This window comes from Pseudomonas sp. GM48 (genome assembly GCF_000282335.1).
GTDB lineage: Bacteria > Pseudomonadota > Gammaproteobacteria > Pseudomonadales > Pseudomonadaceae > Aquipseudomonas.
In genome coordinates this window covers 1-45847 of the sequence record NZ_AKJM01000057.1, presented here as the reverse complement: position 1 = coordinate 45847, position 45847 = coordinate 1, and the positions used below count along the sequence as shown (strand labels likewise).

The window sequence follows — 45847 nt, the reverse complement described above, 5'->3', positions numbered from 1 at the left end:
AGCTGGACTCACGACTGCTTCGCAGTCGAACGCAGCCTCGCGGGCTCGGCAGCTGCTACAGATCGCATTACCGCTTAACTGATCGGCATTAGTTCGATCGGTTTTGGGCAACAAAAAACCCAGCATCAGGCCGGGTCGTGGGAGAGGGTTAAAGTCAATCAGACAGCCAGACACCCGGTGACATCAACGTCACCGATCATGCGGCCAATCAGGCCTGTCCTCGCAGCGAAAATCCGTGACGGATCATCTGAACCGAGGCAGAGGCCGGTCGACAGGTTGAAGTGACGACAGTGTGTGCCGAATCAGCGGCGTGTCCTTCTCGATGTCGTTCAGGCGATCACGAATTCTGAGGGCGGTGGGGTGCCCGCCTTGATGATCGACCCAGTCGGCGATTTCCTTGCAGGCCGCGGCCAAGCGGGCCTGACGCGAGTCCAGCAAGGTGAGCAGGGTGGTGATGGACTCTTTTTCGGACATGGGAGACACCTCCGTTCAAGAAACCTGATCGTGGCAGCAAAAAGCCCGCCTGGGGCGAGCTTTCTGCTGGAAGGGTTACTGATCCTTCAGCCATTTCAGTATAGACCCGTTGAAAAATGCTGACGCTCGTCAACTTTGTCGGGCTGTCACTTGTGATTTAGCGTTCAACTGGTGGCAAACACGCACGGCGTCTTCTTCAACATCGTAGCCATCTCCGATAAAGCCTCGGGTGCGGGTATCGGCGATGCGACACCAGACCGCGGCTTCCGGTGGCCGGTGGTTATGTTCACCCGCACGGCGGCCATGGATGATGATCTTGTTGCAACGCTTCACTGCGAAAATGTCTTCCATGGCGTCTCGCAGCGGATTCGTGTTCAGTTCAACTATAGAAGCCATTGGTGATCGTGCAATAAACAGGCAAGTTAATTCGTCGGTGCAATCGTGCCGACGGATTTACGCTAGCACCGCTACCGCTTTTATTTGCGCCCAGAGTTGCTGGCCACGGTGGACGTTCAGTTGATCGCGTGAGTACCGCGTGATCCGCGCAAGCAGCGGCGTGCCTGCGGCGTCCAGGCGAATCAGCACGTGAGCGGCGTTATCGGCGTTCATTTCACTGACCACCGTGACCGGCAGGCGATTGAGAATGCTGCTTTGCTCGGTACTGTGCAGGCTCAGGCTCACATCCCGCGCCTGGACTTTGCAGCGCAGTGCCTGGCCCGCATCCATGGGTGTATGCGGCACACGAATGTTGAGGGTGGTGTCGGGCAATTGCAGGCTCAGCAATTGATAGTCGGCATCATAGGCGCTGACGCGACCTTCGATGACCACGCCGGCGTCATCCCCCATGGCCAGAGGCAAGTCGAGGCGCGCCAGGGTCTGGCCGATCGGGCCGCTGGCCAGTGCCTTGCCGTTGCTGAGTAAAACGATATGGTCGGCCAACCGCGCGACCTCATCCTGGGAGTGGCTGACGTACAGCACCGGGATGTCGAGTTCGTCGTGCAGTCGTTGCAAGTAGGGCAGGATTTCACTTTTGCGCTGGGCATCCAGCGCGGCCAGTGGCTCGTCCATCAACAACAGTTTCGGGCTGGTGAGCAAAGCGCGGGCAATGCCGACGCGCTGCCGCTCGCCACCCGAAAGGTGTTGCGGGTGGCGGTCGAGCAAATGGCGGATGCCCAGCAATTCAGTGGCGTGGGCCATGTCGACCCGACGCTGCGGCTTCGGAATGCGCTTGAGGCCGAACTCCAGGTTGGCCAGTACCGACAGATGGGGGAACAGGCTGGCTTCCTGGAACACGTAGCCCAGCGCACGTTTGTGCGGCGCGACGAAAATCTTGTTTTCGCTGTCTTGCCAGACTTCATCGTTGACCTGGATAAAGCCTTGACCGGCCCGTTCCAGGCCGGCGATGCAGCGCAGACAAGTGGTCTTGCCCGAGCCGGAGTGGCCGTAAAGCGCAGTGACGCCGCGGCCCGGCAGCTGCAGGTCGACGTCCAGGGCGAAGCCCGAGTAACCCAGTTTCAGACGCATTTGAATCATCGGTCAGCTCCAGCCCGCTTTGGTTTTACGGCTGGAATACAGCGCCAGCAAGACGGCAAACGAGAACACCAGCATCGCCCCGGCCAGCCAATGGGCCTGGGCGTACTCCATGGCTTCGACGTGATCGTAGATCTGCACTGAGACCACGCGGGTCTTCTCGGGAATGTTGCCACCGATCATCAGCACCACGCCGAACTCGCCGACGGTGTGGGCGAAGCCGAGTATGGCCGCGGTAATGAAACCGGGGCGGGCCAGGGGCAGCGTCACGCTGAAAAAGCTGTCCCAGGGATTGGCGCGCAGCGTCGCGGCCACTTCGAGAGGGCGCGTGCCAATCGCGGAAAAAGCGTTTTGCAGCGGTTGCACGACAAACGGCATCGAATACAACACCGAACCGATGACCAGCCCGGCAAAACTGAAAGTGAGGGTGCCAAGGCCGAGTGATTGGGTGAGCTGGCCGATGTACCCGTGAGGGCCGAGCGCCAGCAATAGATAAAAACCAATCACCGTCGGTGGCAGCACCAGGGGCAGGGCGACAATCGCCCCGACCGGGCCGCGCAACCAGGAGCGGGTGCGCGACAGCCATAACGCAATCGGAGTGCCGACAATCAGCAGGATGACGGTCGTCAGGGACGCCAGTTTCAGGGTCAGCCAGATGGCGGAAAAATCGGCACTCGATAGCGACATTTAGATTTCGTAACCGTAGGACTTGATGACAGCTGCCGCTTTCGGTCCCTTGAGGTAGTCAACCAGTGCCTTGGCGGCCGGGTTGTCCTTGCCCTTGTTGAGAATCACGGCGTCCTGTTTGATCGGGTCGTGCAGGCTGGCCGGAACGATCCAGGCTGAGCCGCTGGTGATCTTGCCGTCCTTGTAGATCTGCGACAGGGCGACAAAACCCAGCTCGGCGTTGCCGGTGGAGACGAATTGGTAGGCCTGGGTAATGTTCTGGCCTTCAACGATCTTGTCTTTGACCTTGTCGGTCAGACCTTCCTTGGCCAATACCTGGGTAGCTGCCAGGCCATAAGGCGCGGCCTTCGGATTGGCGATGGACAGGTGCTGGTATTCGTTCTTTTTCAGTACATCACCCTTGGCATCGACATAACCTTCTTTGGCCGACCACAGCGCCAGCGTACCGACTGCGTAGGTAAAGCGTGAACCCTTGATGGTGTCGCCTTCGGCTTCAAGTTTTTTCGGAGTGCTGTCGTCTGCCGAGAGGAACACTTCGAACGGCGCGCCGTTTTTGATCTGGGTGTAGAACTGGCCGGTGGCGCCAAAAGAGGTGACCAGTTTATGCCCGGTATCTTTTTCGAAATCAGCGGCGATAGCCTGGATGGGCGCGGTGAAGTTGGCAGCGACAGCCACCTGGACTTCGTCCGCCTGGGCTGGGCCGAAGGCGAATACGGCGATAAGGCTCGCGAGGCAGGCAGGGGCAAAACGTGAGGCACGAATGGTCATGAAACGGCTCCGTTAAAGGCAATTGCGGCAGGGGTAAATCGTTATGTACATAAATATATAGCGAATTGCCTTTCAACGGAATGTATTGCCGAAAAATTGTATACAATTTTGATAAGGGTGATGCTCAGCGGCGACCCAGCAGCCTCGCTAATCCTTCTTCAGCCAGTTTTCGAGTCAGTGCCTCGGTGGTCAATTCGACCCCGAGGGTAAAGGCCTGACCGGCCCAGAGATTGCTGAAGTCTGCTTCACCTTTGGCCCGCAACGGCATCAGTGCGCCACCGGCGAGGGGGAAGGCCGGGGCCTTGACGCTCATGGGCCCCAGTTCACGCATCACCCGATTAAGGATGCCCCGGGCCGGGCGGCCGGTGAACACGTTGGTGACGGCCGTTTCGCTTTCCCTGGCGGTGCGCAAGGCTTTGTGATGGGACGGGCTGACCTTGGCCTCTGGCGTGAACAGGTACGCCGTTCCCACCTGTACCGCCGAAGCGCCCAGCATGAAGGCGGCGGCGACGCCACGTGCGTCAGCGATGCCGCCGGCGGCAATCACGGGCACTTTCACCGCATCAACGACTTGCGGCACCAAGGCGAAAGTGCCCACCTGACTGCTCAGGTCATTGCTGAGAAACATCCCGCGATGGCCTCCGGCTTCGTAGCCCATGGCGATGATTGCATCGCAACCATGCTGCTCCAGCCACACGGCTTCTTCGACGGTAGTGGCCGAGGACAGCACTTTCGCACCGGTGGCTTTGACCCGGTCGAGCAGGGATTTTTCCGGCAGGCCAAAGTGAAAACTCACCACTTCAGGGCGAAACGCTTCGACCACTTCACAGGCCGCGTTATCGAACGGTGCCCGATTGGACACCGGTGTTGGCGCATCGAAATCGACGCCGAGTTCCTGGTAGTAAGGTTGCAGCAGGTTTTTCCAGTCCTGCGCGCGTTGCTCATCAGGGGTTGGAGTTTGATGACAGAAGAAATTGACGTTGATCGGGCGCTGGGTGTGTTGGCGGATCGTTTTCAGCTCTTCGCGCAGTTGATCCGTGCTGAGCATCGCCGCTGGCATCGAGCCCAGGCCACCCGCATTGCAGGCTGCAATCACCATGGCCGAGTTGTTGGCTCCGGCCATCGGCGCCTGAATGATCGGCAGCTCGATCCCGAGCAGGTCAAGAATGCGGGTATCTGGCCATTGGTTCATGTGCTGTGTTCTCCGACGTTGAATCCGGGCAGGGACGCTAGAACAGGATTTGTAACGCAACGACTGGCGCAAGACCAGTCGTCATTTCAGTTCGCCGGGATTTCTTCAGCGCCCCATGCGTTGGCTGATTGGCTTAAAGTCGAGTACGACAATCGGTTGCCATGTGTTATTTCAAATGCACCACCACCAGACTGATTCCATTGAGAGGCCGTAATGTTCAAAGGTATTTTGATCGACAAAGACGACAGCGGTTACCGGGCCACACTGCAAGAGATCCAGGACGATCAGTTACCCGAGGGCGATGTCACGGTGCGTGTTGCCTATAGCACGCTGAACTTCAAGGATGGCCTGGCAATCACCGGCAGCAGTCCGGTGGTGCGCAAATTCCCGATGGTGCCGGGCATTGACCTGGCCGGAGTCGTCGAAGTCAGCGGGCATCCGGACTACAAGGTCGGTGATGCAGTCCTGCTCAATGGCTGGGGCGTGGGTGAAGGGCATTGGGGTGGATTAGCACAGAAGGCTCGCCTGAATGGTGACTGGCTGATTCCGTTGCCCAAGGCATTCACCGCCGCCCAGGCGATGGCCATCGGTACGGCGGGCTACACGGCCATGCTGTGCATCCTGGCTCTGGAACATAACGGTGTGACGCCCGGGCAGGGCGAAATCCTGGTCACCGGCGCCAACGGTGGCGTCGGCAGTTTCGCCATCGCATTGCTGAGCAAGCTCGGCTACCGGGTGGTCGCGTCCACCGGACGTACCTCGGAGCACGACTACCTGAAGCAACTGGGCGCTGGCGAAATCATCGACCGTGCCACATTGTCCGAGCCAGGCAAGCCATTGGCCAAGGAGCGTTGGGCGGCAGTCATCGATTCGGTCGGTAGCCACACCCTGGCCAATGCTTGCGCCAGCACCAAGGCCAATGGCACCGTCGCGGCATGCGGTTTGGCGCAAGGCATGGACTTTCCGGCGTCCGTTGCACCGTTCATCTTGCGCGGTGTGACCCTGGCCGGCATCAACAGCGTGACCCAGCCCAAAGCCAAACGCGTGGAGGCCTGGAGTCGACTGGCCAAGGATCTAGACTTCAACCTGTTGCCGCTGATCAGTCACGAAATCGGTTTGAGCGAAGCCATCGACGCCGCGCCGCGCTTGCTTGCCGGGCAGTTGCGCGGGCGGGTGGTGGTGGATGTGAATCGCTGATTACTGCGACTCGCGCTCCAGCAACTGGCGTTTGCGCTCGACACCCCAGCGATAGCCCGACAGATTGCCGTCGCTGCGCACCACGCGATGGCACGGGATCGCGACTGCCAGGCTGTTCGCGCCGCAAGCTTGAGCCACGGCGCGAACGGCTTTCGGCGAACCGATGCGTAGCGCGACATCGGCGTAGCTCGCCGTGCTGCCGACAGGAATCTCCCGCAACGCTTGCCAGACCCGTTCCTGAAACGCGGTGCCGCGCACGTCCAATGGCAGGTCCAGGCCAATCGCCGGGGCTTCAATAAAACCGACGACCCTGGCTATCAACGCTTCGAACTCCTGATCGGCGCCAATCAAATTGGCGCGCCGGAACTTGTCTTGCAGATCACAGACCAGTTGGTGCGGATCATCGCCCAGCAGGATCGCGCAAACTCCGCGCTCACTCTGCGCCACCAGAATCGCCCCCAGAGAACACTGACCGACGGCAAAACGAATGTCGTTATTTTGACCGGCCGCCCGGTAGTCCCCGGGCTTCATCCCGAGCAGTTGGTCTGCTGCTTCATAAAAGCGGCTGTTGGAGTTGAAGCCGGCGTCATACAAGGCATCGGTCACCGAGCCGCCGTCCGCCAGCCGTTCGCGAACCTTGCGTGAGCGGTGAGCGTCGGCGTAACCCTTGGGCGTCAGACCGGTGACGGCTTTGAACACGCGATGGAAGTGGAAACTGCTCAACCCTGCCGCCTCGGCCAATTCGCCGAGGGCCGGCAGTGATTCCGCGGTTTCGATCTGGCGGCAAGCGGCGGCCACCGTCGCGGCATGTTGCGCGGCGAGTTCGCTCTGATCTTTTGTCGCGCGCTTGCTGGGACGATATCCCGCGGCCTGGGCCTGTTCGGCGCTATCGAAGAATTCGACATTGTGTGGTTTGGGCAAGCGCGCAAGGCTGCTGGGGTTGCAGTAAATGCCTGTCGTCTTCACGGCATAAACAAACTGCCCGTCAGCCTTGGGATCACGCGCGACAACGGCGGCCCAGCGCGGATCGTTTTCAATGGTGATCTTGGTCGATTGGGTTGTCATGGCGTCATGTCCTTTGAGTGGTTGACTACACCTTAACCACGGGGCAATACCCTCGCACTCCGGCGCTTGCGGTCAAATTCGAAGCCTTTATCCGGCGGTACGGAACGTGAAGTTGATGCGTTGCTCGCCGAGTCTCGGGTGATGGCCCTCCTTGATCGGCAACACGCCGTGATAACGCAGGCGATCCACACCACCCCAGACCACGATATCGCCATGCAACAGGGGAACGCGTTGACTTTTGTCGCTGCGTTTAAAGCCGCCGAACAGGAACATCGCCGGCAAACCCAGCGATACCGAAACGATAGGGGCTGCGTAGGAATGTTCGTCTTTATCTTGATGCAATGACATTTTTGCCCCGGGGATGTAGCGGTTGATCAGGCAGGAGTCCGGCACAAAATCGGTGAAACCCGCTGCCAGTGCCGCCGCTTGTGCCAGTTGGAGAAACACCTCGGGCATCATTGGCCAGGGTTGACCGGTTTGTGGATCATCGAGGGTGTATCGATAACCGCTGCGGTCCGTGGTCCAGCCGAATGTGCCACAACTGCTCAGGGCTACCGACATGGTGAAGCCACCGGGGGTGATCATCTGCCGAAACGGTGCGGCCGCCAGCACCGCCTCCAGGGCGGGCAGCAAGCGCTCCAGCCAGGGCAGGGCGAAGCCTCGCAGCACGTATGACTGTTCGCCGATCTGCTCGCGCCTGGGCTGTTGCTCGGGCTCTGCATCGGCAAACAGATCGAAAGTCAGCGGATTCATGGGCTCATAACGCATCGTGAAAGATGATTCCAAGGGTATGCCGTTTGCCGCTGTGCAGGCGACTCACGCCGTGACGCAGGGTCACGCGGTAGTAACCGCGAGTCCCTTTGACCGGACGCTGGTTGACCGCAAAAATCAACCCGTCACCTTTCTTCAGGCCGATGACCATCGGGCGTGACTGCATTCGCGGGCGCTGTTCTGTCAGGACAAATTCGCCGCCCGTGAAGTCTTTATCCGGGTCTGACAGCAGAATCGCCACTTGCAGCGGGAAAACGTGCTCACCGTACAGATCCTGATGCAAGCAGTTGTAGTCCTGCGGACCATACTGCAGCAATAATGGTGTCGGACGGTTCTGACCAGCGGCATGGCAACGTTCGAGGAAGGCTTGATGAGACTCAGGAAAACGGCTGGGCAACCCCATCTGTTCATGCCAGCGATTGGCGATGGGCACCAGTCGTGGGTAGAGCGCGTTGCGCAAGCGGGCCACCAGTTCCGGCAATGGGTAGCTGAAATACTTGTACTCGCCTCGGCCGAACCCGTGGCGAGCCATCACCACGTGGGAGCGAAAAAGCTCGGTTCTAGGGTACAAGGCACTGACTTGCTCACAAGCCTTGTGGCTCAACAGTGACGGGATGACGGCGTAACCGTCCTGATCAAGTTGCTGTTCCAGCCGGGGCCAGTCCAGCCTGTCCAGATATTGCTCGCTCATTGCCGGTCCTCTGGTTATTGAGGTGGCCAGTCTGGAAGGCAACGATAAAACAGGCACTCCGGCGCTTGCGCTCGAATTGCGAGTGGGAGCCGACGTCCATTGTCGCTCCGGATCGCGTTACAGCGCTTTGCTGACGCTGATTTCGCTGATGACGTCGTCCTGTCCATGAATGGCATCCAGCGCCGCTTTGGCTTCTTCTGCGGTACCGTTTTCAAGCTGGGCAAACTCGAAGCGGCGCTCGCCGTTGAGTTTGTATTTGATGACATACTTGGTCGTTTGGGCCACGGTCGTATCTGCCTGTCTTGTGTTTCGGGTGTGCTGATCAGCTCAGTTTCGTGCTGGAACGGCGAATGATTTTGATCGAGTGCGTCAGGGTGGGCTTGCGCGTCACGCTGATAGCACGGCGGTTGACGGTATCGATCGTGATGTTCCAGAAACCGGTGCTAGGGGCGGTGATGCGGGCCGGAAACGTGTCGAATGCACCGCCGTGATAGGTGTGACGGCCGCCATTTTTAAAGCTGCGGAAGTTGGCGTCGTTCATCAAACGGATGTTGCACATTTGGGAGCATTGAATGACGACAATGTCGTCTTCATTGAGGTGCTCGCGCTGATGGATAAATTTCATGAGGCGCCTCCAGAAGGGCTTTTTCTACAAAATCAAAACGATAGCATGGGCGATTGGCGCAGTTTATCAGCCCGAACGCCTTATTATCCGGCCGCTTTGACAATTAAGAACGCTAATTTCACGTTTGATGAGCGATAAAGCAGTTTGTCTCGGAGAAAAAGCGCATCTGCGCTGTCCGAGCCTCTTTATCGGAGGATTTGTATGAAATGGGGTTTGTGGTTGTTGCCGATGGCATTGACGATGAGTGGTTGTGCGAACGTCTCGGAAATCAACGAGTCCCTGCCGACGATGAACGTGATTTCTGGCAAGAAGCCCCATGAGTACGCGCAATGTCTGAGCGAAAAGCTCGCCAAAAGCCGTGGCGCCTTGCAGATCGAGCCGCACAAGGATGGATTGCGTGTGATCGTGCCACTCAAGTATTCCTCGGGCCCGTCTGCCGTATTCGACATTGATGAACGCTCGGGCGGCAGCAGCATCAAGCTGCATGAGAGCATGTCCAATGTCCCGGTGCGTCCAATGGACGTACAGAATGCTGCCAACGAGTGCATTTCCGGCTGATAGACTATCGACAATCAGCACCGATGCCGCCAAAGCCTTGCTTTGGCGGCATCGTTATTTCTGGAGTCGAATATGAAGCGAGAGCAGGTCCGGGAGCGCCATGCAGAGGGGTTCATCTCTGCCACCCATGTGATTCAGAATCCGGCGGAGCGGGGGGAATGGATCGTGTTTTTCAAGAAAAGCGCCGGGCGCAGCTATTTTCTGGTGGATGACAATGATGAAGTCGAGTCCTTCAGTCGCCTTGATGATCTGATCGATACCGTGCGCGGGCTTGGAATCAAATTCGCCGAAATCCATATGTAGGGCGCGGCGCCTTACTTGCAAATCACCACGACGCTGCGGCTCTTGTAGTTGCCAATGTCGGCGCCGAGGGTCTTGTCGCTCTCCTTGAGCGAGGGCGTGCCATCGGTTCCGACAATTCTGTAACCGGTGCCTGCGCAGGACGCATCGGCCTTTTCGTAGCATGCAGCCCAGGAATTGGCTTCCCCGGAGCAGTTAATGGATAGAGCTTGCTCTCCGTTACCCAGGTAGGTTTCTTCCGACGTTGCGCAGCCACTCAGGGCCAGTATTGCGATCAGAGGCAAAAGTTTTTTCATGGCGTGGTCGTCGACAGGGGGTGGGCTCATGCTGAGACAGAGTCGCTGGCAAAAGGTTATAGCCAAAGGCCACGTATTTGCATTTATTCATAAAAAACCCTGCGCAATGGCAGGGCTTTTAGAGGCGGACGTCGATCAGCTCTTGTCCTTGCCGCGTCGCTTGGGTTCCGGGTGCTCAAGTTCCAGCACCGATGCCACTTCGATTGCCAGGGCTTCGGAAGGGAAAGGCCCGGCGATATTTTCACCGGCGACACTGGCTACCCACCATTGACCGTCTTTTTCCTGATTGATCAGGAATCCATTGACGCTTTTTACTGCCGACATCTATTTGCCTCGTTGTCTGGTTCAATCGCGCCATGATACCGCCAAATGCACTCAACGGGTGCTGATGGGCGTATGGTGGGTCGTTCCGGGCCATTGAACACCGTGCAACCGCGCAAGTCTCTGCTATGCATAAGAGGTTGCGCAGTGAACTGCGCACTCGCGCAGGGAACTATCGCCAAGAATATTTCTCTATGTTGGCATCGGTTAGCCAGCGCGGGGCATTGTAAGGTGCACGCCGCCTGATTAGACTGCGCCGAAACTCGTACACACAGCCCTTTCAAGGACTTATATGATCAAGAAATGCTTGTTCCCAGCAGCCGGTTACGGTACTCGCTTCCTGCCAGCGACTAAAGCCATGCCCAAAGAAATGCTGCCGGTGGTGAACAAGCCACTGATCCAGTACGGCGTCGAAGAAGCACTGGATGCCGGCTTGACCGAAATCTCCATCGTCACCGGTCGCGGCAAGCGCGCCCTGGAAGACCACTTCGACATCAGCTACGAGCTGGAAAACCAGATCAAGGGCACCGACAAGGAAAAATACCTGGTCGGCATCCGCAAGCTGCTCGACGAGTGCTCGTTCTCCTACACCCGTCAGACCGAAATGAAAGGCCTGGGCCACGCGATCCTCACCGGCCGTCCACTGATCGGTGACGAACCGTTCGCCGTGGTACTGGCGGACGACCTGTGCGTCAACCTCGAAGGCGACGGCGTACTGACCCAGATGGTCAAACTGTACAAGCAGTTCCGCTGCTCGATCGTGGCCATCCAGGAAGTCGATCCGGCAGAGACCAACAAGTACGGCGTAATCGCCGGCGAGATGATCCGCGACGACATCTACCGCGTACACAGCATGGTTGAAAAACCAAAGCCGGAAGACGCACCGTCGAACCTGGCCATCATCGGCCGCTACATCCTGACCCCGGACATCTTTGACCTGATCGAACAAACCGAGCCAGGCAAGGGCGGTGAAATCCAGATCACCGACGCCCTGATGAAGCAGGCCCAGAACGGCTGCGTCATGGCGTACAAGTTCAAGGGCAAGCGTTTCGACTGCGGTGGCGCCGAAGGCTACATCGAAGCGACCAACTTCTGCTTCGAAAACTTCTACAAGACGGGCAAGGCTTACTGATAGGCAGCGACCGGTTTGTATCGAAAAGCCACCTTCGGGTGGCTTTTTCATTTTCCGACCCCATATCGTTTGCAGCGCTTGCCCCACAAATGTCTGCAGGTATGCTGGTGGCCTGCCGAGGAGATAGACAATGGCCTACGATTTTGACCTTTATGTGATTGGCGCCGGTTCCGGTGGTGTGCGGGCTGCGCGATTTGCCGCCGGGTTCGGCGCGAAAGTGGCCGTGGCCGAGAGCCGCTACCTGGGCGGGACCTGTGTGAACGTCGGCTGCGTGCCGAAAAAGTTGCTGGTCTACGGTGCGCACTTCGCCGATGACTTCGAGCAGGCTTCCGGTTTTGGCTGGAGCCTGGATGAAGCGCAGTTCGACTGGGCGACATTGATCGCCAACAAGGACCGTGAGATCAATCGCCTCAATGGCATTTATCGCAACTTACTGGTCAACAGCGGCGTGACCTTGCATGAAGGTCACGCCAGGATCGTCGATCCGCATCAGGTCGAGATCAATGGCGAGCGTTTTACTGCCAAAAATATCCTGATCGCTACCGGCGGCTGGCCGCAGATTCCGGATATTCCTGGGCATGAACACGCCATTAGTTCCAACCAGGCGTTCTTCCTCAAAGAGTTGCCCAAGCGTGTGCTGGTTGTCGGCGGCGGCTACATCGCGGTCGAGTTCGCCGGGATCTTCCATGGCCTGGGCGCCGAGACCACACTGTTGTACCGCGGCGAACTGTTCCTGCGCGGCTTTGACGTTTCGGTGCGCAAACATTTGCAGGAAGAGTTGACCAGGCGCGGTATGGGCCTGCAGTTCAACGCAGACATCGAGCGTATCGACAAGCAGGCCGATGGCAGCCTGAAAGTCACGCTCAAGGATGGTCGTCAGTTGGAAGCCGATTGCGTGTTCTACGCCACCGGCCGCCGCCCGATGCTGGATAACCTCGGGCTGGAAAACACCGGGGTCAAACTCGACAAGAAAGGCTTCGTTGAGGTGGATGAGCAGTACCAGACCGCCGAGCCGTCGATCCTGGCTCTAGGGGATGTGATCGGTCGTGTGCAACTGACACCGGTGGCTCTGGCTGAAGGCATGGCAGTGGCGCGACGTCTGTTCAAGCCAGAGCAGTATCGTCCGGTGGATTACAAGATGATCCCGACGGCGGTGTTCAGCCTGCCCAACATTGGTACCGTCGGTTTGACCGAAGATGAAGCGCGCCATGCCGGGCACGAGGTGGTGATCTACGAAAGCCGCTTCCGGCCGATGAAGTTGACCCTGACGGAATGCCAGGAGCGTACGCTGATGAAGCTGGTGGTGGATGCCCAGACCGACAAGGTGCTGGGTTGTCACATGGTCGGCCCGGATGCCGGTGAAATCGTCCAGGGCCTGGCGATTGCCTTGAAGGCCGGCGCCACCAAGCGTCACTTCGACGAAACCATCGGCGTACACCCGACGGCCGCCGAAGAGTTCGTCACCATGCGTACGCCGGTCGCCGGTTAATCGTCCTTCGCTGCGTCTGCCGCTGCCGCAATGGTCGCGGCCAGACGTACGCGTTCTTCCAGATCCGTCCGGGTCTTGGCTAAATCAATTTCCAGTGACTTGTTGATCTGCGACTGCTCATCGACGTTCTGTTTGAGTGCCTGACTTTCCAGCAGGGCGACGCGCAGGCGCTCCTGGAGGAGGGTGCGTTCGCTGTCAACGCGAGTGGCCTGTTCCAGCAGCTGATCCTGACGGGTGTTGCTTTGCTTGAGTTGTTCTTGCAGCAGGCTCAGTTCTCGCAGCGTGCCGCGGTTTTCAGTCAGCAAGCGTTCATTGTCACGGTGCAATTGGGTGATTTCATCCTGGCGTACCAGCGCGCTTTGTTGTGCCTGACGCAGTTCCATCTGTATTTGTTGCACCTGGCCTTCATGGCGACTCAATTCCTGTTCGCGCTGTTCCTTGACCGCATTGCGGTAGTGCTCCAGTGCGTCGCGAGTGTGCAGGTGTTTTTCTTCCAGGGAGCGAATCTGCTCGTCCTTGTCTTTCAAGCGCAATTCGAAATCGGCCAGCGCCTGGTTCAGCCCGGCGTTACGGGTTTGTTCCGTTTGCAGCATGGCGCGGATTTCTTGCAGGGTCTCGGACTCCTGGGTCAGCGCCAGGCTTTGAAACTCGTATTGCTGGTGCAGTTCGCTGTTGGCCTCCTGCGCTTCGGCGAGTTGGCTGTCCAGCGCCTTGCGTTGTTCTTCGTATTGCGCTCGCGCCTGGTCGATGGGTTCTTGTGCCTGTTCCTTTAGTCTCTGCGCGAGCCGCGCCACCAGCGCCATCAGTTCGTCGTCAATCGGTTCCGTCGGTGCTTCGACAGGATCGACCCGGTCATCGAGCTCTTTGAGATAGCGATGAATCGTGGTTTTCGAACCGGTATTACCCATCTCGATCCGTACGGCATCGATGCTGGGGTTTTCGCCACGGGCGAGGATCGCCAATCGGGCGGCTTGCACCACCGCTTTATTTACACCGCCGCGTGCCATGAGTTCTCCCGTGTTTCTGTGATGTGGTACGTACCACGTAAATACACATTGTACCATTCAATAAATAAAGTTAAATACTGAATGTAATTAACACGGGATATACTGGTATTACCCCGTGTGATACGCCAAGTACCGGTTTTTGACCCGTCAAAGCGGTATGAATTCAAGAGTTGACCCCATGACTGAGCTGGATCGTTACCTGCAGGCCGCGACTCGCGACAACACCCGTCGCAGCTATCGGGCAGCCATCGAACACTTCGAAGTCACGTGGGGCGGTTTTCTGCCGGCAACCGGCGACAGCGTGGCGCGCTATCTGGTGGCCCATGCCGGCGTGTTGTCGATCAATACGCTGAAACTGCGTTTGTCGGCATTGGCGCAGTGGCACAACAGCCAGGGCTTTGCCGATCCCACCAAGGCGCCGGTGGTGCGCAAGGTGTTCAAGGGCATCCGCGCGTTGCACCCGGCCCAGGAAAAACAAGCCGAACCTTTGCAACTTAAGCATCTGGAACAGGTGGTCAGTTGTCTGGAGTTGGAAGTGCAAACCGCCAGGGCCGAAGGTGACCGACCGGGATTGCTGCGGGCCAGGCGCGACATGGCGTTGATCCTGCTGGGCTTTTGGCGCGGTTTTCGCAGTGACGAGTTGTGTCGGCTTCAGGTTGAGCATGTGCAGGCAAGTGCCGGTTTCGGCATCAGCCTCTATCTGCCGCGCAGCAAGAGTGATCGCGATAACCTCGGCAAGACGTATCAGACGCCGGCCTTGCAACGCTTGTGTCCGGTGCAGGCTTATATTGACTGGATCAGCGAGGCGGCTCTGGTGCGCGGGCCGGTTTTTCGCGGCATTGATCGCTGGGGGCATCTGGGTGAGGAGGGACTGCACGCCAACAGTGTGATTCCATTATTGCGCCAAGCGTTGGCGCGTGCGGGGATCGCCGGCGAGCTTTACACCAGTCACTCCTTGCGTCGCGGTTTTGCCACCTGGGCGCATCAGAGTGGCTGGGATTTGAAGTCCCTGATGAGTTATGTGGGCTGGAAGGACATGAAGTCAGCCATGCGTTACATCGAAGCCAGCCCGTTCCTCGGCATGACTCACATCGCCCTGGATCCACGCGATCCGTAGCAGCTGGCGAAGCCTGCGTCCGGCCGCGCAGCGGTCGTAAACCCGGCGTGCATGGCCTGCCTGACACACCGCGAGCTCTGATTTCACGACCGCTTCGCGGCCGGACGCAGGCTTCGCCAGCTGCTACAAAGAGCGTTTTCTATCGCGTGTCGAGGAAAGGCCCATGGCGCGATGGATTTCTCCCGCACAACCACGTTGTAATGCGATCCGTAGCAGCTGGCTTTGCCAGCTGCTACAAAAAATCCTGAATACCGTTTTCTTCTATTAATACAGTCGGCTAATAGCGAAAGCCAATCAGCAGCATGAGGTTTGCCAATGAGCCAACCGTCCGTCGAGTGAGTAAAGTTCTCTCCATCAACTTCTTAACCCCTGACGGAGAGTCAACGATGCCTATCATCAACAGCCAAGTTAAACCGTTCAAAGCTGATGCATTCAAAAATGGCGACTTCGTAAAAGTCTCGGACGCTGACCTGAAAGGCAAGTGGTCTGTGGTGTTCTTCTACCCAGCCGACTTCACCTTCGTATGCCCGACCGAGCTGGAAGACCTGGCCGACAACTACGATGCATTCCAGAAGCTGGGCGTCGAGATCTACAGCGTTTCCACCGATACCCACTTTGCCCACGCTGCCTGGCACAACACTTCGCCAGCCATCGGCAAAATCCAGTACACCATGATCGGCGACCCGACCCACGCGATCTCCCGCAACTTCGACGTGCTGATCGAAGAAGCCGGTCTGGCTGACCGTGGCACCTTCGTAATCAACCCGGAAGGCCAGATCAAGATCGTTGAACTGAACGATGGCGGTGTAGGCCGTGATGCTTCCGAGCTGCTGCGCAAAATCAAGGCTGCCCAGTACGTCGCTGCTCACCCTGGCCAGGTTTGCCCTGCCAAGTGGAAAGAAGGCGAGGCCACTCTGGCGCCGTCCCTGGACTTGGTCGGCAAGATCTAAGTCTGTGATCGCTCCATCAGGGCGGAACTCCGCACCTACTCGGTAAGCTGCACCGCCCAATAAAAACGCCCGGGCGAGATTCGCTCGGGCGTTTTTTTATGCCTGCTTTATATGAAACAGCAAAAAGGAAATCGCCCGTATGTTGGACACCAATCTTAAAGCCCAGTTGAAATCGTACCTGGAACGGGTCACCCAGCCGATCGAGATCGTTGCTTCCCTCGACGACGGTGCGAAATCCCAGGAAATGCTCGAACTGTTGAAAGACGTTGCCAGTCTTTCCACCCAGATTACGTTGCTCGACAACGGCGATGATGCACGCAAGCCGTCGTTCTCGATCAATCGCCCGGGAGCCGACATCAGCCTGCGTTTCGCCGGCATCCCGATGGGCCATGAATTCACTTCACTGGTGCTGGCCTTGTTGCAAGTCGGCGGTCATCCGTCCAAAGCCAGTGTCGAAGTGATCGAACAGATTCGCTCGCTCAAAGGCGAGTTCAACTTCGAGACTTATTTCTCGCTGTCCTGCCAGAACTGCCCGGACGTGGTCCAGGCACTGAACCTGATGGCGGTACTGAACCCGAACATTCGCCACGTCGCCATCGACGGCGCGCTGTTCCAGGCCGAAGTCGATGATCGCCAGATCATGGCCGTGCCAAGCATTTATCTGAACGGTGTGAATTTCGGCCAGGGCCGCATGGGCCTGGAAGAAATCCTCGCCAAAATCGATACCAGTGGCATCGAACGCCAGGCCGAGAAAATCAGCGCCAAGGAAGCCTTTGATGTGCTGGTGGTCGGCGGTGGCCCGGCCGGTGCTTCGGCGGCAATTTATGCGGCCCGTAAAGGCATTCGCACCGGTGTCGCGGCCGAGCGTTTTGGTGGTCAGGTGCTGGACACCATGGCCATCGAAAACTTCATCTCGGTGCAGGAAACCGAAGGGCCAAAACTGGCCGTGGCGCTGGAAGAGCACGTCAAGCAATACGACGTGGACATCATGAACCTGCAACGTGCCGACAAACTGGTGCCCGGCAAAAATGGCGAGCTGCACCAGATTCACTTCGCCAGCGGTGCATCGTTGAAAGCCAAAACCGTGATTCTGGCGACCGGTGCGCGGTGGCGTGAAATGAATGTTCCGGGCGAGCAGGAATACCGCAACAAAGGCGTGGCGTACTGCCCGCACTGCGACGGCCCACTGTTCAAGGGCAAGCGCGTGGCGGTGATTGGCGGCGGTAACTCCGGCGTCGAAGCGGCCATTGACCTGGCGGGTATCGTGTCGCATGTCACGCTGCTGGAGTTCGATGTGCAGTTGCGTGCCGATGCGGTATTGCAGCGCAAGTTGCACAGCCTGCCGAATGTCACTGTGATCACCAGTGCACAAACCACTGAAGTCACCGGCGACGGTCAGAAGGTCAACGGTCTGCGCTACAAGGATCGTCAGAGTGACGAATTGCGCAGCGTGGAGCTGGAAGGGATCTTTGTGCAGATCGGTCTGCTGCCGAACACCGATTGGCTCAAAGGCACGATCGAGCTGTCACCGCGTGGCGAGATTATCGTCGACGCTCGTGGTGAAACGTCGGTGCCGGGTGTGTTCGCCGCCGGCGACGTGACCACTGTGCCGTACAAGCAGATCGTGATCGCGGTGGGCGAGGGCGCCAAAGCCTCTCTCAGTGCCTTCGATCACTTGATCCGGACTTCCGCCCCGGCATAAGTCCCGGCGCTGAAAACACAAACCCTGTAGGAGCGAGCTCGCTCGCGATGGTCGTCAACGATAACGCTGGTTGGCAGATGCCCCGCGGCGTTCTCCGGGTTATCGCGAGCAAGCTCGCTCCTACAGGGAGCATCGGCCGCCGGCGCTGAAAACACAAAACCCCATGAGTGATCATGGGGTTTTTTGTGTCTTGCACATTACCAATGTGGGAGCGGGCTTGCTCGCGAAGGCGGTGTATCAGACGACATTTTTGTTGACTGACACTCCGCCTTCGCGAGCAAGCCCGCTCCCACAAGGGGATTTGCGGTGTGGCTTAGAGCGGAGCTGGCTGGATGATCTCGACCCAGTAGGCGTCCGGGTCCTTGATGAAGGCCAGGCTCTTCATGCGGCCGTCGCTCAAGCGTTTCTGGAAATCGCAGCCCAATGCTTCAAAGCGCGCGCAGGCGGCGACGATATCCGGCACCGAGATGCAGATGTGGCCGAAACCGCGCGGGTCGGTGTTGCCATTGTGGTAGGCGAAATCCGCATCGTTCTCGGTGCCGTGGTTGTGGGTCAGTTCCAGAATGCCGGGGATTGATTTCATCCACTCGGTGCGCGCGGCGGCATCGGCCGGGATCTGGTTTTTGTCGACCAGCGCCAGGAAATACAGGCTGAACTCGGCTTCCGGGAAGTCGCGTTTTTCCACCAGTGTAAAGCCCAGAATGCGTGTGTAGAAATCCAGGGACTTGGTGATGTCCTTGACGCGCAGCATGGTGTGGTTGAAGACAAATTTCTGTGTAGCGGCGTCCGGTTGGGCGGTGACGCCGGGGAAGGTGTTCAATTCGTGCAGGCTCATGGGCCCTCCGGGAAATATGTGGGCTAACGAATGGTGACAATGATACGCAAGGGCTCGGACATCACCAAACCCAAACAGTCGGCTATTGCCTGACAGCCGGCCTGGGCCCAGACTTTACGGCTTAATCCGTGAGTGCCCATTGCAATGATTCGATTCTGTAAATTGCTGTTTATCCTGCTAAGCCTGGTTTCGGTGGTGGGTGCCGCTCATGCCGATGCGCCAGTGGTGACCTGGCCGGAAGGCTGGCAGATCGAAGCCGTGCCTGAATCGGCGTCGGGGGTCATTCGCCAGCGGGCGGTGAAAAATGATCAGACTGGTTCGCCGGTCATGGTGATGGAGCTGACCGTGAGTCAGGTGCAAAGCGATCATCAGGTAAATCTTGAAGGCGTATTGCTGGAGATGCGCAAGTCAGTACAAAAAGACTTCTTTCAGGGCGGCTATCAAAGTGTCTGCACGCGAATACATTCGACTACGTTGAGTCGATTGGCTGCGCTGGAAACAACCTGCACCATCACACAAAACGGCAGGCATGTGCTTTCTCAAACATTGGTGGCCGCGGTGGATGCAGATAAGGCCTATGTTCTTTCCTACGCGGGGCAGGCCGAAGCTTATAAGGCGAGCCAGGATGAAATAGACGCAGCCCGTAACAGCTTGAAGCTTTAGTAAGCGACAGTGCTTTTTGATGCATGAAGAAATTTTTAGATACCTAAATGGATTAAGCACAAAGTTGTTGGCAGTTAGGTAAATGTGCGGCGCCGGCCCTCCGGCATTTAGATAGCCCATGAAAAAGCCCTGCATAAGCAGGGCTTTTTTGTCGCAGCGAGAGTTAGCCGCGCAGCCAGGAATCAACGGTGGCTGCACCGTACTGTTCTTTCCAGGCTTTCAGGCCGCGGTGATTGCCGCCCTTGGTTTCAATCAGTTCGCCGGTGTGCGGGTTCTGATAAACCTTGACCACACGGGCGCGGCGGGTTTTTGGTGCGGCTGCCTGCTGCAGGCCGGATTTTGCCGGTTTCGGATCGAGAATGGCGATGATATCGCGCAGGCTCTTGCCATAGGTTTTCATCAAACCCTGGAGCTTCTCTTCGAATTCGATTTCTTTCTTGAGCCCGGCATCGTTCTTCAGGGATTCCAACTGCTTGAGCTGTTCTTGAAGGGCCTTTTCGGCTGCACGGAATTCAGCGAGTCTGGACAATATCTTTACTCCAATAGTGTATTTGGCTGATACCAACCGCAAACAAAGCTATAAGCCAAGAGCCTTGAAGCGACTCGGTGATAGTGGCTCACCTGCCAATTTAGCGCAGGCATGAAAAATTGTAGTAGTTAATTGGTCAAGAGTAAATCCTGTCTTTTTCTTCATGTAACTACAGTAGTGTTTTGATTCAAATTGGTGCGTGCAATCGTTATTTTGCCGGTTAAATCCGCTAGTTAATGGTTGCTTAATGCACTAATGAATTCCGCACCCGGCATGGGTTTGCCGAACAGATAACCTTGCAGGAAGTTGACCTGATGAGCGCTCAGGTAATCACTCTGCTCACGGGTTTCGACACCTTCGGCTACCAGGGCAAGGTCGAGCTTGACCGCCAGTTCGATGATGCTGTCCAGGATGTGGCTGGACAGTGTGTCGATGCCGATCATGGCGACAAAGCTCTGGTCGATTTTCAGGAAGTCCACGTTGAACTGCCGCAGGTAGCCAAGGCTTGAGTGACCCGTGCCGAAGTCGTCGATGGCGATTTTCACGCCCAGTTCGCGAAGTTGCTCGAATAGTTGCAGGGTAATGGCCGTGGGCTCGATCAGTTCGCGCTCGGTCAGTTCCAGCACCAGATAGATCGAGCCTGGCTCGAACGCGTCGAGAAACTCGCGACAATCCTTGACCAGCTCCAGATCCTGGCAATGGCTGGCGGTGATGTTGATGCCAATGTGAAACGGTTTGTTGAATCTGGCGGATTGCGGCGCCAGCAGGGCGGCGGTTTGTTGCATCAGCGAGCGGGTCATCGGCACGATCAGTCCGGAGTGCTCGGCAAACGGGATGAACAGATCCGGACGCACCAGGCCTTCCTTCGGATGTTTCCAGCGCATCAGTACCTCAGTGCCGGACCAGCTTTTACTGTCACCATGCACCACGGGCTGGAAATACGGAATGAACTCTGCGGCTTCCAGTGCCCGTTGCATTTCCTGGGTGGGTGCCGATGAGCGCTTTTGCAGTAAATGACCAATTGAACCGGCAATCACACCGAAGAACATCAGCAAGCTGAACAACGGTGGATACTCGCTGCTCATGTATCGCCAGGTTTCGCCTTCGGGGAAGCCGGCTTGCACCGCAAAGGCATAGCGCCCGGAGGTCAAACGACTTTGCGCAACGGGCAACTCAGGCACCGCGCCCGTGTGAACCTTGCCATCGACAGACAGCCAGTCCGGGCCAACTTGCAGCAATAGCACGGTCTGGTGGCCTATCAGGCGCAGAATATTGCTCAAGTGATAACCATCGACGGTCGCCAGCGCACCTTTTTTGCCTTCGCTCAGCCGGTACACCAGCACGGCGGTGTCGGGCGTCACCGCATTGCCGTTCATGAGCCATAAGGCGCCCTGGGTGTAGTCACCGGGCTTGACCTTTTCCTGATAGTCGCCGAACAACGAGCTGCAGTAGAGGTTGTTGTCCCACGCCAGATTGGCTGATCGCACGAATGGGCGACGAGTGACCTGCTCGCGCAGAGACAGGTTGACGTCGCCACAACTTTGACCGGCCAGTGGCAGTAGTTCGCGAGCGGCCTGGGCGGTGTTGTCGAGCATCAAGTCGAACTGGCGAATCGCTGCTTCGGCAGTTTGTTCGGTGTCTTGTTTGAGCGCACGCCCAGCTTGCATGTAAAGAATGGCGGCCCCCAGCAGCACCGGGAGCAATCCACTGATCAGGGTCACAGCAATTCTTGTGCTGCGACTGCGGGTTTTGGCTTTCAATGGCATTCGCGAATCCTGTCACGAAGTAGTAAGGCTCTCAAACGCTGGCAGGGCAATACGCCTCCCATGAAGAGTTTGGGTATGGGCCATGATAGTTGGCGCTTGGCAGTTATGCCGCTCAACGCAGGTCGAGACTTTCGGCCAGCTTGATAAAGGCCAGCGTCGCGGGGGAGGCCTGGCGTCGATCGAGCACCGCCAGGCCGACCTGCCGCGACACCGCAGGCGACAGCGGTTTTTTCACGCAGCGGCTATCAATTTGATGGGGTAATGAGCCCTCGGCAACCACCGTCACCCCGTCACCGCGAGCGACGACATCCAGGGTGCTCATCAGCTGCGAGCAGCGATAGCGGATGTTGGGCGTCAGTCGGGCCGCGCTAAACAAGCGTGAAACCAGCTCCGATGAACCGGCCTCGGTCAGCACAAACGGGGCGTGGCACAGATCGTCCAGGCTCAGGCTGTCGTAAGTCGCCAGCGGATGGCTGGCGGGCAGCAACGCTACCATCTGGTCTTCGATCAGCGCGACCGTGTCGAAACGCTCCTCGGGCAATACCACGAAACCGATGTCGATCCGTCGTTCTTCCAGCCACTGGAGTACCTGGCGATCAGGACCCTCGTCGATATGCACCTCGATGCCGGGATGAGCGGCGCGGTACTGCTGCAGAATCAATGGCAGCAATTTGATCGATGACGTCGGGCCGAAGGAGCCGATGCGCAGCGTGCCGCGTTTCATGCCCTTCGCATCGGCCGCTTCCTGGCGCAGGGTGTTGGCCAGGCCCAGCATTGCACGGGCACGTAGCAACAGCTGCTGGCCAATATCGCTCAATTCGACCCGGGATTGATGTCGGCGCAACAACTCGACGCCCAACTCCTGCTCCAGGGACTTCAAGGCATGTGAGACCGCCGATTGGGAAATTCCCAGGCGATTGGCCGCTGCCGTGAAGCCGTGGAGTTCGGCCACGAGGGAGAAAATCTCCAGTTGAGAGAGGGTCATGAGTGTTTGCTCATTTTACGATGACTGGGCATTAGTCGAATGATACGTCATCTCTCTAACATCCGGTCCTGGAATTGTATGACGATCTGCGAGCAAACCCTGTCAAAACCCTCGGATCTGCCGGTATATCTGAAACTGGCGGCGGTCACCATGGTGTGGGGCGGCACTTTCGTTGCCGGACGCTTTCTGGCCGACGGCCTTAGCCCGCTGCTGGCCGCCAGCCTGCGGTTTTTACTGGCCAGCGTGGCGTTGCTACTGTTTGTACGCATGGCGCGGATACCGCTGGTCCGGCCCAGCGCCCGGCATTGGTTGCAATTGCTGTTGCTTGGCTTTTTCGGGATCTTTTTTTACAACCTGTGCTTCTTTTATGGCCTGCATTACATCAACGCTTCACGGGCGTCCTTGATCGTGGCGCTGAATCCGGCTGTGATCGGCCTGGCTTCCTGGCTGCTGTTCAAGGAGCGATTGAACCGGGCGAAAGTCGCCGGCATTGCGATTTGCATGGCTGGCGCGAGCATGGTGATCGTCAGTCGCGCCCCGCAATTATTGGCCGGCGGCGCCGATGCCTGGATCGGTGATCTGCTGATTTTCGGCTGCGTCCTCGGTTGGGGGATTTACTCGTTGTTCTCCAGAGAGCTGAACCAGACACTGGGGCCGGTGCAAACGGTGACCTATTCGATTCTGCTGGGCACTGTCATGCTCTGGATAGCCTGCATTGTCCGTGGCGAGGTGAGTGTCACCGCGATCGCCAACCTCGGGGCGCCGCAATGGTTAAGTCTTTTGTACCTCGGCGTGCTGGGTTCGGCGCTGGCCTACATCGGCTACTACGACGGCATTCGCAAAATCGGCGCGACACGTTCCGGAGTGTTCATTGCCTTGAACCCGCTGACGGCGGTAATCCTTGGTGCGCTGCTGCTGGATGAGCCACTGACGCTGGCAATGTGCCTGGGCGGCGGATTGATTCTGGCGGGAATTTTCCTCTGCAATAAACCTCTTGCGCGAGCAAGGAAAAAGGGGATTTGATACAGAAGGCGGACAAATCTATTTACGCTGTGTAGAATCCGGTTACGCATACAATAATAATCGTCTTCTGGCAGCAGAAGCCTCGCCCGCAAGAGCCTTGGGTCGAAAATGAAGATATTCGGGTTTCAACTGATCTACGGTGATTTTCTCGCCCGCAGTGTGCGGGGCATCTCCTGTGCGCCACCCACCGGTCTCAGCATTGCTTACAACTAACCTTAGTTAATTGATAAAAAATGATGAGGCGCCAACCATGGCAGATTTATACGAAAACCCAATGGGCCTGATGGGCTTTGAATTCATCGAGCTCGCATCGCCGACCCCGAACACCCTGGAGCCGATCTTCGAGATCATGGGTTTCACCAAGGTGGCGACCCACCGTTCCAAGGACGTGCACCTGTATCGCCAGGGCGCGATCAACCTGATCCTCAACAATGAACCTCACAGCGTGGCGTCGTACTTTGCGGCCGAGCATGGTCCGTCAGTGTGCGGCATGGCGTTTCGCGTCAAGGATTCACAAAAAGCCTACAAGCGTGCCCTGGAACTCGGCGCCCAGCCGATCCACATTGAAACCGGCCCGATGGAACTGAACCTGCCGGCGATCAAAGGCATCGGCGGCGCGCCGCTGTACCTGATCGACCGTTTCGGTGAAGGCAGCTCGATCTATGACATCGACTTCGTGTTCATCGAAGGCGTTGACCGCCACCCGGTCGGTGCCGGCCTGAAGATCATCGATCACCTGACCCACAACGTGTATCGCGGTCGCATGGCCTACTGGGCCAACTTCTACGAGAAGCTGTTCAACTTCCGCGAAATCCGCTACTTCGACATCAAGGGCGAGTACACCGGCCTGACCTCCAAGGCCATGACCGCACCGGATGGCATGATCCGCATCCCGCTGAACGAAGAATCGTCCAAGGGCGCCGGGCAGATCGAAGAATTCCTGATGCAGTTCAACGGCGAGGGCATCCAGCACGTTGCCTTCCTGTCCGATGACCTGCTCAAGACCTGGGATCACCTGAAAAGCATCGGCATGCGCTTCATGACCGCGCCGCCAGACACCTACTACGAAATGCTCGAAGGCCGCTTGCCGAACCACGGCGAGCCGGTGGGCGAACTGCAGGCGCGGGGCATTTTGCTGGACGGTTCGTCCGAGTCGGGCGACAAGCGTCTGCTGCTGCAGATCTTCTCGGAAACCCTGATGGGGCCGGTGTTCTTCGAGTTCATCCAGCGCAAGGGCGACGACGGTTTCGGCGAAGGCAACTTCAAGGCTCTGTTCGAATCCATCGAGCGTGACCAGGTTCGTCGTGGCGTTCTCTCCACCGACTAATCTGTAGACGCTGTAAAAAACTGTGGGAGCGGGCTTGCTCGCGAAAGCGGTTGTACATTCAACATTAATGTTGACTGACACACCGCTTTCGCGAGCAAGCCCGCTCCCACATTTGTTATGTGTGGCCTTAAGGTCTGCGTTGTCGCACCAGGTGCTTGAACCCTTCGAACACCAGCACCAGCACGGCCATCCAGATCGGGATGTATGTCAGCCATTCGCCGGCCTTGATGCTCTCTCCCAGTAGCAACGCCACGCCCAGCAGCAGCACCGGTTCGACGTAGCTCAACAAGCCGAACAGGCTGAACGGCAGCAGGCGGCTGGCAATGATGTAGACCACCAGTGCCGACGCGCTGATCACGCCGAGTATCGGGATCAACAGCGACAACCATGGATGCTGGTCAAACACACCGAAACCTTGCGCGCCACTCTGAACGAACCAGATGGCCACCGGCAGCGTCAATGCCATGTCCAGCCACAAGCCGCCGAGATTGTCCGTTGCCAAGCGTTTGCGCAGGACAAAGTAGGTCGGATAGCCAATGCAGACCAGCAAGGTCGCCCAGGAAAAACCACCCACCTGATACACCTCGTTGATCACGCCCAGGCAGGCGAACACCACGGCGATTTTTTGCAGATAAGACAGGCGATCGCCATAGGCGAGGCGACCGGTCAGGACCATGGTCAGCGGCAACAGGAAATAGCCGAGTGATACGTCGAGGCTGTAGCCGTTGAGCGGCGCCCACATGAACAGCCACAGTTGCACGCCGAGCAGGGCAGAGGAGGTGATCAGCGCGCCAATCAGTTTCGGATTGGCAATGGCGCGCCGCACAATCTCGAGCACGCGTTTCCACTCCCCGGACCACACCATGAACACGGTCATGCAGGGTACGGTCAGCAGCATGCGCCAACCGAAGATTTCCACGCCGCTCAACGGGGTGAGCAGCGACGTGTAGTAATACATGACGGCAAACAGCACCGAGGCTGAAACCGATAGAGCGATACCTTTAGACAAACTGTCCTCGCGATGTTGAAGGTGAAACGGGGGGCGGAGGATACGTGGTTTTCGGGCCGAATATTGACCAATCAATCAACACAACTCGAATGTGGGAGCGGGCTTGCTCGCGAAAGCGGTGGGTCAAACAACATTGATGTGACTGACACTCCGCCTTCGCGAGCAAGCCCGCTCCCACATTTTGTCTTGTGTTGTGTCAGCTATTGCGCGGTTTGCGCCCCGACACAAAGTGGCTCACATCATTGAACCCCGGTGTTGATGCATGCCCCGGCGTCACCAGCGAATCGATGAACGCCTCGTCTTCAGCCGTGATCTTCACTGCCTGCGCCTTAGTGTAGGCGTCCCACTGCGCTTCGGTGCGCGGCCCGACAATGGCCGAGGTGACTGCGTTGTTGTTCAGCACCCAGGCAATCGCGAACTCGACGATGCCGACTCCGCGCTGCTGGGTGTATTGCTGGATCTGCTGGGCGATACGCAGGGATTCGACGCGCCATTCGGTTTCCAGGATGCGTTTGTCCTGGCGCCCGGCACGGCTGTTGGCGTCCGGTGTCACGTCCGGTGCGTATTTGCCGCTGAGTACCCCGCGCGCCAGCGGACTGTAGGGCACCACGCCCAGACCATAGTTTTGTGCCGCAGTGATCTGCTCGGTTTCAGCCTGGCGGTTGACGATGTTGTACAGCGGCTGGCTGATTACCGGCCGGTCGACCCCCAGCCTGTCGGCCACGCGAATCACTTCAGCGATACGCCAGCCACGGTAGTTCGACAAGCCCCAATAGCGGATTTTGCCCTGGCGAATCAGATCGCCTATGGCCGATACCGTGACTTCCAGCGGCGTATTGTGGTCTTCGCGGTGCAGGTAGTAGATGTCGAGGTAGTCGGTGCCCAGGCGCGTCAGGCTGGCATCGATGCCGTTGAAGAGGTGCTTGCGGCTCAGGCCGCTGCGGTTGGGAACGCCGTCCACGGGGCCGAAGCCGACCTTGGTGGCCAACACCCATTCATGGCGGCGGCTGGCGATAGCCTCGCCGACGATTTCCTCGGAACGGCCGTTGGTGTAGACGTCGGCGGTGTCGATGAAATTGATGCCCTGGTCCCAGGCCTTGTCGATGATTCGCAGGGAATCTTCGGTGCTGGTCTGTTCGCCGAACATCATGGTGCCCAGGGTCAGGGTGGACACCTGCAGACCCGAATAACCCAGTGTGCGATAGCTCATGAGCAAATCCTTTTACCAGTGGGAAAGGCTCAATCAGATACCAGAACAACTGCAGGGATCAAACTGAAATATCGAACACACCAGATCAAATGTGGGAGCGGGCTTGCTCGCGAAGGCGGTGTATCAGACGACATTGATGTTGCCTGACGCTCCCTCTTCGCGAGCAAGCCCGCTCCTACAGGGGGGAAGTGGTGTTTAGGCGCGCAGGGTACGGGTCATGCGCAACGCCAGCAAACTGCCGCAGACAATCACACCCGCCAGCAGGTACAGCGCCGCATCGGTCGAACCGGTGCTGTCCTTGACCCAACCCACCAGATACGGGCTGAGGAAGCCGGCCATCTGTCCCATCGAGTTGATCAGCGCCAGGCCACCCGCAGCGGCGCCAGCACTGAGCAGGGCGGTCGGCACCGGCCAGAACATCGGCAGGCCGGTGAGGGCGCCCATGGTGGCGATGCTTAGGCCGAGAATCGCGATGGCCGGGTTGGCGGCGAAGTTCACCGCGATCAGCAGCCCGAGCGCGCCCATCAGCATCGGCACCACCAGATGCCAGCGACGCTCTTTGCGCAGGTCCGCCGAGCGGCCAACGATCAGCATGAACACTGCCGCCAGCAGGTAGGGAATCGCACTGAGCCAGCCGATCACCAGGTTATCGCTGAAGCCCAGGTTCTTGATGATCGATGGCAGCCAGAAGTTGATCGCGTACACACCGCTCTGGATGCAGAAATAGATCAGGCCGAAGGCCCAGATCGCCGGGTTCTTGAATACCGCCAGCAGCGAATCAGTCGTGGTTTTCGGTTTGTTGGCCAGGTCCTCGGCGTGGTCGGCCTCCAGCACCGAACGCTCGAATGGGGTCAGCCATTTTGCATTGGCGTAACTGTCGCTGAGCAGGAAATAAGCCAGCGTACCGAGGATCACGGTCGGAATACCTTGCAGCAGGAACATCCACTGCCAACCGGCCAAGCCGCCCTGGCCTGCGCCGAAGTGGTTGAGAATCCAGCCGGAGAACGGACTGCCGAGCAGGCCGGATACCGGGATCGCCGACATGAACAAGGCCATGATGCGGCCCCGGCGGAAGGTCGGGAACCATTGCGAGAGATACAACACGACGCCCGGGAAGAACCCGGCTTCGGCAGCACCGGTGAACAGGCGCAGGGTATAGAACTCGGTCGGGGTGGTGACGAACAGCAGACAGGTCGACAGGGAGCCCCAGGCGATCATCATCAGCGCGATCCAGCGCCGCGGGCCGAACTTGGTCAGGGCCAGGTTGCTTGGCACGCCGCACAGCACGTAACCGATAAAGAAGATGCCGGCGCCGAGACCGTACACGGTTTCGCTGAACTTCAGCGCGTCGAGCATCTGCAGCTTGGCGAATCCAACGTTTACCCGGTCGAGGTAGTTGAACAGGTAGCAGATGAAAATGAAGGGGATCAAACGCAGGGTAATGCGCTTGTAGACGGCGTTTTTGTCGTCAGCGATGGCGTCGGACGCTACGGCGCTCTGTGTCATGGCGGCTCTCTCATTATTATGATTTTTTGCGATGCAAAGGGTAACGTTGATCGCCCTGAGAGTCTCGACCACCCTTATGGTGGCTGTCTTTGTGCCTGAGCACAGGGTTTGCAACCAAGGCCTGTGCGGGTGAACAACCCGTTCCATCACCGTCTTCAAGGATCACTTGCATGTTCGAACTCGATCACGACCTGGCCCAGGACATCGTCGACCGGGCGATGGCTATCCTGCCATACAACGTCAACGTCATGGACAGCCAGGGCTTGATCCTCGGCAGTGGCGAACCGGAGCGGGTCAACACCCGGCATGAGGGGGCGCAACTGGTATTGGCCAACGGCCGCGTGGTGGAGATCGATGCGCAGACAGCGATTCATCTCAAGGGCGTGCAGCCAGGCATCAACCTGCCGTTGTGGCTTGATCAGCGCCTGATCGGCGTGCTGGGTATCACCGGCGAACCCGAGCAACTGCGCACCTACGCCGAGTTGGTGCGCATGACCGCCGAAATGCTGGTGGGCCAGCGCAACCAGCAGGCCGAACAGCAATGGCGACGCCAGCGCTGCGATGATTTGCTGGCGCTGCTGCTCAGCGAAGCCGGGGATTCTCCGCGACTGGTCGATGAAGCGCAGCAGTTGGGCCTCAAGCCACGGATGACCCGAGTGCCATACCTGTTCGAACTGGGCCTGGAGCACGCCCCGGGGCAAACCGTCGAGGCACTCAGTGCCTGGTTGACGAGCCGTTACCCCGACAGTTGGTGCGTGAGTTCGGCCAAAACCTCGTTGCTCTGGTGCCGGCCAGCCAGCCAGACGATCGAGAACGAGCGCTTGCTGGACAAACTCGACGGCCTGGGCTGGAACATCCTGCGCATAGCCGTGGGTGGTCAGGCCGATGGACTGGCGGGTTTGCGCCGCTGCTATCGCCGGGTCGGTGACTTGCTGGCCTACGGTCGCGATGTATTGCCGCGCTCCAGATTGCTGACGCTGACCCGCTATCGGCTACCGGTGATGCTCTGGCGCCACCGCAACGACGACGCCCTCGACGAATTGCTCAACCCGCTGCGCAAAGTCATTGCCAAGGACAGCAATGGTCAATTACTGGCGACCCTGCGCAGTTGGTGCGAACACGACGGCCAGAGCCAGGCCTGCGCCGATGCCCTGGGCATCCATCGCAACAGTCTGCGTTATCGCATGGAACGCATCGCCGAACTGAGCGGGGTTGATCCTCTACGCCTGGACGGCATGCTCGCACTGTACCTCGGCGTGCAATTACTCCCACAAACCGACGTAAACCCGTAGCAGCTGCCGAGCCTGCGAGGCTGCGTTCGGCGGCGAAGCCGTCGTGAACTCAAACGCTGCGGTGTTTCAGGAAAACCGCATGCATAGGATTGACGACGGCTCCGCCGCCGAACGCAGCCTCGCAAGCTCGGCAGCTGCTACACGTGAAGGTCGCAGGAAGAAGGTTTTGTGGAAATGAACAATAATCCTCAAAGCCGCTTGTGCAGCGGACCGGCGTTATTGTTCATGACGGCTGGCAGCATGTGGACATTGGAACTGGAGAATTCCCATGAAAATCGTGATCGCCCCCGATTCGTTCAAGGACAGCCTCAGCGCTCAAGGCGTGGCCGATGCCATCGCGTTGGGGCTGGCGCAGGTGTGGCCGGATGCTCAATTGATCAAGTGCCCGATGGCCGACGGCGGGGAAGGGACTGTCGAGTCGATTCTTGCCGCGTGCGAAGGCGAACTGCGCCGCACTGTGGTTCGCGGGCCGCTGGGGGCAACGGTGGATGCCGCCTGGGGCTGGTTGCCGCAGAGCCACACCGCGATCATCGAAATGGCCGAGGCCAGTGGTTTGCAGTTGGTCCCGGTGGCGCAACGGGATGCGTGCATTAGCAGCACCTTTGGCACTGGGCAATTGATCCGTGCCGCGCTGGATGCCGGTGCACAACGGGTGATCCTGGCGATTGGCGGCAGTGCGACCAATGATGGCGGCGCGGGTGCCATGCAGGCCTTGGGTGTGAAACTGCTGGACGCTCAGGGGCAGACGCTGTCACCGGGCGGTCTCGCCCTTGGGCAATTGGCGCACATTGACCTGAGCGACATCGATCCGCGACTGGCGCAGGTACGCTTCGACATCGCCGCCGACGTCAACAACCCGCTGTGCGGTCCCCACGGCGCCTCGGCGATTTTTGGCCCGCAAAAAGGCGCCTCGCCCGCACAGGTCGAGCAACTGGACCGCGCTCTCAGGCACTTTGCCGGGCATTGCGCGACAGCCTTGAACAACGATGTCCGTGACGAACCGGGCAGTGGCGCGGCAGGTGGCCTGGGGTTTGCCGCCAAAGCGTTCCTGGGCGCGCAATTCAAGGCCGGGGTCGAGGTGGTTGCCGAGCTGGTGGGCCTGGCCGAGGCGGTTGCAGGCGCCGACCTGGTGATCACCGGTGAAGGGCGTTTCGATGCGCAAACCCTGCGCGGCAAGACGCCGTTTGGTGTGGCGCGTGTCGCCAGGCAGCACGGTGTGCCGGTCATCGTCATTGCCGGCACGCTGGGCGACGGTTATCAGGCGCTCTATGAGCATGGCATCGACGCGGCGTTTGCCCTGGCGAGCGGGCCGATGACCCTCGAGCAGGCTTGTGCCGAAGCACCGCGTTTGCTGCGTGAGCGGGCGAGCGATGTGGCCCGGGTGTGGCGGGTGGCCAGAGCCCAGGTGCGGATCGGGCCCGAAGAATAAAGGGCATCCCTGCAATAGTGGCGCATTTCCTGAATTGAGATAGGGTTGAGGCTGGAGCACCCGCGCGACAGGAGAACGACATGCGCTATTCAGCCTTGACTCAACGAATCGCCGGAGACGGAGCGGCGGCCTGGCAGATTCACGATCGAGCGCTGGCGTTGCGCGAGCAGGGCGTCGATGTCTTGCTGCTGTCGATCGGTGACCCGGATTTCGACACCCCGCAACCGATTGTCCAGGCGGCCATTGCCAGCCTGTTGGCCGGTGATACGCACTATCCTGAAGTGCGCGGCAGTCGAGGGCTGCGCGACAGCATTGCCCGCCGGCATCGGCACCGTAGCGGTCAGGCGGTGGATGCTGAACATGTGATCGTCTTTCCAGGCGCGCAGTGCGCGGTGTATTCGGTGGCGCAATGCCTGCTCGATCCGGGCGATGAAGTGATAGTCGCCGAGCCGATGTACGTGACTTATGAAGGCGTGATCGGCGCTTGTGCGGCCACAGTGGTCCCGGTGCCAGTGCGTCCGCAGAACGGGTTTCGCGTCGACCCGGCGGATGTCGCGGCACGGATCACGCCGAAAACACGCGCCATCCTGCTCAACAGTCCGAACAATCCATCCGGCGCCAGTTTGTCACTAGCGAGCTGGCAGGAGCTGGCGGCGCTGTGCATTCGCCACGATTTGTGGCTGATCAGCGATGAGGTCTACAGCGATCTGCTGTACGAGGGTGAGCACATCAGTCCGGCGAGTCTGCCGGGCATGGCCGAACGGACGGCGACGATCAACAGCCTGTCCAAGTCCCACGCCATGAGCGGCTGGCGAGTGGGCTGGGTGATCGGGCCCAAACCCATGGCCGGGCATCTGGTCAACTTGTCGCTCAGCATGTTGTTCGGTATCCCGGATTTCGTGCAGAACGCCGCGCAGTTGGCGCTGGACCGGGACCTGCCGGAAGTGGCCTCGATGCGCGAAGAGTATCGCCAGCGTCGTGACCTTGTGTGTACAAGTCTCGATCATTGCGCCGGTCTGCGGGCGATCCGCCCCGATGGCGGCATGTTCGTGATGGTCGATGTGCGCCCCACCGGGTTGTCGGCCCAGCATTTCGCCGAGCGGCTGCTGGAACGGTACGGTGTGTCGGTATTGGCCGGTGAAGCCTTCGGACCGAGTGCGGCGGGGCATATCCGCATCGGCCTGGTGGTCGATCGGCCGAAACTGGCGGATGCCTGTCGGCGCATCGCGCTGTGTGCCACGGACGCGCTCGAAGCACGCCGCGCCTGATGCCACCACTCGCCCGTAGCAGCTGGCGGAGCCTGCGTCCGGCTGCGCAGCAGTCGTAAAACCTGAGTGCGAGGTCTACCTGAAACACCGTGTTGTCTGATTTCGCGACTGCTACGCAGCCGGACGCAGGCTCCGCCAGCTGCTACAAGGGAGGCTGCCTCAACCTCGCCACGCCGCCCCATTCACCAGATTCACCGGCCGCTCACCCGCCAGCGCCGCCAATAGATTGTCCACCGCGCAGCTGGCCATGGCTTCCCGGGTTTCATGGGTCGCCGAGCCTATGTGCGGTGTCGCTACCACATTGTCCAGCTGCAAGAGTGGCGAGTCGGGATGCAACGGCTCGCGCTCGAACACATCCAGTCCCGCCGCGCGAATCTGTCCCGCACGCAAGGCTTCAATCAGCGCCGCCTCGTCCACTACCTTGCCCCGGGAGATGTTGATGAAGATGCTCTGCGGGCGCATCAGGGCGAACTGTTCGGCGCCGATCAGGCCTTCGGTGTCTGCGGTCAGTGGCAGCGTCAGGCAAATGAAGTCCGCTTGTTGCAGCAGTTCGGGCAGGGTCCGGTACTGCGCATTGAAACGCTGCTCCACCGCCGGTTTCGGCGACTGGCTGTGATAGATCACCGGCATGCCAAAACCGCAATGCCCGCGCTGGGCCAGTGCCTCGCCGATGCGCCCCATGCCGATGATGCCCAGGGTCTTGCCATGCACGTCGCTGCCGAAATGCGCGGGGCCGATGTTGCGCTGCCAACCGCCTGCGCGGACAAGGTTCGCCAGTTCCACGACGCGCCGGGCCGTGGCCAGGATCAAGGCGAAACCGGTGTCGGCGGTGGTTTCGGTGAGCACGTCCGGCGTGTTGCTGAGCAGGATGCGCCGCTCGCTCAGGTAGTCGATATCGTAGTTGTCGACGCCCACCGAAATGCTGGCAATGGCTTCAAGGTTCGGCGCGAGGTCGAGCAGTTCGGCATCCAGTTTCAGGCTGGCACCGAGCAGGCCGTGGGCGCGGGGCAGGGCGTTGCGCAGCTTGGCCAGGCCTTCGCTGTCGAGGTTGTCGATCAGCGTCACTTCGGCCTGCTCGTGCAGGCGAGCCATCAGCAACGGTGAAAGTTTCTTGTACAGGACCACCTGCTTTTTCATGGTATTCATCTCGAAATCAATTCAGGAATGGGCTGTAGCGGTGCGCGCTACGGTAGCCGTGGGCCGCTCCCGGTCGCTGGCACCGGGCTTGAGGAAAATGGTCAGCAGCACCGAGAGCATCAAGGCGCCGCTCATCAACAGGTACGAGGCGCCGGGCGAACCGGTGGAGCTGTTCAGGTAGCCGACCAAATAGGAGCCGCCAAACGAACCGAGGGCGCCCATGCTGTTGATCAGCGCCATGGCGCCGCCCGCAACGTTGGCTGGGAGGATTTCCGGGATGATCGCGAAGAACGGGCCGTAGGGCGCGTACATACAGGCACCGGCAATCACCAGCAGCGTGTAGGACCACCAGAAATGCTCGGCCCCTAGGGCATAGGAGCCGTAGAACGCAATCGAGGCGATCAGCAGCGGCGGCCAGACGAAGCGTTTGCGTTTTTGCAGCTTGTCCGAACCCCAGGACACCAACAGCATGCCGATCACTGCCGCCAGGTACGGCAGCGCGGAGAGCCAGCCGGCCTGGACCATGTCCATCTGCGCGCCGGCCTTGAGGATCGACGGCAGCCAAAGCACGAAGCCGTAGACGCCGATGCTCCAGCAGAAAAACTGCAAGGCCAGGATGATCACTTTCGGCGAGCGGAAGGCTTCGGCGTAGTTCTTCACGGCCTTGATGCCAACCTGCTCGGCGGCCAGTGCGCTTTCCAGATCCTGCTTTTCCTGATCGTTGAGCCACTTGGCTTGCGACGGACGATCATCGGCCAGACGCCACCAGATGAAAGCCCAGAGCACTGCCGGCAAACCTTCGACAATGAACATCCAGCGCCAGCTGTAGTGCTGCACCAGATACCCTGACACCACCGACATCCAGAGCATGGTCACCGGGTTGCCGAGAATCAGGAAGGTGTTGGCCCGCGAGCGTTCGGCGCGGGTGAACCAGTGGCACAGGTAGATCAGCATCGCCGGCATCACCGCGGCCTCGACCACGCCGAGCATGAAACGAATGACGATCAGCCAATAGGCGTTGGAGACGATACCGGTCAAAGTCGCGAGGCTGCCCCAGAGGATCAGGCTGACGAAAATCAGCTTCTTCACACTGTGTTTTTGCGCGTAGATCGCGCCAGGCACCTGGAAGAAAAAGTAACCGAGGAAGAACAGCGCGCCGAGCATCGACGACAGGCCCGGCGTGATCATCAGGTCGGCAGCCATGCCGGAGGCGGCGGCAAAGCCGTAGTTGGCGCGATCCAGATACGCCAGGCTGTAAGTGATGAACACGATGGGCATGATGTACCACCAGCGGCGGGTGGCGAGCGTTGCGGTTTTCATGAGTGGTGCTCCTGAGCTTGTTGTTTTTGTCGCAGCAGGTAACGGGTTCAAAATTTTCAGTGACCGTTCTGGCCCCTACAGGGGATTTACGTTGGAATACGATCCAGTGTGGGAGCGGGCTTGCTCGCGAAGGCGGCCTCAAATTCGCTGACCATCTCGGCTCTGGTAGGCAACCCCTCCATATCCCCCCGGCTCTGAACCGCCCGGCTGCCAATCCAGTTGGCGCGCTTCACGGCATCGGCAAAGCTCTGGTTTTCCAGCAGCGCGCTGATCATGCCGACAGCAAAACCATCACCGGCGCCCACCGTATCGACCACCGTTGCCACCGGCACGCCAGCGACGAAACCTTGATCAAGATGGGTGCGGTAGTAAGCACCGTGGGGCCCAAGCTTGATCGCCACGGCTTCGGCGCCCTGGTCGAGGTAGAACGCGGCGATGTCCGCCGGGTCTTCGAAACCGGTCAGCAAGCGACCTTCACTCAACCCCGGCAGCACCCAATGGGCGAGGGCGGCGAGGCGGTTGATCTCGCTGATCATTTGTTGCTCGCTGGCCCACAGGCTGGGACGCAGGTTCGGGTCGAAGGACACGCTGCGCCCGGCATCGCGCATGCAGGTCATCAATTCAAACGACATCTGCCGGGCAGTTTCCGACAGCGCCGGGGGAATGCCGGTGGCGTGCAGGTGCCGGGCCTTGAGCAATTCGGGGACGATCGAGTGCGACGACAGGTGACTGGCCGCAGAGCCGCGTCGGAAGTACTCGACGGACGGATCGCTGCCATCATCCGTGCGGGACTTGAGTTGAAAACCGGTGGGGTGGGCAGCGTCGATGTCGACGTGACGGCAATCCAGGCCTTCTTTTTCCAGGGTATCGACCACGAACCGACCCAACGAATCGGCCCCGACCCGGCTCAACCACGCCACCTTGAAACCCAGCCGCGACAAACCGATCGCAACATTGCTGTCAGCCCCGGCGATGCGTTTGTGGAAAGCGCCAACGCTGGCCAGATCACCAGCCTGCTCGGCGACGAACATCGCCATGGTTTCACCGAACGAGAGGATATCGAACTCAGACATGAGCGCTCTCCAACTGCGATTGGCCGAGGTGAGCGAGGGCGACCACATGTTCGCGGGTCAGTTGCACCAGGTCATCGCCTTGCAGCGGATATTCCGCGGCACGCATAACGCCTTGGGCCATGTGTCGCAGCAGCTGTTCCCACTGTTGCAAGTCGCTTGCGGTCGGCGGGATGGCGACCAGCTTGCCGTCGGCGCGACGCGTAACCGCTTTGCAGTGCACATAGCCGACATGGCGTCCGAGAAGGCGCGCGGCGCTGGCGGCGGACTGGTCCTGCCAGTGCCAGTTGCCGATATCGAAGGTCATTTTGATCGGTAGCTTGTGCTGTTCGACGTCCGCGAAAAAACGCTGGAACGGCTCGATGCGACCGCCGTGCAAGGTCTGGTCGTTTTCCACCAGTAACTGCACGGGGCTGGCGTCCAGCAGCCGGGCGAGGGATTGCAGATCGCGGTTGTCAGTGAAATAACCCAGCGACACTTTCAACCATTTGGCGCCGAACGCCTCGGCGCGTTGCAGGGCGCGGATCAGTTCAAGGTTGGGCTTCGATTGGCCAGCCAGCCACAGTTCCATCGGTGAGGAATACACGCTCTCCAGACCCTCGGCCCGGGTCACCTCCGCCAGTTGCGCAGGCACTTCGCCGGTCAGCAATTCTTCGCGCCATTCGATGTGCGTGGCGCCGGCGGCGGCCAGCACTTCGATGAAACTGCCTTGGCCGCGTTGGCGCACAAGGTCGGCGCCGTAGCTCGACAGGCTGATGGAAATGGCTGGTTTGTTCATTGTTGTTTTACCTCTGAAACCGGTTTCATTTTTGTTCAAAAAAATAGTGGGTGATCTTGATGGCCTCTTCGCGAGCAAGCCCGCTCCCACAGGGGAATGCATTCCAAATGTGGGAGCGGGCTTGCTCGCGAAGGGGCCATAACATTCACCGAGAATTTCCAAGGGTCGACCCTCTAACAATCAACCGCGCCGAAAAATCCAAAGTCCTCACCGCCCCGTCATCCCCGCGCAACCGCTTGAGCAAACACTCAAACGCACTGGCGCCAATCTCGGTGGTCGGCTGAGCCAGCGCGGTTATCCCGCTACCCACCAACGGATACCAATCCAGATCATCCAGAGCAATCAGACCCACATCCTCGAACAGCTTGCACTTGAGTTCACGCAACGCATGGGTGCAGGCCAGCGCCGCGATCCCGTTCGCGCAAAACAGCGCTTTCGGGCCAGGGCCGGGCGTGTCGAGAAAGGTTTTAAGTTGTGCAGTCAGTTCGCTGCCGGTTTCGATGATGCTGCCATGGAGAGCCGGGCGCAGGGCAATTTGCGCCCTGAAACTGCCGACCCGTTCGATCCGCGAACTGGTGCCGTCGAACGGTTCTGTCACCATCAACACATCGCGGTAGCCGCGCTCTTCAAGATGCGCGAGGGCCATCTCAACGGCTGCCGGATTGTCCAGCCCGACCATGTCGCTCTCAAGGTGTTCGACCTTGCGGTCCACCAGCACCAGGGGCATTTCCCGGTGTAGCTCGTGCAACTCGTCACGGTGATGGCCGAGGGTGTTCACGATCAGGCCTTCGATGTTGTACGAGCGCAGCAAGGCCAGGTGTTGACGTTCCTGCTCGTCATCGCGGTCGGTGTTGCACACCACCAGGCTGTAGCCATGCTGACGGCAGGCGGTTTCCACCCCGTGCATCACGGCAATTGAATAAGGGTTGCGGATATCGGCCACCAGCATGCCGATCAGGCGGGTGCGCCCGCGCTTGAGGCCGCGGGCCATCTGGTTCGGGCGATAGCCCAACTCAGCAATCGCCTGCTCGATACGTTGGGCAATGGCATCGGAGAGCAGGGCGCGGTCTTCGCCGATGAACCGCGAAACGCTGGCCTTGGAAACCTTGGCGTGTTCGGCCACGTCGAGCATGGTCACGCGGCTGCGTTGGGCGGCGGAGAAATCGTTCACGGTCTGAAACCTTCTTATTGGATTTATAAGGTTTGCGCAATGCGCTGAAACCGGTTTCAGAAGACACCAAAACCAAATGCCTCGTCAAGCCCCTGAGTCGATTTATACCGACGGGCGGATTCAGGACGATGACTGGAACGTTTGTGCAACTGTCAGTTGAACAACCCGGCGGCTATGTTGATCGAGAATCCAAGGATGGCCGTGTTGAACAGAAAACCGATCAACGATTGCGCCAGTACAATCTTGCGCAACTCCCGGGTCGCCACGCCTACGTCCGAGGTCTGCACCGCTACGCCGACGGTGAAGGAGAAATACAGGAAGTCCCAGTAATTGGGGGTCGTCAGGCCTTCGGCAAAGCGCAGAGCCGGTTCCTTGCCTTCCCAGGTGTAGAACAGTCGCGCGTAATGCACGCTGAAAATCACCCCGATCAGCAGCCACGAGCCGATCACCGTCAGGGCAGTGAAGCCGTAGTGCAACAGCTTGCGCGTGGTTTCCAGGTCTTTGCTGCCAGCCAGTTCGAAGGTGATGGTCGCCAGGCTGGCCAATGCGGCGATGCACACGAGTGCCAGCACCAACCCGGCGTTTTCGTCCTCGATTTCGGCGATGCGTTTTACGTCAGTCGCTTTCGAACGCACGGTGAGCCAGAACATCAGCAACAGGTAGATCCAGACGCCGGCATTCCAGCCGAAGAGGATCTTGCTGATCGGCGAATCGGCTGGAGCCAGAATGCCCACCGCGATGCCCAGCAGGATGGCGGCGGACAGGCGAGGGTGGGTGTGGGTGAGGAAGGACATGGAGGCTCGATGGGGTTGGGGCTATGCCAACACCTTAGCCCAGGTGGGCACAATCTTGAAATCACGGAGATCCCTTGTGGGAGCGGGCTTGCTCGCGAAGGCGGACTGTCAATCAACACGGATGTCGAATGTGACGGCCTCTTCGCGAGCAAGCCCGCTCTCACATTGGGACAGTGGTGTTGATCAGATGTTTTTATGGCGCCTGCGCACCAGTTTCATCACCACCACAAAAAACACCGGCACGAATACCACGGCCAACGTCGCCGTGATCATCCCGCCGATCACCCCGGTGCCGATGGCCTGCTGGCTTGCCGAACTGGCGCCGGTCGCGATCGCCAACGGCACCACGCCAAGGATGAACGCCAGCGAAGTCATGACAATCGGCCGCAACCGCAGGCGTGCCGCTTGCAGGGTCGCGTCGATCAGGTCGTGGCCTTCGTCGTACAGGCTCTTGGCGAACTCGATGATCAGGATCGCGTTCTTCGCCGACAGGCCGATGATGGTGATCAGCCCGACCTTGAAGAACACATCGTTGGGCATCCCGCGCAAGGTCACGGCCAGCACCGCGCCGAGCACACCCAGTGGCACCACCAGCAGTACCGAGGTCGGAATCGACCAGCTTTCGTACAACGCCGCCAGGCACAGGAACACGATCAACAGCGACAGCCCCAGCAGGATCGGCGCCTGACTGCCGGACAAACGTTCCTGCAACGACAACCCGGTCCATTCCTGGCCCAGGCCGGCCGGGCCTTGCGCCACCAGGCGCTCGATCTCGGCCATGGCCTCACCGGTGCTGTGGCCCGGCGTCGGTTCACCGGAAATGCTGATCGCCGGGTAGCCGTTGTAGCGGGTCAGCTGCGCCGGGCCCTGAGTCCACGTGGCCTGCACGAAGGCTGACAACGGCACCATTTTTTCATGGGTGTTGCGCACATGAATCTTCAGCAGGTCAGCCACCTGGCTGCGCTGGTCGCCCTCGGCCTGCACCACGACGCGCTGCATCCGCCCCTGATTGGGGAAGTCGTTGATGTAGGCCGAGCCTACGGCCGTGGACAGCACGTTGCCGACGTCGGCAAAAGACACACCCAGCGCGTTGGCCTGCTTGCGGTCGACGATCAGTTGCACCTGCGGTGCTTCGGCCAGGGCGCTTTCGCGCACGTTCATCAGGATCGGGCTTTTTTCGGCCGCCGCGAGTAACGCGGTACGGGCCTCCATCAACTTCGCATGACCGAGACCGCCGCGGTCCTGCAGGCGGAACTCGAAACCGCTGGAGGTGCCGAGGCCATCGACAGGCGGCGGCAGTACGGCAAACGTCACCGCGTCCTTGATCTGGCTGAGGGCGACGTTGGCCCGGTCGGCAATCGAGCCGGCCGAATCGTCACTGTCCCGCTCGGACCAGTCTTTCAGCGTGCTGAACGCCAGCGCCGCATTCTGCCCGCTGCCAGAGAAGCTGAAACCGAGAATCACCACGCTGTCCCGAATGCCCGGTTCCCCGGCGTTGTGCGCTTCAACCTGCTCGGCCACCTGCACCGTACGGTTCTTGCTTGCACCCGGTGGCAGCTGAATGTCGGTGATGGTGTAACCCTGGTCTTCCACCGGCAGGAACGAAGAGGGCAGGCGACTGAAGCACACGCCAAGACCCACCAGCAGTACGCCGTAGATCAGCAGAAAGCGCCCGCTGCGTTTCAGCGCATAGGCGACCCAGCCTTGATAGCGCCCGGTCAGTTGCTCGAAACGACGGTTGAACCAGCCAAAGAAACCGGTTTTTTCATGGTGCTCGCCTTTGGCAATCGGCTTGAGCAACGTCGCGCACAAGGCCGGGGTCAAGGTCAGGGCGAGGAATGCCGAGAACAGGATCGAGGTGGCCATCGACAGCGAGAACTGCTGGTAAATCACTCCGACCGAACCCTGCATGAAGGCCATCGGAATGAACACCGCGACCAGCACCAGGGTGATGCCGATGATTGCCCCGGTGATCTGCTTCATGGCCTTGCGCGTGGCGTCCTTGGGCGACAAGCCCTCGGTGGCCATGATCCGCTCGACGTTCTCCACCACCACGATGGCGTCGTCCACCAGAATGCCGATGGCCAGCACCATACCGAACATGGTCAGCACGTTGATCGAAAACCCGAGCGCCAGCATCGTCGCAAAAGTGCCCATCAACGCCACCGGCACCACCAGTGTCGGAATCAGCGTGTAGCGGATGTTTTGCAGAAACAGGAACATCACCGCGAACACCAGCAGCATGGCCTCGCCGAGGGTGTAGACGACCTTGGTGATCGACACTTTGACAAAGGGCGAGGTGTCGTACGGGATCTTGTATTCGACGTTCGCCGGGAAGTAGCGCGACAGCTCATCCATTTTCGCCCGCACCAGGGTCGCGGTGTTCAGCGCGTTGGCACCGGGCGACAACTGCACGGCGACGGCGGTGGATGGCTTGCCGTTCAGGCGCGTGGAAAACTGGTATTCCTGGCTACCGATCTCGACCCGTGCCACATCGCCGATGCGCACGGTAGAACCATCCGGGTTGGCCTTGAGGACGATGTCGGCAAACTCTTCGGGGGTCGACAACTGCCCCTTGACCAGAATGGTCGCGGTGATTTCCTGGGTGGTTCGGGTCGGCAGATCGCCGATGCTGCCTGCCGACACTTGGGCGTTCTGCGCCACGATGGCGGCGTTGATGTCCGCCGGCGTCAGGTTGAAGGCGATCAGTTTCTGCGGGTCGATCCAGATCCGCATCGCCCGCTCGGCACCATACAACTGTGCCTTGCCGACGCCGTCCAGACGCTTGATCTCGTTCATCACGTTGCGCGCCAGGTAATCGCTGAGCGCTACGTCGTCGAGTTTGCCGTCGCTGGACGTCAGGGTGATCAACAGCAGGAAACCGGAGGAGACTTTCTCTACCTGCAAACCTTGCTGGGTCACCGCTTGCGGCAAGCGCGACTCCACGGCTTTCAGGCGGTTTTGCACATCGACCTGTGCCAGTTCCGGGTTGGTGCCGGGCTGGAAGGTCGCCTTGATGGTGGCGCTGCCCAGGCTGCTCTGGGACTCGAAATACAACAGGTGATCGGCGCCGTTGAGTTCTTCTTCAATCAGGCTGACCACGCTCTCGTCCACGGTTTGCGCCGAAGCGCCCGGATACACGGCGTAGATTTCGATTTGTGGCGGCGCGACATCGGGGTATTGCGCCACCGGTAGTTGCGGAATGGCCAGCGCACCGGCCAGCAGGATGAACAGTGCAACCACCCAGGCGAATACCGGGCGGTCGATAAAGAACTGCGGCATAAAAAAGCATCCTGCTTACTGACCAGTCACCTGGGCAAGTGGAAGAGGGGTGTCGTCGATCTGTACTTTTTCGCCGACGCGGGCGTGCTGCAGGCCCTCGATGACGACGCGGTCGCCCGCTTTCAGACCTGAGGTGACGATCCAGCGATCGTTCTGCACGGCGCCCAGTTCGACCGGTTGCTGCCCGACTTTCTGTTCAGTGTCGAGCAGCAGCACTTGGGCGATGCCGGCGCTGTCGCGCTGGATGGCCCGTTGCGGCACGCTGATGCCTTGCTGGTTGACCGCTTGTTCCAGGCGTACGCGGACGAAACTGCCCGGCAGCAAGTCGAGGTCGGGGTTGGGGAACTCGCTGCGCAGGATGATCTGGCCGGTGCCCGGGTCGACGGTGATGTCGCTGAACAGCATTTTGCCCGGCAGCGGGTAGAGGCTGCCGTCATCCTGAATCAGCGTGGCCTTGGCCTGGTCCTGGCCGACCTGCTGCAACTGGCCGGAACGGAAGGCGCGGCGCAGTTCGTTGAGTTCGCGGGTGGACTGGGTCAGGTCGGCATGAATCGGGTTCAACTGCTGAATCAGCGCCAGCGGTGTGGTTTCGTTCTGCCCGACCAGCGCGCCTTCGGTGACCAGCGCCCGGCCGATGCGCCCGGAAATCGGCGCGGTGACGGTGGCGTAACCGAGGTTCAATCGGGCGCGCTCCACCGCCGCCTTGTTGGCAGCAACATCGGCGGCGGTCTGCCGCGCATTGGCCCGGGCGTTGTCGTAGTCCTGACCGCTGATGGCCTTGTCGTCGATCAACTGGGCGTAGCGCTGTTCCTGCAATCTGGCCTGGAACGCGTTGGCTTCGGCCTTGCGCAACGCCGCTTCGGCGCTGTCCAGGTCAGCCTTGAATGGCGCCGGGTCGATGCGGAACAAAACATCGCCCTGTTTCACATCACTGCCTTCACGGAAGGTCCGCTGCAAGACTACGCCGGCCACGCGGGCACGCACTTCGGCCATGCGCGGCGCAGCAATCCGCCCGCTCAGTTCGCTGCTGATGGTCAGTGGCCGCGCTTCGATGGTCTCGATGCGCACCGTGGCCAGCGGCGCCTGTTCCTCGGCATTCGAGGACTTGTCACACGCGCCCAGTGTCAACGCCAGTGCAATCAGGCTGAGCCTGGCAAGCAGATTCTTCGACATGTAATACCCCAATAAAGACTCCCTGCATCCTACCGGGCGAAGGCGAGGGTAGCGGTGAAGCTTTGTTGGCGCTGTGTGAAATTGTGTAAGGGTTTTACTCATGTGTGGGTGAGGGCGTATATCCTTCACAACTTGATTCCTTATGCGACTGCTGTGCCGCCTTCGCGAGCAAGCCCGCTCCCACATTGGAACTGATTCGCACACAACCCCTGTGGGAGCGGGCTTGCCCGCGAAGAGGCCGGCACAGACGCCACTGCTTTTTTCTGGAAACACCCAATGCCCAACATCCTCCTGGTCGAAGACGACACCGCCCTCGCCGAACTGATTGCCAGTTACCTGGAACGCAACGGTTACTCCGTCAGCGTGATCGGTCGCGGTGATCATGTGCGCGAACGTGCACGGCTCAATCCGCCGGACCTGGTGATCCTCGACCTGATGCTGCCTGGCCTCGACGGTTTGCAGGTCTGTCGCCTGCTGCGCGCCGATTCCGCGACCTTGCCGATCCTGATGCTCACCGCCCGCGACGACAGCCACGACCAGGTACTGGGCCTGGAAATGGGTGCCGACGACTACGTGACCAAGCCCTGCGAACCGCGGGTCCTGCTGGCCCGGGTGCGGACCTTGCTGCGCCGCAGCAGCCTCAGCGAGCCGCAGACCGCCAACGACCGCATTCTGATGGGCAACCTGTGCATCGACCTGTCCGAACGCACCGTGACCTGGCGCGAGCAATTGGTGGAACTGTCCAGCGGTGAGTACAACCTGCTGGTGGTACTGGCCCGGCATGCCGGTGAAGTGCTGAGCCGCGACCAGATCCTGCAGCGCCTGCGCGGCATCGAATTCAACGGCACTGACCGTTCGGTGGACGTGGCGATCTCCAAGTTGCGGCGCAAATTCGACGATCACGCCGGCGAGGCGCGCAAGATCAAGACTGTGTGGGGCAAGGGTTACCTGTTCAGTCGTTCCGAGTGGGAATGCTGAGCCGATGTTCAGAATCCTCTTTCGTTTGTACCTGGTGACCATCGTCTCGTTCAGCGCGGCGATTTATCTGGTGCCGGATCTGGTGATCAAGGTCTTTCATGAGCGCTTCATTACCTACAACCTCGATTACTCCCGAGGCTTGCAAACCCTGATCGTCAAACAGTTCAAGGCCGTGCCGACCGAACAATGGCCGGCCTTGGCCGCAGACATGGACAAGGAGTTTCATCCGCTGCACATCGTCCTTAGCGGCAACGACGATGCGGATTTTTCCCTTGATGAGCAGCAGCGATTGCAGCGCGGCGAGAACGTGGTGCGGATCGGCGACTGGGGCTGGCGCACTTTGGCAGTGGCACCACTGAACGAGCGCAGCGTGGTGCAAATGGTCGTGCCGCCGGACCCGATGGACGTCAGCCTGTTGTACTGGAGCATCAACGTACTGATCGGCGCGACCATGCTCGCGTGCCTGTTGCTGTGGTTGCGCCCGCACTGGCGTGATCTGGAGCGTCTCAAGGGTGCGGCCGAGCGCTTTGGCAAGGGGCACCTGGGCGAGCGCACGCTCATTTCCCCAAGTTCCAACATTGGCAGCCTGGCCAGCGTTTTCGACACCATGGCCGGCGACATCGAGAACCTGCTCAACCAGCAGCGGGACTTGCTCAATGCGGTATCCCACGAGTTGCGCACGCCATTGACCCGCCTGGATTTCGGCCTGGCACTGGCCCTGTCCGACGACTTGCCAGCGACCAGCCGCGAGCGTCTGCAAAGCCTGGTGGCGCACATTCGTGAGCTCGATGAGCTGGTGCTGGAGTTGCTGTCCTACAGTCGCCTGCAAAACCCGGCGCGGTTAACGGAACAGGTCGAGGTGTCGCTGGATGAGTTCATCGACAGCATTCTGGGTAGCGTCGACGAAGAGCTGGAGTCTCCGGAAATCGTCATCGACGTGCTGCTCCACGGCCAGCTCGAACGCTTCAGCCTGGACCCGCGCCTGACCGCCCGAGCCCTGCAAAACCTGTTGCGAAACGCCATGCGCTACTGCGAAAAGCGTATCCAGATCGGTGTGCAGGTTTATGCCGGCGGCTGTGAAATCTGGGTCGACGATGATGGCATCGGCATTCCGGAGGACGAGCGTGAGCGGATTTTCGAACCGTTCTACCGCCTTGACCGCAGCCGCGACCGCGCCACCGGCGGCTTCGGTCTGGGGCTGGCGATCAGCCGCCGGGCGCTGGAGGCCCAGGGCGGCACGTTGACCGTCGAAGCCTCGCCGCTTGGCGGGGCGAGGTTTCGGTTGTGGTTGCCGACGTTGGTTTGAGTCCTGTAGCAGCTGTCGAGCCTGCGAGGCAGCGTTCGGCTGCGAAGCAGTCGCAGACTCAGGTAAACCGCACTCTCAGGGGGGCGAGGACTGCGTCCTCGAACGCAGCCTCGCAGGCTCGGCA

45 protein-coding genes are annotated in these 45847 nt (G+C 59.6%); 16 read left to right on the top strand and 29 right to left on the bottom strand.

The features are described 5' to 3' along the window. Nucleotides 1-243 precede the first annotated feature (243 nt). The 6 genes from PMI28_RS17940 to PMI28_RS17965 all read right to left on the bottom strand — a co-directional run bounded on the left by PMI28_RS17940 (nucleotide 244) and on the right by PMI28_RS17965 (nucleotide 4651). Nucleotides 244-474, bottom strand: coding sequence for a hypothetical protein (locus tag PMI28_RS17940; RefSeq protein WP_007975977.1), 231 nt, complete (start codon nucleotides 472-474; stop codon nucleotides 244-246). 129 nt (nucleotides 475-603) lie between these two features. Continuing rightward, nucleotides 604-825, bottom strand: coding sequence for a hypothetical protein (locus PMI28_RS17945; protein WP_007985526.1), 222 nt, complete (start codon nucleotides 823-825; stop codon nucleotides 604-606). Nucleotides 826-927: 102 nt separating this feature from the next. Beyond that, a complete protein-coding gene (gene modC, locus PMI28_RS17950) occupies nucleotides 928-2007 on the bottom strand; it encodes a molybdenum ABC transporter ATP-binding protein (protein WP_007985525.1) in 1080 nt (359 codons plus the stop codon). Nucleotides 2008-2010: 3 nt separating this feature from the next. Beyond that, nucleotides 2011-2691, bottom strand: a complete 681-nt coding sequence (gene modB / locus PMI28_RS17955; RefSeq protein ID WP_007985524.1) for a molybdate ABC transporter permease subunit — start codon at nucleotides 2689-2691, stop codon at nucleotides 2011-2013. Next, complete coding sequence (gene modA, locus PMI28_RS17960; RefSeq protein ID WP_007985523.1) at nucleotides 2692-3459, bottom strand: molybdate ABC transporter substrate-binding protein; 768 nt, start codon at nucleotides 3457-3459, stop codon at nucleotides 2692-2694. Nucleotides 3460-3583: 124 nt separating this feature from the next. After that, entirely contained in the window at nucleotides 3584-4651 is a 1068-nt protein-coding gene (locus PMI28_RS17965; protein WP_007985522.1) for an NAD(P)H-dependent flavin oxidoreductase, read from the bottom strand. 213 nt (nucleotides 4652-4864) lie between these two features. Here PMI28_RS17965 and acuI point away from each other — a divergent pair, with 213 nt between their 5' ends. Further along, on the top strand, nucleotides 4865-5848 hold the full coding sequence (gene acuI, locus PMI28_RS17970; protein WP_007985520.1) for an acrylyl-CoA reductase (NADPH): 984 nt from the start codon (nucleotides 4865-4867) through the stop codon (nucleotides 5846-5848). Here the strand turns inward: acuI and ada are convergent, their stop codons facing one another. From ada to PMI28_RS17990, 5 genes are all read right to left on the bottom strand, one after another. Further along, entirely contained in the window at nucleotides 5849-6913 is a 1065-nt protein-coding gene (gene ada, locus PMI28_RS17975; RefSeq protein WP_007985518.1) for a bifunctional DNA-binding transcriptional regulator/O6-methylguanine-DNA methyltransferase Ada, read from the bottom strand. It lies immediately after the preceding gene. Nucleotides 6914-7000: 87 nt separating this feature from the next. Beyond that, the gene (gene alkB / locus PMI28_RS17980; RefSeq protein ID WP_007985516.1) at nucleotides 7001-7681 is read right to left on the bottom strand and encodes a DNA oxidative demethylase AlkB; all 681 of its coding nucleotides are present in this window, start codon (nucleotides 7679-7681) and stop codon (nucleotides 7001-7003) included. Next, nucleotides 7671-8375 (bottom strand): 2OG-Fe(II) oxygenase, encoded by a 705-nt coding sequence (locus PMI28_RS17985; protein ID WP_007985515.1) that lies wholly within the window; start codon nucleotides 8373-8375, stop codon nucleotides 7671-7673. The genes alkB and PMI28_RS17985 overlap by 11 nt, the downstream gene beginning before the upstream one ends. A 117-nt stretch (nucleotides 8376-8492) precedes the next feature. Next, a complete protein-coding gene (locus tag PMI28_RS30755; protein WP_007985513.1) occupies nucleotides 8493-8660 on the bottom strand; it encodes a hypothetical protein in 168 nt (55 codons plus the stop codon). A gap of 37 nt (nucleotides 8661-8697) precedes the next feature. Then, nucleotides 8698-9000 (bottom strand): DUF1883 domain-containing protein, encoded by a 303-nt coding sequence (locus PMI28_RS17990; RefSeq protein WP_007912251.1) that lies wholly within the window; start codon nucleotides 8998-9000, stop codon nucleotides 8698-8700. Between the two features lie 201 nt (nucleotides 9001-9201). On the opposite strand from PMI28_RS17990, the gene PMI28_RS17995 reads away from it, so the two are divergent. Beyond that, complete coding sequence (locus tag PMI28_RS17995; protein ID WP_007985511.1) at nucleotides 9202-9558, top strand: hypothetical protein; 357 nt, start codon at nucleotides 9202-9204, stop codon at nucleotides 9556-9558. Nucleotides 9559-9630: 72 nt separating this feature from the next. Next, nucleotides 9631-9861, top strand: coding sequence for a hypothetical protein (locus PMI28_RS18000; protein WP_007985509.1), 231 nt, complete (start codon nucleotides 9631-9633; stop codon nucleotides 9859-9861). An 11-nt stretch (nucleotides 9862-9872) separates the two neighbouring features. Here the strand turns inward: PMI28_RS18000 and PMI28_RS18005 are convergent, their stop codons facing one another. Beyond that, nucleotides 9873-10154, bottom strand: a complete 282-nt coding sequence (locus PMI28_RS18005; RefSeq protein ID WP_007985507.1) for a hypothetical protein — start codon at nucleotides 10152-10154, stop codon at nucleotides 9873-9875. A gap of 135 nt (nucleotides 10155-10289) precedes the next feature. Beyond that, nucleotides 10290-10478, bottom strand: a complete 189-nt coding sequence (locus PMI28_RS18010) for a hypothetical protein (protein ID WP_007985505.1) — start codon at nucleotides 10476-10478, stop codon at nucleotides 10290-10292. Nucleotides 10479-10767: 289 nt separating this feature from the next. Between PMI28_RS18010 and galU the strand changes: the two genes are divergently transcribed. Both galU and gorA read left to right on the top strand, forming a co-directional pair. Next, the gene (gene galU, locus PMI28_RS18015) at nucleotides 10768-11607 is read left to right on the top strand and encodes a UTP--glucose-1-phosphate uridylyltransferase GalU (RefSeq protein WP_007985503.1); all 840 of its coding nucleotides are present in this window, start codon (nucleotides 10768-10770) and stop codon (nucleotides 11605-11607) included. A 130-nt stretch (nucleotides 11608-11737) separates the two neighbouring features. After that, nucleotides 11738-13096 (top strand): glutathione-disulfide reductase, encoded by a 1359-nt coding sequence (gene gorA / locus PMI28_RS18020; RefSeq protein WP_007985500.1) that lies wholly within the window; start codon nucleotides 11738-11740, stop codon nucleotides 13094-13096. On the opposite strand, the gene PMI28_RS18025 is transcribed toward gorA, so the two are convergent. Then, the gene (locus tag PMI28_RS18025; RefSeq protein ID WP_007985499.1) at nucleotides 13093-14103 is read right to left on the bottom strand and encodes a DNA-binding protein; all 1011 of its coding nucleotides are present in this window, start codon (nucleotides 14101-14103) and stop codon (nucleotides 13093-13095) included. The two genes, gorA and PMI28_RS18025, sit on opposite strands and share 4 nt — an antisense overlap. A 178-nt stretch (nucleotides 14104-14281) precedes the next feature. Between PMI28_RS18025 and PMI28_RS18030 the strand changes: the two genes are divergently transcribed. The 3 genes from PMI28_RS18030 to ahpF all read left to right on the top strand — a co-directional run bounded on the left by PMI28_RS18030 (nucleotide 14282) and on the right by ahpF (nucleotide 17872). Next, nucleotides 14282-15220: a site-specific integrase gene (locus tag PMI28_RS18030; protein WP_007985497.1), complete on the top strand. Its 939-nt coding sequence runs from the start codon at nucleotides 14282-14284 to the stop codon at nucleotides 15218-15220. 386 nt (nucleotides 15221-15606) lie between these two features. Then, entirely contained in the window at nucleotides 15607-16170 is a 564-nt protein-coding gene (gene ahpC, locus PMI28_RS18035) for an alkyl hydroperoxide reductase subunit C (RefSeq protein ID WP_007975937.1), read from the top strand. Between the two features lie 139 nt (nucleotides 16171-16309). Beyond that, nucleotides 16310-17872 (top strand): alkyl hydroperoxide reductase subunit F, encoded by a 1563-nt coding sequence (ahpF, locus tag PMI28_RS18040; protein WP_007985495.1) that lies wholly within the window; start codon nucleotides 16310-16312, stop codon nucleotides 17870-17872. A gap of 313 nt (nucleotides 17873-18185) precedes the next feature. Here the strand turns inward: ahpF and gloA are convergent, their stop codons facing one another. Then, the gene (gene gloA, locus PMI28_RS18045; RefSeq protein ID WP_007985492.1) at nucleotides 18186-18707 is read right to left on the bottom strand and encodes a lactoylglutathione lyase; all 522 of its coding nucleotides are present in this window, start codon (nucleotides 18705-18707) and stop codon (nucleotides 18186-18188) included. A gap of 144 nt (nucleotides 18708-18851) precedes the next feature. Between gloA and PMI28_RS18050 the strand changes: the two genes are divergently transcribed. Next, complete coding sequence (locus PMI28_RS18050) at nucleotides 18852-19370, top strand: DUF4946 domain-containing protein (protein ID WP_007985490.1); 519 nt, start codon at nucleotides 18852-18854, stop codon at nucleotides 19368-19370. Nucleotides 19371-19533: 163 nt separating this feature from the next. Here PMI28_RS18050 and PMI28_RS18055 read toward each other — a convergent pair whose 3' ends face one another. The 3 genes from PMI28_RS18055 to PMI28_RS18065 all read right to left on the bottom strand — a co-directional run bounded on the left by PMI28_RS18055 (nucleotide 19534) and on the right by PMI28_RS18065 (nucleotide 22650). Then, nucleotides 19534-19899 (bottom strand): histone-like nucleoid-structuring protein, MvaT/MvaU family, encoded by a 366-nt coding sequence (locus tag PMI28_RS18055; RefSeq protein WP_007985488.1) that lies wholly within the window; start codon nucleotides 19897-19899, stop codon nucleotides 19534-19536. Nucleotides 19900-20132: 233 nt separating this feature from the next. Continuing rightward, the gene (locus PMI28_RS18060; RefSeq protein ID WP_007985486.1) at nucleotides 20133-21665 is read right to left on the bottom strand and encodes an EAL domain-containing protein; all 1533 of its coding nucleotides are present in this window, start codon (nucleotides 21663-21665) and stop codon (nucleotides 20133-20135) included. 112 nt (nucleotides 21666-21777) lie between these two features. Further along, nucleotides 21778-22650 carry a LysR family transcriptional regulator gene (locus PMI28_RS18065; protein WP_007985484.1) on the bottom strand — a complete coding sequence of 291 codons (873 nt, stop codon included), beginning with the start codon at nucleotides 22648-22650 and terminating at the stop codon, nucleotides 21778-21780. A 78-nt stretch (nucleotides 22651-22728) separates the two neighbouring features. On the opposite strand from PMI28_RS18065, the gene PMI28_RS18070 reads away from it, so the two are divergent. Then, nucleotides 22729-23673 carry a DMT family transporter gene (locus tag PMI28_RS18070; RefSeq protein WP_007985482.1) on the top strand — a complete coding sequence of 315 codons (945 nt, stop codon included), beginning with the start codon at nucleotides 22729-22731 and terminating at the stop codon, nucleotides 23671-23673. A gap of 250 nt (nucleotides 23674-23923) precedes the next feature. Then, entirely contained in the window at nucleotides 23924-25000 is a 1077-nt protein-coding gene (gene hppD, locus PMI28_RS18075) for a 4-hydroxyphenylpyruvate dioxygenase (RefSeq protein ID WP_007979060.1), read from the top strand. 127 nt (nucleotides 25001-25127) lie between these two features. On the opposite strand, the gene rarD is transcribed toward hppD, so the two are convergent. The 3 genes from rarD to PMI28_RS18090 form a co-directional block, all read right to left on the bottom strand. Then, nucleotides 25128-26009 (bottom strand): EamA family transporter RarD, encoded by an 882-nt coding sequence (gene rarD / locus PMI28_RS18080; RefSeq protein ID WP_007985480.1) that lies wholly within the window; start codon nucleotides 26007-26009, stop codon nucleotides 25128-25130. Between the two features lie 196 nt (nucleotides 26010-26205). Then, the gene (locus tag PMI28_RS18085) at nucleotides 26206-27219 is read right to left on the bottom strand and encodes an aldo/keto reductase (protein WP_007985478.1); all 1014 of its coding nucleotides are present in this window, start codon (nucleotides 27217-27219) and stop codon (nucleotides 26206-26208) included. Nucleotides 27220-27414: 195 nt separating this feature from the next. Next, on the bottom strand, nucleotides 27415-28725 hold the full coding sequence (locus PMI28_RS18090; RefSeq protein WP_007985476.1) for an MFS transporter: 1311 nt from the start codon (nucleotides 28723-28725) through the stop codon (nucleotides 27415-27417). 170 nt (nucleotides 28726-28895) lie between these two features. Here PMI28_RS18090 and PMI28_RS18095 point away from each other — a divergent pair, with 170 nt between their 5' ends. From PMI28_RS18095 to PMI28_RS18105, 3 genes are all read left to right on the top strand, one after another. Then, complete coding sequence (locus PMI28_RS18095) at nucleotides 28896-30017, top strand: sugar diacid recognition domain-containing protein (RefSeq protein ID WP_007985474.1); 1122 nt, start codon at nucleotides 28896-28898, stop codon at nucleotides 30015-30017. Nucleotides 30018-30285: 268 nt separating this feature from the next. Further along, nucleotides 30286-31446 carry a glycerate kinase gene (locus PMI28_RS18100; RefSeq protein ID WP_007985472.1) on the top strand — a complete coding sequence of 387 codons (1161 nt, stop codon included), beginning with the start codon at nucleotides 30286-30288 and terminating at the stop codon, nucleotides 31444-31446. Between the two features lie 80 nt (nucleotides 31447-31526). Beyond that, complete coding sequence (locus tag PMI28_RS18105; protein WP_007985471.1) at nucleotides 31527-32714, top strand: pyridoxal phosphate-dependent aminotransferase; 1188 nt, start codon at nucleotides 31527-31529, stop codon at nucleotides 32712-32714. A 159-nt stretch (nucleotides 32715-32873) separates the two neighbouring features. Here the strand turns inward: PMI28_RS18105 and PMI28_RS18110 are convergent, their stop codons facing one another. The 8 genes from PMI28_RS18110 to PMI28_RS18145 form a co-directional block, all read right to left on the bottom strand. Next, nucleotides 32874-33851, bottom strand: coding sequence for a 2-hydroxyacid dehydrogenase (locus tag PMI28_RS18110; RefSeq protein ID WP_007985470.1), 978 nt, complete (start codon nucleotides 33849-33851; stop codon nucleotides 32874-32876). Nucleotides 33852-33872: 21 nt separating this feature from the next. Beyond that, on the bottom strand, nucleotides 33873-35171 hold the full coding sequence (locus PMI28_RS18115) for an MFS transporter (RefSeq protein WP_007985469.1): 1299 nt from the start codon (nucleotides 35169-35171) through the stop codon (nucleotides 33873-33875). Between the two features lie 86 nt (nucleotides 35172-35257). Continuing rightward, a complete protein-coding gene (locus PMI28_RS18120) occupies nucleotides 35258-36244 on the bottom strand; it encodes a sugar kinase (protein WP_007985468.1) in 987 nt (328 codons plus the stop codon). Further along, nucleotides 36237-37019, bottom strand: coding sequence for a sugar phosphate isomerase/epimerase family protein (locus PMI28_RS18125; RefSeq protein ID WP_007985467.1), 783 nt, complete (start codon nucleotides 37017-37019; stop codon nucleotides 36237-36239). Before PMI28_RS18125 ends, PMI28_RS18120 begins: the two co-directional genes overlap by 8 nt. 145 nt (nucleotides 37020-37164) lie before the next feature. Beyond that, nucleotides 37165-38190 (bottom strand): LacI family DNA-binding transcriptional regulator, encoded by a 1026-nt coding sequence (locus PMI28_RS18130; RefSeq protein ID WP_007985466.1) that lies wholly within the window; start codon nucleotides 38188-38190, stop codon nucleotides 37165-37167. Between the two features lie 152 nt (nucleotides 38191-38342). Beyond that, nucleotides 38343-38984, bottom strand: coding sequence for a DUF1345 domain-containing protein (locus PMI28_RS18135; RefSeq protein WP_007985465.1), 642 nt, complete (start codon nucleotides 38982-38984; stop codon nucleotides 38343-38345). 183 nt (nucleotides 38985-39167) lie between these two features. Next, nucleotides 39168-42266 (bottom strand): efflux RND transporter permease subunit, encoded by a 3099-nt coding sequence (locus tag PMI28_RS18140; protein WP_007985464.1) that lies wholly within the window; start codon nucleotides 42264-42266, stop codon nucleotides 39168-39170. 15 nt (nucleotides 42267-42281) lie between these two features. Beyond that, the gene (locus PMI28_RS18145; protein ID WP_033063234.1) at nucleotides 42282-43439 is read right to left on the bottom strand and encodes an efflux RND transporter periplasmic adaptor subunit; all 1158 of its coding nucleotides are present in this window, start codon (nucleotides 43437-43439) and stop codon (nucleotides 42282-42284) included. Nucleotides 43440-43715: 276 nt separating this feature from the next. Here PMI28_RS18145 and PMI28_RS18150 point away from each other — a divergent pair, with 276 nt between their 5' ends. Together PMI28_RS18150 and PMI28_RS18155 are read left to right on the top strand one after the other, a co-directional pair. Beyond that, nucleotides 43716-44417: a response regulator transcription factor gene (locus tag PMI28_RS18150; protein WP_007985461.1), complete on the top strand. Its 702-nt coding sequence runs from the start codon at nucleotides 43716-43718 to the stop codon at nucleotides 44415-44417. A 4-nt stretch (nucleotides 44418-44421) separates the two neighbouring features. After that, nucleotides 44422-45723, top strand: a complete 1302-nt coding sequence (locus PMI28_RS18155) for an ATP-binding protein (protein ID WP_007985458.1) — start codon at nucleotides 44422-44424, stop codon at nucleotides 45721-45723. Nucleotides 45724-45847 lie beyond the last annotated feature (124 nt).

What these genes read in the sequence shown, in the direction of transcription:
- PMI28_RS17940 (WP_007975977.1), bottom strand. Translation starts at nt 474, where the DNA reads ATGTCCGAAAAAGAGTCCATCACCACCCTGCTCACCTTGCTGGACTCG.
- PMI28_RS17945 (WP_007985526.1), bottom strand. Translation starts at nt 825, where the DNA reads ATGGAAGACATTTTCGCAGTGAAGCGTTGCAACAAGATCATCATCCAT.
- modC (WP_007985525.1), bottom strand. Translation starts at nt 2,007, where the DNA reads ATGATTCAAATGCGTCTGAAACTGGGTTACTCGGGCTTCGCCCTGGAC.
- modB (WP_007985524.1), bottom strand. Translation starts at nt 2,691, where the DNA reads ATGTCGCTATCGAGTGCCGATTTTTCCGCCATCTGGCTGACCCTGAAA.
- modA (WP_007985523.1), bottom strand. Translation starts at nt 3,459, where the DNA reads ATGACCATTCGTGCCTCACGTTTTGCCCCTGCCTGCCTCGCGAGCCTT.
- PMI28_RS17965 (WP_007985522.1), bottom strand. Translation starts at nt 4,651, where the DNA reads ATGAACCAATGGCCAGATACCCGCATTCTTGACCTGCTCGGGATCGAG.
- acuI (WP_007985520.1), top strand. Translation starts at nt 4,865, where the DNA reads ATGTTCAAAGGTATTTTGATCGACAAAGACGACAGCGGTTACCGGGCC.
- ada (WP_007985518.1), bottom strand. Translation starts at nt 6,913, where the DNA reads ATGACAACCCAATCGACCAAGATCACCATTGAAAACGATCCGCGCTGG.
- alkB (WP_007985516.1), bottom strand. Translation starts at nt 7,681, where the DNA reads ATGCGTTATGAGCCCATGAATCCGCTGACTTTCGATCTGTTTGCCGAT.
- PMI28_RS17985 (WP_007985515.1), bottom strand. Translation starts at nt 8,375, where the DNA reads ATGAGCGAGCAATATCTGGACAGGCTGGACTGGCCCCGGCTGGAACAG.
- PMI28_RS17990 (WP_007912251.1), bottom strand. Translation starts at nt 9,000, where the DNA reads ATGAAATTTATCCATCAGCGCGAGCACCTCAATGAAGACGACATTGTC.
- PMI28_RS17995 (WP_007985511.1), top strand. Translation starts at nt 9,202, where the DNA reads ATGAAATGGGGTTTGTGGTTGTTGCCGATGGCATTGACGATGAGTGGT.
- PMI28_RS18000 (WP_007985509.1), top strand. Translation starts at nt 9,631, where the DNA reads ATGAAGCGAGAGCAGGTCCGGGAGCGCCATGCAGAGGGGTTCATCTCT.
- PMI28_RS18005 (WP_007985507.1), bottom strand. Translation starts at nt 10,154, where the DNA reads ATGAAAAAACTTTTGCCTCTGATCGCAATACTGGCCCTGAGTGGCTGC.
- PMI28_RS18010 (WP_007985505.1), bottom strand. Translation starts at nt 10,478, where the DNA reads ATGTCGGCAGTAAAAAGCGTCAATGGATTCCTGATCAATCAGGAAAAA.
- galU (WP_007985503.1), top strand. Translation starts at nt 10,768, where the DNA reads ATGATCAAGAAATGCTTGTTCCCAGCAGCCGGTTACGGTACTCGCTTC.
- gorA (WP_007985500.1), top strand. Translation starts at nt 11,738, where the DNA reads ATGGCCTACGATTTTGACCTTTATGTGATTGGCGCCGGTTCCGGTGGT.
- PMI28_RS18025 (WP_007985499.1), bottom strand. Translation starts at nt 14,103, where the DNA reads ATGGCACGCGGCGGTGTAAATAAAGCGGTGGTGCAAGCCGCCCGATTG.
- PMI28_RS18030 (WP_007985497.1), top strand. Translation starts at nt 14,282, where the DNA reads ATGACTGAGCTGGATCGTTACCTGCAGGCCGCGACTCGCGACAACACC.
- ahpC (WP_007975937.1), top strand. Translation starts at nt 15,607, where the DNA reads ATGCCTATCATCAACAGCCAAGTTAAACCGTTCAAAGCTGATGCATTC.
- ahpF (WP_007985495.1), top strand. Translation starts at nt 16,310, where the DNA reads ATGTTGGACACCAATCTTAAAGCCCAGTTGAAATCGTACCTGGAACGG.
- gloA (WP_007985492.1), bottom strand. Translation starts at nt 18,707, where the DNA reads ATGAGCCTGCACGAATTGAACACCTTCCCCGGCGTCACCGCCCAACCG.
- PMI28_RS18050 (WP_007985490.1), top strand. Translation starts at nt 18,852, where the DNA reads ATGATTCGATTCTGTAAATTGCTGTTTATCCTGCTAAGCCTGGTTTCG.
- PMI28_RS18060 (WP_007985486.1), bottom strand. Translation starts at nt 21,665, where the DNA reads ATGCCATTGAAAGCCAAAACCCGCAGTCGCAGCACAAGAATTGCTGTG.
- PMI28_RS18065 (WP_007985484.1), bottom strand. Translation starts at nt 22,650, where the DNA reads ATGACCCTCTCTCAACTGGAGATTTTCTCCCTCGTGGCCGAACTCCAC.
- PMI28_RS18070 (WP_007985482.1), top strand. Translation starts at nt 22,729, where the DNA reads ATGACGATCTGCGAGCAAACCCTGTCAAAACCCTCGGATCTGCCGGTA.
- hppD (WP_007979060.1), top strand. Translation starts at nt 23,924, where the DNA reads ATGGCAGATTTATACGAAAACCCAATGGGCCTGATGGGCTTTGAATTC.
- PMI28_RS18085 (WP_007985478.1), bottom strand. Translation starts at nt 27,219, where the DNA reads ATGAGCTATCGCACACTGGGTTATTCGGGTCTGCAGGTGTCCACCCTG.
- PMI28_RS18090 (WP_007985476.1), bottom strand. Translation starts at nt 28,725, where the DNA reads ATGACACAGAGCGCCGTAGCGTCCGACGCCATCGCTGACGACAAAAAC.
- PMI28_RS18095 (WP_007985474.1), top strand. Translation starts at nt 28,896, where the DNA reads ATGTTCGAACTCGATCACGACCTGGCCCAGGACATCGTCGACCGGGCG.
- PMI28_RS18100 (WP_007985472.1), top strand. Translation starts at nt 30,286, where the DNA reads ATGAAAATCGTGATCGCCCCCGATTCGTTCAAGGACAGCCTCAGCGCT.
- PMI28_RS18105 (WP_007985471.1), top strand. Translation starts at nt 31,527, where the DNA reads ATGCGCTATTCAGCCTTGACTCAACGAATCGCCGGAGACGGAGCGGCG.
- PMI28_RS18110 (WP_007985470.1), bottom strand. Translation starts at nt 33,851, where the DNA reads ATGAAAAAGCAGGTGGTCCTGTACAAGAAACTTTCACCGTTGCTGATG.
- PMI28_RS18115 (WP_007985469.1), bottom strand. Translation starts at nt 35,171, where the DNA reads ATGAAAACCGCAACGCTCGCCACCCGCCGCTGGTGGTACATCATGCCC.
- PMI28_RS18120 (WP_007985468.1), bottom strand. Translation starts at nt 36,244, where the DNA reads ATGTCTGAGTTCGATATCCTCTCGTTCGGTGAAACCATGGCGATGTTC.
- PMI28_RS18125 (WP_007985467.1), bottom strand. Translation starts at nt 37,019, where the DNA reads ATGAACAAACCAGCCATTTCCATCAGCCTGTCGAGCTACGGCGCCGAC.
- PMI28_RS18135 (WP_007985465.1), bottom strand. Translation starts at nt 38,984, where the DNA reads ATGTCCTTCCTCACCCACACCCACCCTCGCCTGTCCGCCGCCATCCTG.
- PMI28_RS18140 (WP_007985464.1), bottom strand. Translation starts at nt 42,266, where the DNA reads ATGCCGCAGTTCTTTATCGACCGCCCGGTATTCGCCTGGGTGGTTGCA.
- PMI28_RS18145 (WP_033063234.1), bottom strand. Translation starts at nt 43,439, where the DNA reads ATGTCGAAGAATCTGCTTGCCAGGCTCAGCCTGATTGCACTGGCGTTG.
- PMI28_RS18150 (WP_007985461.1), top strand. Translation starts at nt 43,716, where the DNA reads ATGCCCAACATCCTCCTGGTCGAAGACGACACCGCCCTCGCCGAACTG.
- PMI28_RS18155 (WP_007985458.1), top strand. Translation starts at nt 44,422, where the DNA reads ATGTTCAGAATCCTCTTTCGTTTGTACCTGGTGACCATCGTCTCGTTC.